The organism is Clostridium manihotivorum, assembly GCF_004015185.1.
GTDB lineage: Bacteria > Bacillota > Clostridia > Clostridiales > Clostridiaceae > Clostridium_AR > Clostridium_AR manihotivorum.
Genome location: NZ_CP025746.1, coordinates 2,594,805 through 2,652,475, shown reverse-complemented (window position 1 = coordinate 2,652,475; position 57,671 = coordinate 2,594,805). Strand labels below are relative to the sequence as shown.

Annotated in this window: 56 protein-coding genes and 1 pseudogene (1 of these 57 only partly in view); 22 read left to right on the top strand and 35 right to left on the bottom strand. The window is 31.9% G+C overall.

Annotated elements, in window-relative coordinates:
* The first annotated feature begins 108 nt into the window (after positions 1-108).
* From C1I91_RS11925 to C1I91_RS11900, 6 genes are all read left to right on the top strand, one after another.
* Positions 109-696, top strand: a complete 588-nt coding sequence (locus tag C1I91_RS11925) for a LysE family transporter (RefSeq protein WP_128213080.1) — start codon at positions 109-111, stop codon at positions 694-696.
* Positions 697-701: 5 nt separating this feature from the next.
* Positions 702-1,094 carry a winged helix-turn-helix transcriptional regulator gene (locus C1I91_RS11920; RefSeq protein WP_128213079.1) on the top strand — a complete coding sequence of 131 codons (393 nt, stop codon included), beginning with the start codon at positions 702-704 and terminating at the stop codon, positions 1,092-1,094.
* Between the two features lie 2 nt (positions 1,095-1,096).
* A complete protein-coding gene (locus tag C1I91_RS11915) occupies positions 1,097-1,510 on the top strand; it encodes a GNAT family N-acetyltransferase (protein ID WP_128213078.1) in 414 nt (137 codons plus the stop codon).
* Between the two features lie 188 nt (positions 1,511-1,698).
* Positions 1,699-2,322, top strand: coding sequence for a HutD family protein (locus C1I91_RS11910; protein ID WP_128213077.1), 624 nt, complete (start codon positions 1,699-1,701; stop codon positions 2,320-2,322).
* A 3-nt stretch (positions 2,323-2,325) separates the two neighbouring features.
* Positions 2,326-2,721 carry a DUF6678 family protein gene (locus C1I91_RS11905; protein ID WP_128213076.1) on the top strand — a complete coding sequence of 132 codons (396 nt, stop codon included), beginning with the start codon at positions 2,326-2,328 and terminating at the stop codon, positions 2,719-2,721.
* Positions 2,722-3,342: 621 nt separating this feature from the next.
* On the top strand, positions 3,343-3,948 hold the full coding sequence (locus C1I91_RS11900; protein WP_128213075.1) for a hypothetical protein: 606 nt from the start codon (positions 3,343-3,345) through the stop codon (positions 3,946-3,948).
* Positions 3,949-4,102: 154 nt separating this feature from the next.
* Here C1I91_RS11900 and C1I91_RS28895 read toward each other — a convergent pair whose 3' ends face one another.
* Both C1I91_RS28895 and murD read right to left on the bottom strand, forming a co-directional pair.
* The gene (locus C1I91_RS28895) at positions 4,103-5,284 is read right to left on the bottom strand and encodes a GNAT family N-acetyltransferase (RefSeq protein WP_238475983.1); all 1,182 of its coding nucleotides are present in this window, start codon (positions 5,282-5,284) and stop codon (positions 4,103-4,105) included.
* Positions 5,285-5,459: 175 nt separating this feature from the next.
* Positions 5,460-6,806 carry a UDP-N-acetylmuramoyl-L-alanine--D-glutamate ligase gene (murD, locus tag C1I91_RS11885; RefSeq protein WP_128213074.1) on the bottom strand — a complete coding sequence of 449 codons (1,347 nt, stop codon included), beginning with the start codon at positions 6,804-6,806 and terminating at the stop codon, positions 5,460-5,462.
* 474 nt (positions 6,807-7,280) lie between these two features.
* Here murD and C1I91_RS11880 point away from each other — a divergent pair, with 474 nt between their 5' ends.
* Together C1I91_RS11880 and C1I91_RS11875 are read left to right on the top strand one after the other, a co-directional pair.
* Positions 7,281-7,451, top strand: coding sequence for a DUF6440 family protein (locus tag C1I91_RS11880; RefSeq protein ID WP_128213073.1), 171 nt, complete (start codon positions 7,281-7,283; stop codon positions 7,449-7,451).
* A gap of 296 nt (positions 7,452-7,747) precedes the next feature.
* Positions 7,748-8,530, top strand: a complete 783-nt coding sequence (locus C1I91_RS11875) for a DeoR/GlpR family DNA-binding transcription regulator (RefSeq protein WP_128213072.1) — start codon at positions 7,748-7,750, stop codon at positions 8,528-8,530.
* A gap of 607 nt (positions 8,531-9,137) precedes the next feature.
* On the opposite strand, the pseudogene C1I91_RS11865 reads toward C1I91_RS11875, so the two are convergent.
* A pseudogene (locus C1I91_RS11865) lies at positions 9,138-10,283 on the bottom strand (IS3 family transposase).
* A gap of 138 nt (positions 10,284-10,421) precedes the next feature.
* Here C1I91_RS11865 and C1I91_RS11860 point away from each other — a divergent pair.
* The gene (locus C1I91_RS11860) at positions 10,422-10,781 is read left to right on the top strand and encodes a VOC family protein (protein WP_128213071.1); all 360 of its coding nucleotides are present in this window, start codon (positions 10,422-10,424) and stop codon (positions 10,779-10,781) included.
* Positions 10,782-10,929: 148 nt separating this feature from the next.
* Here C1I91_RS11860 and C1I91_RS11855 read toward each other — a convergent pair whose 3' ends face one another.
* Positions 10,930-12,318 (bottom strand): response regulator, encoded by a 1,389-nt coding sequence (locus C1I91_RS11855; protein ID WP_128213070.1) that lies wholly within the window; start codon positions 12,316-12,318, stop codon positions 10,930-10,932.
* Positions 12,319-12,579: 261 nt separating this feature from the next.
* Here C1I91_RS11855 and C1I91_RS11850 point away from each other — a divergent pair, with 261 nt between their 5' ends.
* Positions 12,580-13,344: a helix-turn-helix domain-containing protein gene (locus C1I91_RS11850; protein WP_128213069.1), complete on the top strand. Its 765-nt coding sequence runs from the start codon at positions 12,580-12,582 to the stop codon at positions 13,342-13,344.
* A gap of 2 nt (positions 13,345-13,346) precedes the next feature.
* Complete coding sequence (locus tag C1I91_RS11845; RefSeq protein WP_128213068.1) at positions 13,347-15,080, top strand: ABC transporter ATP-binding protein; 1,734 nt, start codon at positions 13,347-13,349, stop codon at positions 15,078-15,080.
* 218 nt (positions 15,081-15,298) lie between these two features.
* Here C1I91_RS11845 and C1I91_RS11840 read toward each other — a convergent pair whose 3' ends face one another.
* The 14 genes from C1I91_RS11840 to C1I91_RS11775 all read right to left on the bottom strand — a co-directional run bounded on the left by C1I91_RS11840 (position 15,299) and on the right by C1I91_RS11775 (position 29,046).
* The gene (locus tag C1I91_RS11840; protein ID WP_128213067.1) at positions 15,299-16,624 is read right to left on the bottom strand and encodes a 6-phospho-alpha-glucosidase; all 1,326 of its coding nucleotides are present in this window, start codon (positions 16,622-16,624) and stop codon (positions 15,299-15,301) included.
* An 87-nt stretch (positions 16,625-16,711) separates the two neighbouring features.
* A complete protein-coding gene (locus C1I91_RS11835) occupies positions 16,712-18,307 on the bottom strand; it encodes an alpha-glucoside-specific PTS transporter subunit IIBC (RefSeq protein WP_128213066.1) in 1,596 nt (531 codons plus the stop codon).
* Between the two features lie 887 nt (positions 18,308-19,194).
* Positions 19,195-19,968 (bottom strand): MurR/RpiR family transcriptional regulator, encoded by a 774-nt coding sequence (locus tag C1I91_RS11830; protein WP_128213065.1) that lies wholly within the window; start codon positions 19,966-19,968, stop codon positions 19,195-19,197.
* 73 nt (positions 19,969-20,041) lie between these two features.
* Positions 20,042-20,413, bottom strand: coding sequence for a nuclear transport factor 2 family protein (locus tag C1I91_RS11825; protein ID WP_128213064.1), 372 nt, complete (start codon positions 20,411-20,413; stop codon positions 20,042-20,044).
* 21 nt (positions 20,414-20,434) lie between these two features.
* The gene (locus tag C1I91_RS11820; protein WP_128213063.1) at positions 20,435-20,920 is read right to left on the bottom strand and encodes a flavodoxin; all 486 of its coding nucleotides are present in this window, start codon (positions 20,918-20,920) and stop codon (positions 20,435-20,437) included.
* 137 nt (positions 20,921-21,057) lie between these two features.
* Entirely contained in the window at positions 21,058-23,709 is a 2,652-nt protein-coding gene (locus C1I91_RS11815) for a translation factor GTPase family protein (protein WP_128213062.1), read from the bottom strand.
* Positions 23,710-24,659: 950 nt separating this feature from the next.
* Positions 24,660-25,064: a hypothetical protein gene (locus C1I91_RS11810; protein WP_128213061.1), complete on the bottom strand. Its 405-nt coding sequence runs from the start codon at positions 25,062-25,064 to the stop codon at positions 24,660-24,662.
* Between the two features lie 23 nt (positions 25,065-25,087).
* The gene (locus tag C1I91_RS11805) at positions 25,088-25,348 is read right to left on the bottom strand and encodes a TfoX/Sxy family protein (protein ID WP_128213060.1); all 261 of its coding nucleotides are present in this window, start codon (positions 25,346-25,348) and stop codon (positions 25,088-25,090) included.
* A 240-nt stretch (positions 25,349-25,588) separates the two neighbouring features.
* Positions 25,589-25,969, bottom strand: a complete 381-nt coding sequence (locus C1I91_RS11800) for a hypothetical protein (RefSeq protein WP_128213059.1) — start codon at positions 25,967-25,969, stop codon at positions 25,589-25,591.
* A 120-nt stretch (positions 25,970-26,089) separates the two neighbouring features.
* Positions 26,090-26,542 (bottom strand): VOC family protein, encoded by a 453-nt coding sequence (locus tag C1I91_RS11795; protein WP_128213058.1) that lies wholly within the window; start codon positions 26,540-26,542, stop codon positions 26,090-26,092.
* A gap of 1 nt (position 26,543) precedes the next feature.
* Entirely contained in the window at positions 26,544-27,035 is a 492-nt protein-coding gene (locus C1I91_RS11790; RefSeq protein ID WP_128213057.1) for a hypothetical protein, read from the bottom strand.
* Between the two features lie 240 nt (positions 27,036-27,275).
* Entirely contained in the window at positions 27,276-27,611 is a 336-nt protein-coding gene (locus C1I91_RS11785) for a hypothetical protein (protein ID WP_128213056.1), read from the bottom strand.
* Between the two features lie 158 nt (positions 27,612-27,769).
* Entirely contained in the window at positions 27,770-28,282 is a 513-nt protein-coding gene (locus C1I91_RS11780) for a GNAT family N-acetyltransferase (RefSeq protein ID WP_128213055.1), read from the bottom strand.
* A 338-nt stretch (positions 28,283-28,620) separates the two neighbouring features.
* On the bottom strand, positions 28,621-29,046 hold the full coding sequence (locus tag C1I91_RS11775; RefSeq protein ID WP_128213054.1) for a hypothetical protein: 426 nt from the start codon (positions 29,044-29,046) through the stop codon (positions 28,621-28,623).
* Between the two features lie 524 nt (positions 29,047-29,570).
* On the opposite strand from C1I91_RS11775, the gene C1I91_RS11770 reads away from it, so the two are divergent.
* Positions 29,571-30,158, top strand: a complete 588-nt coding sequence (locus C1I91_RS11770; RefSeq protein WP_128213053.1) for a DUF6434 domain-containing protein — start codon at positions 29,571-29,573, stop codon at positions 30,156-30,158.
* Positions 30,159-30,574: 416 nt separating this feature from the next.
* Here C1I91_RS11770 and C1I91_RS11765 read toward each other — a convergent pair whose 3' ends face one another.
* From C1I91_RS11765 to C1I91_RS11730, 9 genes are all read right to left on the bottom strand, one after another.
* Positions 30,575-31,111, bottom strand: coding sequence for a GNAT family N-acetyltransferase (locus C1I91_RS11765; protein WP_128213052.1), 537 nt, complete (start codon positions 31,109-31,111; stop codon positions 30,575-30,577).
* Positions 31,112-31,289: 178 nt separating this feature from the next.
* Positions 31,290-31,568, bottom strand: a complete 279-nt coding sequence (locus C1I91_RS11760; RefSeq protein WP_128213051.1) for a CD3324 family protein — start codon at positions 31,566-31,568, stop codon at positions 31,290-31,292.
* A 447-nt stretch (positions 31,569-32,015) separates the two neighbouring features.
* Complete coding sequence (locus tag C1I91_RS28140) at positions 32,016-32,165, bottom strand: hypothetical protein (RefSeq protein ID WP_164880510.1); 150 nt, start codon at positions 32,163-32,165, stop codon at positions 32,016-32,018.
* The gene (locus tag C1I91_RS11755; protein WP_128213050.1) at positions 32,165-33,439 is read right to left on the bottom strand and encodes a sensor histidine kinase; all 1,275 of its coding nucleotides are present in this window, start codon (positions 33,437-33,439) and stop codon (positions 32,165-32,167) included. Before C1I91_RS11755 ends, C1I91_RS28140 begins: the two co-directional genes overlap by 1 nt.
* On the bottom strand, positions 33,426-34,106 hold the full coding sequence (locus tag C1I91_RS11750; RefSeq protein ID WP_205694307.1) for a response regulator transcription factor: 681 nt from the start codon (positions 34,104-34,106) through the stop codon (positions 33,426-33,428). The genes C1I91_RS11755 and C1I91_RS11750 overlap by 14 nt, the downstream gene beginning before the upstream one ends.
* Position 34,107: 1 nt before the next feature.
* On the bottom strand, positions 34,108-34,869 hold the full coding sequence (locus C1I91_RS11745; protein ID WP_128213049.1) for an ABC transporter ATP-binding protein: 762 nt from the start codon (positions 34,867-34,869) through the stop codon (positions 34,108-34,110).
* A gap of 13 nt (positions 34,870-34,882) precedes the next feature.
* Positions 34,883-37,282 carry an ABC transporter permease gene (locus C1I91_RS11740; RefSeq protein ID WP_128213048.1) on the bottom strand — a complete coding sequence of 800 codons (2,400 nt, stop codon included), beginning with the start codon at positions 37,280-37,282 and terminating at the stop codon, positions 34,883-34,885.
* A 934-nt stretch (positions 37,283-38,216) separates the two neighbouring features.
* Entirely contained in the window at positions 38,217-38,864 is a 648-nt protein-coding gene (locus C1I91_RS11735; RefSeq protein WP_128213047.1) for an MBL fold metallo-hydrolase, read from the bottom strand.
* 458 nt (positions 38,865-39,322) lie between these two features.
* Positions 39,323-40,513, bottom strand: a complete 1,191-nt coding sequence (locus C1I91_RS11730; RefSeq protein WP_128213046.1) for a multidrug efflux MFS transporter — start codon at positions 40,511-40,513, stop codon at positions 39,323-39,325.
* Between the two features lie 776 nt (positions 40,514-41,289).
* On the opposite strand from C1I91_RS11730, the gene C1I91_RS11725 reads away from it, so the two are divergent.
* Positions 41,290-41,850 carry a TetR/AcrR family transcriptional regulator gene (locus C1I91_RS11725; protein ID WP_128213045.1) on the top strand — a complete coding sequence of 187 codons (561 nt, stop codon included), beginning with the start codon at positions 41,290-41,292 and terminating at the stop codon, positions 41,848-41,850.
* Between the two features lie 212 nt (positions 41,851-42,062).
* Here C1I91_RS11725 and C1I91_RS11720 read toward each other — a convergent pair whose 3' ends face one another.
* Complete coding sequence (locus tag C1I91_RS11720; RefSeq protein ID WP_128213044.1) at positions 42,063-42,629, bottom strand: CPBP family intramembrane glutamic endopeptidase; 567 nt, start codon at positions 42,627-42,629, stop codon at positions 42,063-42,065.
* Positions 42,630-42,680: 51 nt separating this feature from the next.
* On the bottom strand, positions 42,681-43,433 hold the full coding sequence (locus tag C1I91_RS11715; protein WP_128213043.1) for a methyltransferase domain-containing protein: 753 nt from the start codon (positions 43,431-43,433) through the stop codon (positions 42,681-42,683).
* Between the two features lie 915 nt (positions 43,434-44,348).
* Here C1I91_RS11715 and C1I91_RS11710 point away from each other — a divergent pair.
* Both C1I91_RS11710 and C1I91_RS11705 read left to right on the top strand, forming a co-directional pair.
* Entirely contained in the window at positions 44,349-44,864 is a 516-nt protein-coding gene (locus tag C1I91_RS11710) for a GNAT family N-acetyltransferase (protein WP_128213042.1), read from the top strand.
* 166 nt (positions 44,865-45,030) lie between these two features.
* Positions 45,031-45,366: a YnfA family protein gene (locus tag C1I91_RS11705; protein ID WP_128213041.1), complete on the top strand. Its 336-nt coding sequence runs from the start codon at positions 45,031-45,033 to the stop codon at positions 45,364-45,366.
* Between the two features lie 348 nt (positions 45,367-45,714).
* On the opposite strand, the gene C1I91_RS11700 is transcribed toward C1I91_RS11705, so the two are convergent.
* Entirely contained in the window at positions 45,715-46,497 is a 783-nt protein-coding gene (locus tag C1I91_RS11700) for a class I SAM-dependent methyltransferase (protein ID WP_128213040.1), read from the bottom strand.
* Between the two features lie 226 nt (positions 46,498-46,723).
* Positions 46,724-47,302 carry a DJ-1/PfpI family protein gene (locus tag C1I91_RS11695; RefSeq protein ID WP_128213039.1) on the bottom strand — a complete coding sequence of 193 codons (579 nt, stop codon included), beginning with the start codon at positions 47,300-47,302 and terminating at the stop codon, positions 46,724-46,726.
* Between the two features lie 961 nt (positions 47,303-48,263).
* On the opposite strand from C1I91_RS11695, the gene pyrE reads away from it, so the two are divergent.
* On the top strand, positions 48,264-48,788 hold the full coding sequence (pyrE, locus tag C1I91_RS11690; protein ID WP_128213038.1) for an orotate phosphoribosyltransferase: 525 nt from the start codon (positions 48,264-48,266) through the stop codon (positions 48,786-48,788).
* Positions 48,789-49,096: 308 nt separating this feature from the next.
* On the opposite strand, the gene C1I91_RS11685 is transcribed toward pyrE, so the two are convergent.
* Both C1I91_RS11685 and C1I91_RS11680 read right to left on the bottom strand, forming a co-directional pair.
* Positions 49,097-49,879 carry a class I SAM-dependent methyltransferase gene (locus tag C1I91_RS11685; protein ID WP_128213037.1) on the bottom strand — a complete coding sequence of 261 codons (783 nt, stop codon included), beginning with the start codon at positions 49,877-49,879 and terminating at the stop codon, positions 49,097-49,099.
* A 133-nt stretch (positions 49,880-50,012) separates the two neighbouring features.
* Positions 50,013-50,207 carry a hypothetical protein gene (locus C1I91_RS11680; RefSeq protein WP_128213036.1) on the bottom strand — a complete coding sequence of 65 codons (195 nt, stop codon included), beginning with the start codon at positions 50,205-50,207 and terminating at the stop codon, positions 50,013-50,015.
* Between the two features lie 671 nt (positions 50,208-50,878).
* On the opposite strand from C1I91_RS11680, the gene C1I91_RS11675 reads away from it, so the two are divergent.
* From C1I91_RS11675 to C1I91_RS11655, 5 genes are all read left to right on the top strand, one after another.
* Entirely contained in the window at positions 50,879-51,106 is a 228-nt protein-coding gene (locus C1I91_RS11675; RefSeq protein WP_128213035.1) for a hypothetical protein, read from the top strand.
* Positions 51,099-51,701, top strand: coding sequence for an NUDIX hydrolase (locus C1I91_RS11670; protein ID WP_128213034.1), 603 nt, complete (start codon positions 51,099-51,101; stop codon positions 51,699-51,701). Before C1I91_RS11675 ends, C1I91_RS11670 begins: the two co-directional genes overlap by 8 nt.
* Positions 51,702-52,062: 361 nt before the next feature.
* Entirely contained in the window at positions 52,063-52,836 is a 774-nt protein-coding gene (locus C1I91_RS11665; RefSeq protein WP_205694306.1) for a class I SAM-dependent methyltransferase, read from the top strand.
* 516 nt (positions 52,837-53,352) lie between these two features.
* Positions 53,353-53,961 carry a TetR/AcrR family transcriptional regulator gene (locus tag C1I91_RS11660; protein WP_164880509.1) on the top strand — a complete coding sequence of 203 codons (609 nt, stop codon included), beginning with the start codon at positions 53,353-53,355 and terminating at the stop codon, positions 53,959-53,961.
* A gap of 3 nt (positions 53,962-53,964) precedes the next feature.
* Entirely contained in the window at positions 53,965-54,795 is an 831-nt protein-coding gene (locus C1I91_RS11655; RefSeq protein WP_128213032.1) for an amidohydrolase family protein, read from the top strand.
* 145 nt (positions 54,796-54,940) lie between these two features.
* Here C1I91_RS11655 and C1I91_RS11650 read toward each other — a convergent pair whose 3' ends face one another.
* Positions 54,941-55,774 carry a GNAT family N-acetyltransferase gene (locus C1I91_RS11650; RefSeq protein WP_128213031.1) on the bottom strand — a complete coding sequence of 278 codons (834 nt, stop codon included), beginning with the start codon at positions 55,772-55,774 and terminating at the stop codon, positions 54,941-54,943.
* A gap of 363 nt (positions 55,775-56,137) precedes the next feature.
* A complete protein-coding gene (locus tag C1I91_RS11645) occupies positions 56,138-56,686 on the bottom strand; it encodes a DUF4865 family protein (RefSeq protein ID WP_128213030.1) in 549 nt (182 codons plus the stop codon).
* A 331-nt stretch (positions 56,687-57,017) separates the two neighbouring features.
* Between C1I91_RS11645 and C1I91_RS11640 the strand changes: the two genes are divergently transcribed.
* Positions 57,018-57,671, top strand: partial view of a LysR family transcriptional regulator gene (locus C1I91_RS11640; protein ID WP_128213029.1) — the 5' portion only. 201 nt of this gene lie beyond the right edge of the window; only the first 654 of its 855 coding nucleotides appear in the window; it begins with the start codon at positions 57,018-57,020; its stop codon lies beyond the right edge, outside the window.

Genomic DNA, 57,671 nt, shown 5'->3' with positions numbered 1-57,671 from the left:
AAATATATCCGCAAATTAATGAGTTACTAATAAATTTCATAGTTACTTGCTATTAGGCAATTAGCCAACTATAATGATGCTACATTGATTTGAACACGGGAGGTTAATATGTCTATATCAGTCTTTGGAACAATGTTAGGATATATGCTAGTTTGTTCTTTTACGCCTGGCCCTGGAAACATACTGGCTCTAAATACCACAACTCAATTTGGCTGGCGAAAAGGAAAACCACTGCTTCTTGGCATTTGTGCAGGTTATGCCCCTGTGCAGTTTATTTGTACTTTGGCGGTATATGGCTTAAATACTTTTCTCTTACCAGTGCTTGCTGTACTAAAATACATTGGAACCATATATATGTTATGGCTTGCGCTAAATATTTTTAGAAGCAAACCTTTAGAGAATAGTAATGGTGGGCAAGCATCCTTTAGAGAAGGATTCTCTCTCCAATTTGTAAATATAAAGATTTACTTCTATATTATGACTTTATTAATGGTGTATCTGGTGCCTCATATTAGTACTTTGCTTGGTTTACTTTTAGCTGGTTTGGGAGTGGTGAGCATTGGAAGTATCGCTTCTCTTACTTGGGCATTTGCAGGTATCAAGTTACAAAAGACTTATGCAAAACACTTTAAGCTCATCAATTTTGTATTGAGCCTATTCTTGCTGTATTGCGCTTTTGATATTTTAAAGGGGTGAATATAATGTATCAACATAAACTGGAAGAGGATATCCGATGTCCACTTGAATATGGTCTTGAAATTTTCGGTGGAAAATGGAAATCCAGAATAATATGTGTTTTGGCTGAGAAAGGCACTTTGCGTTACAGTGAACTTCGAAAAGAAATGAGCAATATCACCGATGCTGTATTGGCATCCACCTTAAAAGAACTTATTTCAAATGATATTGTACATAGAAAATCCTTCGATGAGATTCCGCCTAGGGTGGAGTATTGCCTAACTTCAAAAGGCAATTCAGTAGTTCCTATCCTTCAAAGTATTTGCAGTTGGTCGGGAGCTTACCACAAAGAAGATAATGAAAATACACTAACACAATGTAAAAAATGTGACTACAAATATAAAAAAGGAGGAGTTTAAAAATGAACATTACTTATACTGAGGAAAAAAACTTCACAGAAATAGAAGTACAGCAATTGTTTTTATCCGTTGGCTGGGTGTCTGGCCAGTATCCAAGTAGATTGCATAAAGCCTTAATGAATTCCTCTACGGTGATAACAGCTTGGGATGATGATAAACTAGTTGGACTAGTACGTGTACTAGATGACAGTGAAATGGTAGCATTCATTCATTATGTTTTGGTAAATCCTAATTATCAAGGAATGAAAATTGCTGGAACAGTGATTGAGATGATTAAGGAAAAATATAAGAATTATTTATATCTTGAAATCATGCCTGAAGAAAGAAAGAATGCAGCCTTTTATGAAAAGTTTGGATTTAAGATTATGGGAGATGGCGTTTCAATGCAGCTTTCTAATTTTCAAAACAAGTGTTAAAGAGTATATACATAGTGGCTCAGATAAAATAATGCTTTATCTAATAAGCTTTAAAATAATTCTTGCAAACTTTAGCTTAGTGTTAACAGCACTAAGCTTTCTTACTATTTAAGAATACCTATTTGATTATATCTACAGCTTTCAATATAATGTACATAAAAGATACGTAAAGAAGGTGTACTTAATATATGAAATATAATGTGGAGCTACTAACACAAGAGAACTATAAACCAACCTATTGGTCTGGAGGCATGGCTACGGAACTTACTACATACCCTGTAACTTCTGATTATGCCAGCAGAAACTTTTTATGGAGACTAGGAATTGCTAAGATCGATATTCCAGAATCCACTTTTAGCAGTCTTCCAGAAGTTTATCGTAAATTCATGGTTGTAGACGGAGAAATAACTTTAGATCATGAAAATAAATATAAAAAACTGCTCAAGTCCTTTGAGCAAGATTCTTTCATGGGCGATTGGACCACTAGAACTTATGGGACAGCTACTGTCTTCAATCTAATGACAAGAGAAAACTATGATGGACTATTACTTCATCTTAATATTAATTCTAACAAACAGCTTAAGTTCCAACATACAACTCCAGCAGATAAAGAACTTGTAGCAATTTGTTTTTACACCATAAATGGTGGCTTTAACACTTCTATTAATGATAGTATTTTTGAAGCTGTTAGCAATGATCTACTTATAATTGACTGTCCAAATAAAGATAGAAATCATGAATTTATGCTATCCAACAATACTTCTGAGGCTACTGATATAATAGTAAGTATTATTTACAAAGAAGGCTTATAGAAAATGAAAAGCCTTAAAGAAAAAGTAATTCGAATCATTAATGAAAAGCAAATGTATTCTTTAATGAATAATACCAAGTGGAGAGAACTACAAAGTGCCGTGAAGACATTACAATTTCCTCCACCATATCAAATTAAATATGTGCATATGGATACACTCTATCCAGAAACCTTTGATAATATTCCATGGTATTATGGTGATTGGAGTAATGAAGCTATAACACCTTTTTACTCCATTGAATGGATTAGGGTTCAACCAGTATGTAGGTATCATCAAGGACAGTTAATAGATGATGGAATAATTGATGAAACCAATGAATTTCTTTCCATATTGAATAAATACTCAATTCCCTATGAAGAACTCAATGGAACATATTTTATCTACGGCTATAAAAGATAGTATTAGATAAGCTACTGATCATTGATTCTCTATCAAGGTATGATTATTAGTCTATAGGAAATTGTGAATAATTATAGATAAAGACATGTATAAAAGGTGATTATTTTTTACTTTTATGCATGTATTTTATTGTTAGAAATATTTTTTATAAGCATAAGTATCTCTTCCAGCTTACTATAACAGAATATTATTTTATAAGAGAGTCTAAAATTATTATATGTATTTACTTGTGTCTTCATAGGTAGATTACCATGTTAAAACACTTGTTGTTGTAAAAAATTAACTTTATAAAACCAATATTGTGCTATAATAGTAAAATAAATGAAGTAATCATTCGATTGTTTTTGTATTTAATATCAAATCATAGCCTATACTTTGATAGATATCTAAGTTTAGCTAAAAGTATATATGCATAATATTTGCTTAAAGACTTAATTATTAATTTATATTTGTTTCAAAATCGCTTAAAGTCACGATTTTAAAACAAGTATAAAATAAGCTTCTACAAAGAAAAAATTTAAGCAATGTCTTAGTTAAATTTTAGATTTTACATCTATAAAAATATCTAAATAAAATTAGCTATACAGAAATTCGTTAGCTTAAATTTGAAAGGAGCACAAAATGAAAAAATTTGATTTACGAATTATATTTATGGGAGCCTTAATTATTGTATTATGTGGTGTTATTGCTTTCTTAACACTTGATAGAAAGCCTGTAAATAATAAAGACACTGATACCAATAAAAGTACAGAAGCTTCTAAAGAAACATCAACTAATGCAACCGCTATTTCATCTGATGGAAAAATAAAATCTGCAAACTTTAATAACTATAAGGTATATTTTAATGGGAAAGAAATTGCTTTAAACAAGCCTTTGGTGTCTATAAGAAGCGAAAAAGATTCTGAACCTCAGCTATATATGCCTTTTGATGAGATACTAAAATATATGCACTTTAATATTAAAGTTGTTGAAAAAAACAATGCAGTATATCTAACAATGGGCCAAAAAGATCAACTAGATGCTTCTGAAGATTTATCCAAGCTTTCTGGAAATGAGGCTGATTTAACAGCTGCAGACATAATACAAAAGACTGGAAACTGGTCATACATTGAAAAGTATTTGAAATACATGACTAATGATGGTATAAAAAAAGTTGTTGATATATATAATTCTAAGCATGATAATGCAGCTGAACATAAGAATGCTGCTGACTATATGAAAAAATAAATATAAAACTAATAGAATCCACAATTTTATCGCAAATGCCATATAATTGTGGATTCTATTACTGTGCAATATAACTTTATAACTTCTTAAGAATTTACTTATAGAATGCGGGTTTGTGAGTATTTAAGTGATAAATCTTTAGATAAGTTCTTATTTAATCCCATTGACCTGGAAACCTTAACTTTTTTAGCTTAGGAAAATTCTTATTATATTCTTCTACTTCTTCCTTTGGAAGATTTTCAAAAACCTCTGACTCGTAGAATTTTCCTTTTATGTCCTTCATGCTATCTTGTGCTAATTCTATAGCCATAAAGGCATCAAAGTTTTTACCATCACTGGTTGTAATATTGAAATTATCACAGGTCTTAAAGCCTATTCTAGGATAATAATCTGGTTCTCCAAAGATTACAATACCTTTATATCCTTTACCTGCCGCTAATTTCATTGTCTCCCTTAATAATAACTCCCCTACTCCACAGCCTTGCCATTTAGGTGCTACAGAAAGAGGCCCAAAAGTTACAATTTCATGGATATCTAATCCATCAACTACTTGTGCTTTTGAGTACATTATGCAGCCTATTACTTCTCCATTCTTTAAAGCTATTCTACTTAGCTCTGGAATATAATCCTTATCTTCACGTAATTTATGGACAAGATAATGCTCGTCACATCCAAGATGATGCTTATTCCAAAAGGCCTCTTTGGTCATTAACTCCACATTATAATAATCGTCCTTTTTTTCTCTTCGAATTTCTATCTCTTCAGCATTTAATCTCTTCTTTTCTTCTGGAAACCACCCAAATTCTAATCTTACTTCTTTTCTCTTTAAATCGTTGTTTTTATAGCAGCAAGTGTCCATGCCAATTAAAGTAAAACCTTCATGCTGATAGAAATCTACTGCATTGACATTGCAAGATTGTGTTTCTAATATAATAGCTCTACGACGTTCTCTTCTTGCTTGTTCCTTCGCTATTTCTATCAATTCATGGCCTATACCTTGCTTTTGATATGTTTCTGATACCCAAAGCTCTGTTATTCTTAGGCGATTGGACCACAATTCTTGGTCAGTTTCAATTGCAGCAACTAATTCATCATTAACCACTACTCCCCATGCATAGGCATTTTCCCAGTGTTCTTCGTATAACTTATCTGGAAAATCATATTCTTCCGGTGTATGAGTTACTGATTGTCTAAATTCTTTCTTTTCTATATCAATTACATATCCTCTATCTGTTTTATTTACCATAACATCATAGTATTTATCTGTGGTATATTTTATTGGAATTATGGTTCCTTGCCACTTCTCTTTTGGTAAATGTATGATTTCATATTCCATCGAGTTATCCTCCCAGCTTTATACAAGTAATTGCCTTTGCAGGCTCTAGTTATCCTGACTTTATCACTTCATATATCAACAGCTAATTACAGATTTACCTCTTCATAATTAAATTTGTATTTTAAAATTGGCCTATCAGGGCCAAAGGCTTTTTGATAATAGCATTGGTTCATACTTATTTAGATTCCAGGTTATTTACATATTCCTTGAATAAATTTCCACGAACTTCAAAGTCCTTGAATTGGTCCCATGCAGCGCAGGCTGGACTTAAAAGCACAACGTAACCATCACTAGCTAAAGTATATGCTATTTCTGTAGCCTCATGTAGACTATTAGCAACCTTGCAAGGGATTTGGCATTGCTTCGCAAATTCATCTACCCTCACTTTCACCTCACCAAAGGCTACAATTAACTTTACATTTGTCAGATATTCTTTTAAGCCATCAAAACTCTGGCCTCTATCTAATCCCCCCAATAATACTATGGTTGGTCTTGTGAATGAAGAAAGTGCAGTTTGAGTAGATTTTATGTTAGTGGCTTTTGAATCATTATAAAAATCTATATTATTTATGGTTTTAACATATTCTATTCGATGCTCTACTCCTTCAAAAGTTTTTAATACATTAACAATAGCATCATTTTCTACCCCTAACTCTTTAGAAACTGCAATAGCTGCCATAGCATTCTCATAATTATGTCTGCCCTTAATTTTTATTTCTTCTATGGATATAATCCTCTGATCATTGTAATAAATATATCCATCATTAACTTCACAACCTAATTTATTTGGAGAACTAAATGAAAAATACTTTTTAGTAGAATCAATATCCTCTGTTAGACTAAGCACTTCTTTATCATCTGAATTGATAATAGAAATGTTACTTTTTGTATGATGATTAAATATTCTCTTTTTCATACTTTTGTAAATATCGTAAGAGCCATGGAAGTCAAGATGTGCTTCTGATATATTAGTTAAAACAGAAATGTCTGTCTTAAAGTCTACTACATTACACAACTGATGATCAGATACTTCCATAACTGCAATACTATTATTTTTTAATTGAGATACAAAAGAGCATACTGGATACCCTATATTCCCCATTAATAACACATCCAAGGAAGCCTTTTTCAGAATTTCGTAAATCAATGTAGTTGTTGTGGTTTTTCCATTAGTTCCAGTAACTCCAACTATTTTTACACCTGTTGGAAAATATCTAAAAGCCAATTCCAATTCATTTATGACAGGTATATTAAGCTCAAGTGCTTTTTCTACATATTTATGCTTATTTGAAATACCAGGATTTTTAATTATCATATCAAAACTGTTATCAAACAAATCATCCGGATGACTTCCTAATATGATTTTGACACCAAATGATTGCAGTTCTTTTACCTGTTCTAAGTTCTGTTCAGTATTGGCATCATTGATAATTACCTCATATCCCTTACTTACTAGGAGCTTTGCAGCCTCATATCCACTTCTAGCCATACCAAGAACAAAAACTTTTTTACTTGTACTCATTATACCTACTCCTCTTTATATGTAGTATTATAGCTATATATTAATTTTCTCGCTAAAATACATTTCAGACTCATAAATCCTTATTACTACAATATTAACAATTTCTGTGCATTTAATCAATTTTTATCTACTTTCCTTATTAACCAATGGCAGTGCTATCAATATTCTTAGTAGTCCTTTATAACAGTAATTATTTAATTTTATAAAATATTCTTGTTCATAATATTTGGGTAAGATTTAATTCTTTGCCTGTACTTATTTCAATAAGTCAAATTTCTTCAATTCGCTTTCTAAAAACTTTTCTTTCATATGTGCGCTTACACCAACTCAATTTTTATTGTGTCCTCAGGTCACTTTTCCACCATGTGTAATGATTAGATAATGATAAAATCACTTGTCATTACGTTCTTAATTTTTATGAATAATCATAAATTATAGATTGATAACACTATTCTAAATAAAAGAGGTGAGCTTATGAAGGAAGATAAAAGATTTGAAGCTATATCTACTCAAGGGCTTCTACAAAGTTATAACATAATCATTGATAGAGAAACTGGAGTAAATTATCTATATGTCAGCAATGGAACTTCTGGTGGATTGACAGTTTTACTAGATTCTGAAGGGAAACCAATAATAACAAAGTAGTAATTATCTACATACTACTTCAAAATGAAATCTTTCAAAATAAAGCTTCGTAAATTTATCGAATGCTTTATTTTAAGTTTTAGGATTGAAGTAGCATGTGGATTCAGAGTAATGGATATTCCAATTCTATAATCATTAACATTCATTAATGTATTTTTCAGTTATATTAACGTTAATTAATTGTTTTTACATTTTATGGTTGCAAACCATTAACATTCATTATATACTATTAACATACAGGAATATGATTATACATTTATTTATGCTTACAATTATATTAATAGGAGTGATGTTGAATGTTTATTGAAGAGCGCCATGAAGAAATCTTAAAAATTATTAATGAAAAAGGAAGAATTTCCATTGGAGAAATACAGCAGTTGTTTAATATCTCAGTGGATTCTGCTAGACGAGATCTAAGAATCCTTGAGGAAAAATCGTTACTAAAAAGAACACATGGAGGAGCAATCCCCCTGATGCAGGTTGGTGTAATGCCGCCTAGAGTAAGAGATATGAAAAACATGGAGGTATATGATAATTATGCTGCTATTGCAAAGAAGGGAGCCGAATTTGTTAAAGAAAATGATATAGTTTACCTCACAAGTGCCTCCATAGGCTTCATACTGTTGAAGTATCTGCCAAGAGATATACATTACACCTTGGTAGTTAATTCGGTAACCTTGGCTGAAGAGTTAAAGTATTGGGATAATGTCACTGTGTATATTGTTGGTGGCAAAATGCGTCAACATGGTACTACTTCTCTTGTAGATAGCTTTGCTACTGCCTTTGTGAAAAACATGCATTTTGATATAAGTCTCATATCTGCTGGTGGAGTGGATGCTGCCTTTGGTCTATCAAATGGTACTGATGAAACAGCTACCTTCCAAAGAGCTGTAATAGAAAATACCAGAAAAAACATTTTGCTAATGCCTAGCCAAAAGATTGGGTTTAAAGCCTTTATCAAGGTTTGCGATGTAAACAAATTTGATACATTAATAACAGATTGGGATGCCTTAGAGGACGAATTGATAAAGATAGAAGAAACTGGTGTGAAGACAATTGTTGTAGAGAAAGAAAAATAAGAAGTCTGTACTTAGCCATAAGTAATATTAAATATAATTCGCTGCTACAGACTAAATATCCATATACAATAGCTCTTAAAGTCCTGTCCTCCGTTGAAATTAAGTGATTAGTTTACTGATATATCATCTTTGTGTTTGTATAACCACTTAATTTCAACATTATTCCTAAACGTAGACATTAGATAAATTAAATTCACTTGCATAAATGTAAAGCACTTGTAATAATTCATATCTATTATATGTAATTAAACTTATATGCTATTATTGTTAATTATATATTGGAGGGGGTACTTTGGAGAAAAGATTAAGTCTATTGTTCGGAATAATCGGGGGCTTTTCTCTTTCACAGATAAATGTACTATTTCAACTACAAATGGCTATATATGAATTAGTCGGGTTCGTGACTTATATAATATTTAGAATACTTTCATTCCTAGGACTTATCTGCGTCATCTGTTTTAGTATTTTATTGATTATTGATACCATTAAGACATTGTCTAAAAAACTAGTTAAAGATACTTTCTTTAGTGATTTTTTTTATTTTATATGTTTAAACATGACATGCTTGGATCTATGTCAATATATTAGACACAAAAAGTTGAACTTTTTACGCAATTTTTCTAGCTAAATCTTCACATTTTTGCGGGGTTAAATAGCCAATACTACTATGTATCCTTTTTCTGTTATACCAAGCTTCTATATACTCAAATATAGCAAGTCTTGCAGCATCATAATCAAAATACTTAACAAGGTGAACTTCTTCTTTTTTTAAAGAAGCATGAAAGGACTCAATACAAGCATTATCATAGGGACAGCCTTTACCACTAAAAGAATGAGTAATTAATTTAGTGCTACTGATATATTCTTTAAAAGCAGAGCTTGTATATTGACAGCCTAAATCGCTATGAAGGATCAATGGCTTGGTTGGCTTTTGCAACTTAATTGCATTTTTCAACGCTTGCAAAGCAAGGTCGGTATCAATAAATTTAGACATGGCATAGCCAATTATTTTTCTACTATATAAGTCCATAACTGACGCTAAATAGCACCAACCATCCTTAATTGTGTGGATATAGGTAATGTCTGTTACCCATTTTTCGTTAATTGTGGTTGCATTGAAATCTCTTTTAAAACGTTTTATTGTGTTTCTATTTTGTTTTTAGATGAAGTTGGTCTGAACTTTTTTACTATTATAGATTTTATCCCCAGTTTCTTCATTAATCGTTGGGTTTTCTTTAGACTTATAGTTATCCCTGAGGATTTTAAAGCTTCGTTTATCTTAACTGCCCCGTAACGATTTTTTGCTCTCTTTGTGGATATTTATAATCTTTTCTTCTATTTTTGAATTTTCTATTGCTCTATTGCTAGGCTTTTTATGTAAATGTTTATAATATGAGCTCCTAGACACCTTTAAAACCTTGCACATAAGCTTAATATCATGATATTTTTGGTTGTTAGTTATGAACTCAAATACAGTAGTTACTTCCTTGCGAATATGCCCATGGCTTTTTTTTAATATTTCATTCTCTTCTTCAAGTTGCTTATTCTTTTTTATTAAAGCCTGATAATCTGCTGCAGTTATAGTTGTACCTTTATCAACAGCTATAGGTTTATTCTTCTTTATCCATCCAGTTATTGTGGATTTTGATAGGGCATATTCACTGCTTAACTCTGCTAAGCTCTTTCCAGCATTATAAAGCTCTACTATTGTATTTTTGAATTCTTCCGTATATTGTTTTTGGCCTCTTGACACTTTAACACTTCCTTCTCTTTCTTTATTTTAAAGTGTTCGGCTTTCTGTGTCTACAATATTATACTAACACCAGCTGTTGTCGCATATGGATTGATATAATACACTATAGATTAAATTTTTTAGAAAGAGGGAGAACTGATGAACTTAGCCTTTAACATAGACTCATTGTACATATGTGTAAATGATATGCAAAGAGCAATTGAATTCTATGAAAAACTATTTGGACAAAAAGTTACTGAAAGAGATGAAGTATATAGTGTTTTTGTTATTCATGGTTTTAGATATGGATTATTTGCAAATCAGAAAATGAATGAAACAAAAATATGGGGAAATAATTGTTTACCTAGTTTTGCTGTAAATAATATTGATTTAATTCTAAAAAGATTTCATGAGCTAAATTGTCCAATTGTCTTTCCGTTAACAACTATAGGTGCAAATAAAGTCTTAGAATTTACTGATAGCGAGGGAAATCATATAGAAATCACTTGTCCTATATAACAAACAATACTAGTGAATAAAATTCTTCTCAATTAAAGGTCAAAAAGATGCTTACCCTGATAAGAGCAGCATCCTCCACTTTGATGTAGCCTCTTTATAAATCATTTCAAGACTTTTGTCCAGTTCATTCCTATATCTGATGCCTTTTTTATAAATACTCCAGCAAATCATGGGGCAGGGTTAACATAACAAAACCTTTATCTTTATCATTACGCTTAATACTAAAAGAAATCAATATTATTGAGTCTCTTTCATTAAGTATACTTTTACTTTCTGAATATATTATCATATCTATGCTATTAAAATCCGGATTTATCCTTTTTAAGCCTTTCGCAGTCAAATCAAGTAATCCTTCCATAATCTCCTTATTATTTCCCCAACACTCTGACAAGATAACCTTAATAGGTGAACTAGTAATATTATTTTTAATCACGCCTATATCACTGCCTGCTATTAAGAATGTTCTTAGTTCACTTATAGTAATGTTCTCAACTGTTAGCTGCTTAATTGAGCATTCACTATTAAATTTACTTGTCAAATAAATTGAAAATTTTTGTGCTAATTCAGCGAATTTATCTTTTAAGTTTTCTAATATTTTTAGCTCTATAGGAAGCGGGCCAGTTACGGAATGCTCTTGTATCTTTATATCAAGCTTCTCATCTTTATCAAAAACTTTATTAATCACTTCTTGCTCATTGTCACTATTATATATAAGAAAGTCAATTTCTTCTTGTTTCAGTGCAATTGTAGACATTTTCTCTTTAAACTTATTGTCATCAGCGGTTAACATATTATTAATTCGCTCTATGTTGACGCTATTCTTATGATCTAACCTTCTTTCCAAAGCTTTTATGAGTCTTGAGCTTGATATTGGTTTTGAAATAAAATCCATAGCGCCGGCTTTTATACTTTCTAATATAACTTGACCTTGACTCATTGCAGAACAGATAATCACTCTAGCATTTTCATCTTTCTGCATAATATGTACTGTTGCATCAATACCATCCATCTTAGGCATCACGATATCCATTATAACAAGTTCGGGGTTTAATAAATCATATGCAGCAACTGCTTCCTCTCCTGTAGAAGCTTCTCCAACTACCGTATACCCATATTCTTCAATAATGTTTCTTATCATCTTTCTTGCTAATTCAAAATCATCAGCAATAAGGACCCTGCACCCTTTAGCCTTTGTCCCAACATCCTGATCTATTTTATTAATTCTCTTTTCTAACAATCCATACTGATCCTCAAGTTTCATTATCTCACTTCGCAACTCGATACGTTTTTTTTCCAACATGGCTTTTAGACTCTCATTACTATTGTCTTTTAATAATAATCTTATTTCATCTAAAGAAAAGCCATATTGTTTAAGTTCCAATATAAAGGTAAGCTCTTTAATTTGTGAATTTGAATAATATCTATACTGGTTACTTGCTTGAACTAAACACGGCTTAAAAAGCCCAATCTCATCATAATACCTTAAGGTATTAGCAGAAATATTTACTATTCTTGATATATCCCCTATTGTAAACAAAATAAACAACTCCTGTGATTTGGTATTTTTTCTATATCTAGATATATGATAATTATAGACCTTAGTCTTACACCAAGGTCAATACTTTTATTTTTAGCTATATTAAGGTATGCTTGCACTCCAAAATTCCTGATCATATATAAGCACCTACCTATCAGAACACAATTGTATATTAATCCTAAAATACTAGAATTATGAAATAAGCCTTGACATTGACCTTACGTAAATTGCTATAATGTGAATAGACTCAGGAGGAATATTATGGAACATTTGTATACGATAAGTGAAATTTGCAGTCAGTATCACATTACAACTAGAACACTTAGATTTTATGAGGAAAAGGGACTTATTCAGAGTATTCAAGACAAGGCTCGTATGCCGAGAAAATATTGTAAGGGAGAAGCTGAAAAAATCGGAAATATACTATTTCTAAAAAATCTAGGCTTTAGTATCAGCGAGATTTGCGAGCTATCCTATGATAAACAAGATATAAAAGAGATGGTAGAATCAAGAAAACTTCTCATTCAAACTCAAATTGAGTTAAAAAAACTTCAACTGAAAAGATTACAAGACATGATGTTGCTGTTAAATGAGGGAAATGATCTTTTCTCATCTAAGCTTGTAATTGATGAAGAAAAAAATACTCGCATTGAGAAAGCTGTAGATTTTTCAAAATGCTTCATGGAAAGAAAGTTTGAAAAGCTTCACCATAGTCTTCCACCAGCTATAGGTAAAATTTTTACAGTGAATTTTTTGGAAAGTTTTAGAGAATTAGTTGAAGAAGAGACTGGACAGTTTAAATCTCTCATCCACATAGATGAATTTGAGCATGATGTCTCATTATATCTAGAATTTGAAAAATGTGGTGCAGTTATGAAAGTAATTTTTTCTGCATCCCATATCACTGGTTTCACTGTGTATACAATTGATATTGATATGATAAAAAATTTCCTTACTGACAAAAAGAAGATTGATCAATTAGAATACAGAAATACTTTTACCATGAATTTTGAGAAGGAGTTTTAGTTATGGCAAATACAGAGGTAAGCTATAAAAAAGAGTTTTATAAAAACAATCATCTTAATTATTTCATGTCAATATTGGTGGTTATTGCAAATGCAGCACTTCAAATTGCAATTGCCTTTATCCTTGAGATATTAATTGATGTAGCTCGTAAAGGAGATATCACAGAGTTTTGGAGGGACTTGACCCTTGCTGGAATTGTTATGGGATCAACAATTCTTGCATCCATATTGCGGAAAATATTTATAAACCGCTATATAAAAAGAGCGCTTAATCAATATAAAAATAAAGTTTTTCAGAAAATATTAGACAAGAATATCAATTCCTTTAATAAGGAGGCTTCAAGCACTTATATTTCAGCCTTTAGTAATGATTTAACTTCCATTGAACAGAACTATCTTGTGGGTAATATAAATCTAGTATTACAATGTTCCTTATTTATAGGCGGTCTTGCTGCTATGGCTTACTATAATTGGAAGATGCTTTTAGTTACTTTAGCTACCAGCACACTTCCTATCTTAGTAAATGCTATTCTCGGCAATAGACTTACAACTGCTGAAGTTAAAGTATCAGATAAGAATGCAGCTTTTGTAGCTCTTGTTAAGGATCTATTGACAGGTTTCCCTGTAATTAAGAGCTTTAAGGCCGATAAAGATATTTTCCATATTTTTGTAAGTAAAAATGATGAGCTAGAGCAAACCAAGAAGACACGTAGGGATGTAACAAATAACATTGAAATTCTCAATTCACTGGCAGGACTTGTGGTTGAACTAACTATATTCGGCTTAGGCGTGTACTTAGCAATAACTGGAGCAATTACAGTCGGAGTTGTTGTAGCCTTCATTCAGTTGCTAAATTATGTTTTAGGACCAATAAACGCTATTGGTCCTGCCCTTGCAAACAGAAGAGCCGCAGAAGGCTTAATTAAAAAGATTGAAACTATTGCAGAAGCATCTAATACTACTAGCGGAACCATTACATTACCTTCTTTTAGTAATTCAATTGCTTATAAAAATGTTTCCTTTGGATATACTGAAAACACTCAAACATTGAAAAACATCAATGTGAAGTTTGAAAAGAATAAAAGCTATGCCATAGTAGGTAGCAGCGGAAGTGGTAAGTCAACCTTACTAAATCTACTGCTTGGTTACCACAACAGCTATGAAGGCGCTATCGAAATTGATGGTCATGAATTGCGAGATATTTCAGTGGACAGCTTATATGATATGGTTTCTATGATCCAACAGAATGTATTTGTATTCAATAACAGCATTGCTGAAAATATCACTCTCTTTAGAGACTTTGATAGAGAAAGTATAGACTACGCTGTATCCTGTGCCGGTCTATCTAAATTAATTGATGAAAAAGGAATAGATTATAAGTGTGGTGAAAACGGAGTTAATCTATCTGGTGGTGAAAAGCAGCGTATTTCCATAGCTCGTTGCCTAGTACGTGGTACTCCAATTCTTATAATGGATGAAGCTACTGCTGCCTTGGACAATGAAACTTCTCGTCAAGTTGAAGATGCTATCTTAAAAATAAAAGATTTAACTAGAATAATCATCACTCATAAGTTGTATGCTGATATATTGACCAATTACGATCAAATCATAGTAATGAATAAGGGAGAAGTTATAGAACAAGGCAGCTTTGATGAACTTCTTGATAAGAAAGGCTTCTTCTATTCATTATATTCAGTAACCAATTCTAATGATTATGTTAGTGAAGAAGTATCATAAATTCGCTTAAAATATCTTCTTAAGTGAAATTTTTCCCCATCAGCCCTTTCGATTATGTATGCTGAAAATATGGTAGTCCAATAAATTTCTTTTTTGGTGTTTATACTATATATCTATTATAAATCCTTAAAATTATTAAGTTTAGCTAGCAAAAAATTTTATTTCTTCCTAGACAGTAAAAATAAAAGCAATTTGGTAATCCCAAATTGCTTTTATTTTTAATATAATTCTGGCCAGTAATCTTTATTCACTTCTATCAATTCATCTAATATTTGCTTAGCAACCTTTGCACTAGGAACAGTCTTAGAAAGGGTTATAGCTTGCCATAGTTTCTGATAGGATTGTTCTGCCCAAGCTTCAACTACTAATTTTTCCACAGACACTTGTTGTTCCATAAGTCCCTTTTGAAATTGAGGTATCTTTCCTATTGCTAATGGTTCTGGACCATTGCAACCAACTATGCAAGGTATTTCAACCATTCCAGTATGATCAAAATTTTCTATTGATCCATTGTTAGGTACTATCAATAACATTCTTTCATGGGTGTTATAAGCAATAGCTCTTGCTAAATCCACTATATAGGAAGCATGTTCGTCTATTTCCATCTTGCAGCCTTCTGTAGATTGATTTTCTATAACCTTTCTACATTCTCCAAATACAAACTTTTCACGACCATCCATTACTTCATTTGCTCTTGTATATTCTTTATTAGAGTGTTCAACCACGTAATCTGGGAATAAATAATATTTCAAATAAGTATTGGGTAGTGTACTTGGGTCTACTGCATATACGTCCCTAGCTTTAACAAAGGTATCATTCCAACTAGCATCCGTATGTTGAGTGTCTCCTTTTTCAGCTACATAACCGTATTTTGCAACATGCTGCTTTAACCTTGGCATTAAGTCATTGCCAGCCTTATCGCGGATATCTGTCCACCATCCGAAATGGTTAAGTCCATAATATTTAACAGTCATTTCTTTTCTTGAACTTAAGCCTAGTATCTCTGCCATTCTTGTTTCTATACCTATTGGCATGTCGCAGATGTTTAGTATTTTTGAGTTAGGTCTTAACTTTCTTGTTGCCTCTGCCACTATTGCAGCTGGATTAGAATAATTAAGCATCCAAGCATTGGGCGAATATTTTTCCATATAATCAAGAATTTCAACAACTCCGCCTATAGACCTCATTCCGTAAGCTATTCCTCCTGGGCCACAGGTTTCTTGTCCAACAACTCCATATTTTAATGGAATTTTTTCATCCAATTCACGCATTGCATATTTACCAACTCTTATATGTGCCATAACAAAATCAACATCGGTAAAGGCTTCTTCTGGATCTGTAGTTGCTAAAAACTCTATTTCAGGCGCCTTTTCTTTTAAAATTATCTCGCAGGCTCCGGCTACTGTTGCTTGCCTCTCTTTATCATTATCATAAAATTTAAGCTTTCTTATTGGAAACTTATTTAGATTGTCTAGTAACATTAATACTATGCCAGGAGTGAAAGTACTTCCCCCTCCTGCTATTACCACTGAAAATTTTTTCATATCTCTTCCTCCTCAAATCATTTAATTTTTTATTAATAATTCAAATACTCTATTCACTAAAAGTTAATTTTAAGCTCAATTGTTGGCTTATGATTTTAAAAGTAAGCTTTCAAATTCTTCTCTAACCTGAGGGACTGACAGTCCAACTATTACTTGAATAGCCTTTCCATTTCTCACAACCCCATGAGCTCCAGCACTTTTAAACACACTGTCTGGTGATAATTTATTTTCATCATTTACAGTTATACGCAATCTAGTGGCACAATTGGTGACATCAGCTATATTTTCACTTCCGCCTAAGGCTTGTAGAAATTGCACAGCTTGACTTTCTTTTTTTGCTTCCTTCTTAGTTTCTCCATCAGCACCCTTTTTGGCTTTATAATCAGCTTTTGTATAAAGTTTTGCCTCTTCGTCCTCTGGTTCACGTCCTGGGGTTGCAAAGTTGAATTTTAATATTAAGAACCGAAATACTAAGAAATATATTCCTGTAAAACATAAACCTATTATTACCTGAGTTATATAAGTACCTGGGTGATATTTAAATAATGGAAGCCAATTTTGCGCAAACCAATCTATTAGTCCTCCTCCAAAGTTACCTACCACTCCAAAGGAATATTCAGTAGCAGCTAAGGTTGCAGCTAAAACAGCATGTACAGCAAATAATGCAGGAGCTATAAATAGGAAGGTAAATTCAAGTGGTTCAGTAATCCCAGCCACAATAGCGGTTATTGTTGCAGGTATAAGTAATCCCGCTACAACTTTTTTCTTTTCAGGCTTAGAAGTTGAATAAATAGCTAAAGCTATACCTGCACAGCCAAATATCTTAGAGGAGCCATGAAGCGCAAAACCACCTGCTGGGAACATCTGCTTTAAAGAATGTGCACTTGTTGCAAAATCTGATAAATGCTTTGGCCAGTAAGAAGCAATTCCATCTGGTACTACTGCTGGTCCAAAAATAAATGGTCCATAAATGAAGTGGTGCAAACCTGTTGGAATCAAAATACGTTCTAAGAAGGTGTATATCCAAACCCCTATAACTCCAGAGGAAGCTAAAAAGCCTTGCAGTGCTCCTATGCCACCTTGAACCTTTGGCCAAACTAAGCACATTAATAAAGCAGTAGGAAGCATTACTAAGAATCCTATCATTGCTACAAAAACTGAGCCTTGAAAAATTCCTAAGTAAGCAGGTAACCTCTTTTCGAAAAACTTTCCATGTAAATATACAGCTATTCCTGCAATTAATATTGCACCTATCATTCCAGTATCAAGAGTCTTTATCCCTGCAATCATTGCAAGTCCACTTGATACACCATTCGTTACTCCAGGGGCTAAGTCAAAATTGACACCAAAGCTTGAACCTGAAAGAGTAAGAATAGCATTAATAAAATAGTTAAAGGTCAAATATATTAATAAAGCTTCTAGACAAGCTCGAGCTTGAGCTTTTTTAGCTAATGCAATTGGCAATCCAACTACAAACAGTAATGGCAATTGATTAAACACTGTCCACCCACCTTGTTGAACTACATACCAAAAGCTATACCACGCTGTGCCTTTGGCTGCTATTGGGCCCATAATATCTGCATTGGTAAACAAAATAGAAAAGCCAACTACCATACCATAGAAAGCGAAGAATAAAACTGGAACAAACATAGCAGCACCAAAGCGCTGAATTTTTTGCATCATTTTTTTATAACCTCCTCAAAATTAATTATCAATTACCATTGCCACACATGAAGATTTTACTTCCCTACTTGGTTCTTATTACTGCTTTTTTATGCTTGGCTCTCTTGCTCCATTTCTTTGTTGAATTTTTATGCTATACACTTTTACTTAGTTGCTTCATTACTTTGTTGTGTTGTTTTGTTGAGTTAATCTGTTGGAATTTTTGTTGCATACTTTTGTTATAATCTTTTTCTACATTATTTTATTGCGTTGTCTTACTGTACTTTTATTGAGATTTTTTCCTTCACTATCTTGCTGCATTCTTTTGTTAGTTTGTTTTTCTACGTTCTTCTGCTAAGATCTATTTTTGAGTTATCATTGGTTAGAATATTTAATGTAGAAGGTTTGAAGACTTGTTATGTTTTTAATACTTTACATATAGATGTACCACTTCATTCTAGAATCTATATTTTCAAATGCTCTTCTCAGAACCAAGATCAGCTCTGAACAGACATATTGCTTAAATCTTTAAAATCAAAATATAGATTTCTGACTGAAGGTATCCATATTTATATCAAGATATCCTGTATGAGTTTATAGTATCAATTGATAAAAACCTTTTCAATGACTTTAGGGCATTTAATTCCTATGTACATTTTTAAGTTGTTCTCACATAATTTGTGCAGCCTCACAGGTCTCTTAAGCTCTTATTTATTGTTAAGAATTGCATTACTGTCAAGGATTTTATCTACAAAATATACTATAGGGAATCAACTTCAACTATTGATTTATGGAACCCTAGACATAGAAAAAGCCCTAGACTTAAGAAACGAGTTGTTTCCTATACCCAAGGCTTCTAAAAAATTTATAACTACCTGCTTTGAATCATATTTTTTCTCTATATTTATCTATAATGCTGTGTTTTCTTTTCTTAATTTAGTTAAGTATGTAACATACTTTAGAAATAACATTTCAGTCAGAATAAAGTACTGTCCTACATTTTCAAAATTAACCACATCTCTTATTTTTATCTGGTTTGTAATGATATATAAGTTTTGATCACATAACCTAGCTATTGAGTTGTCTGATAGCTTTGTAATAGAAATAGAAGGGATATTCTTAAGCTTTATCTTTTTTGCATGTTCTACTGCCGACTTTTTTTCACCGGATAATGATATAATAACAATCAAATCTTCATCTGTAGCGGTCTCTAGAACCGTATCCATTTCGGCCTCTCCATGTAAGGTAACAAAAAATTTATTTACATTTATAAAATGCCTTTTAAGCTCATTTGCTGCAGCAACTTGCACAGTTCCAGTTCCATAAACAAAAAGATGTTTTGCATTATAAATCATCCGACATACTTCAAAAAGATCTTTTTCTCTCATGTCTTTTATTGTTTTGTAGTAATCCTGATAAACATCTTCTACACTACTGTCTTCAGTATTGTCATCCTCATCAAGCTCTAATTTTAACCTTACCTTAAACTCTCCGAACCCTGCCAAAGATAGCTTCTGAGTAAATCTTGAAATTGTGGTTCTTGAAATGTTACATTTCTTCGCTAACTCGTCAATAGACATAGTACAACACTTTCGCCTATTATTGCTTATATATTTCCATATATGAACGTCATTTTCATTTAGCTTATCAAAACTATTATTAACTAATTCTTCTAACTTCATGTTTACTTCCTATCTTTGAAACAAGTTTTTTTCCTATATTATAACATTACAAACTTTTTATGTAAATTTTCTATTAAAACATCCCATTTTCATTAGGAGAATCCTGAGGTATCTCTTGAGATATATCCCACATCTCAGCTATCTTTTCTCCCTCAAATCTGTACATATGTACCACCGCTGCCTCTTTAGCTTCTGAAATCTGAACATGGGAAAGTAAAGTAACATATGGCGGCTCAGAAACTGCAAGCTTTATAGTCAGCTTTTTGTTTGGGAACATTTCATTACTTTGTATCATGGCTTGTAGAAGTGACTCTCTATCACCATTAAAAAATCCGTTATGATGCTTAAAACTAGGCAATGTATACAAATCATAGACCTCACGTACTTTTCCAGTTATAACTCCTTGAAGAAAAGCTTTTGATATTTCTTTATGTTTGTCTTCCATAGTTTCTACCTCTTTTCAAGTTTATTTTTCAAAATTGGAGTTTACCCCAATTTCTTTAAGCAAATTTGCAATTTCTTCTGTTTGTGCAATTCCATTTACTGCAATGCCAGAAAGTATTGTGGCTTCTGTACACTCCTTAGCAATATCATTTTCAATATGCCCAAAGCCACCGCCTCCATGAGTACAAAATGGAATTATAGTTTTGCCTGAAAAGTTATGCTTTCTAAGAAAACTCATCACTGGTGGTGCTACTGTTTTAAACCAGTTAGGAGAACCTATAAATATAGTGTCATATTCTTCTATTGATTCATTACCAGATATTAATTTAGGACAAAAGCCTCTAGATATTTCATTTCTTACTTCTTTTGCAGCAGTATTATAGTCAAAGGAATATGGCTTTTCAGGAATTAATTCTCTTATACTGCCTCCAGTCTGCTTCGATATTTCTTCAGCTAATTTCTTAGTATTTTGAAAAAGTGAATAATATACAACCAATGTATTACCCATATATTATATTTCCTTTCTTCTATATATAAATGTACCACTTCATACTAAAAACTATATTTTAAAACCTGCTCTTTGAAGCAATTGTCGTTTTGAAAATAGATTTCGTATTGAAGTGGTATGTCCTTTAATTTCCTATTTTACTGTTCTTCTTTAAATAAATCCTTCATTTTTTGCTTTGATTCGTTTGATAAGGTATCAACTAAAAAGTTACGATCAGTTTTCTCCATGACCTGCTGTTCCTGCTTCATAGCCGCGTTAGTTGCTTCGATTTCAAGCTTAAGTTCCCTAGCTGATAAAAGCAGACTTCCTCTTCCACGGACAATCATTTGCTGCAAACCATCGGAGGTTGCAACCACTATACTGTATTTTGCATTATTATCATGGGCAAATTTTTCGATATACTGATCTGCAGTTTGCGCTTCTTTAGTATAAACTACGTGGATATTATGGTAATCAATCATTTCTTCCACATGTCCTTGAACCTTATAAGCATCGAAGACTAAAATGATGTTACATTTTTTAATACCCTGATAATTGCTCAGGATATCAATCAATTTCATTCTGGCCCCATCCATGTTGTCATTTATCATAGCTTCTAGTTCTGGCCAGGCATGTATAATGTTGTAGCCATCCACAAGCAGGTAATTCTCCCTAATTGTCTCCTGCCAACTATCACTAGTGACGTTTGATGGTTTATAGTAGCTTTCAGCTGCTGTTCTGCCTCTTTTCCAGATTGATTTTTTTCCTTGGTTAGAGTAAAAGGTTTTATTTATAATCTGATCAATCTCATCTGTGCTTATAAATCTTTCTTCTGTATAGGTTACTTGGTTTTGTGGCACTTCATTTGATACCTCTATCTTTTCCTTAAGATAGCTTTCCAAGTGCATATAGTCCTTTACTTCATACCACTCAACAACAAAACCTGAACCATGTGCACAGAATACTGAGCTAGTAGGATTGGCTATATCTCTTGTTGGATCATAACCAATACGATTTACCACTTCATCGGTATTTTTGCAAGGCTCATAGCCTTTTTGACTTAGAAATAACCTGCCATGTCCCTTGGTGTAGGCAACGACCTCCCTTTGGTAGTTTCTCATGCTACTTACAGGTGCACTGCCTACAATAACTGCATTTTCACCATCGGAATGAGATACTTCACAAGTACCATTCATTTTATCTATATCTATCATAGCTCTTCCCACTAACTTTTCAGGAAGTTCCAGCTGGAAGGAATAATAAGGCTCTAACAAAACAGATTCTGCTTCCATAAGACCTTGACGTAAGGCACGCCAGGTAGCTTCTCTAAAGTCTCCACCTTCTGTGTGCTTATTGTGTGATCTACCTGCAACCAAGGTAATGGTCATATCTGTAATCTCTGAACCTGTGAGTACTCCTTTATGAATTTTCTCTTCAAGATGATGTAAGACAAGTCTTTGCCAGCTTCCTCCAAGAATGTCTTCACTACATTTTGTTTGAAACTTTAGACCACTTCCTATTTCACCTGGTTCTAATAGGAGATGTACCTCTGCATAATGCCTTAGTGGCTCAAAGTGTCCTACTCCCTCAACAACATTCTTTATCGTTTCTTTATATATTATGCCTCCAGTATCGAAGGCCACCTCAACTCCAAAACGATTCTTTATCAAGCTTTGAAGTATTTCTATCTGAACTTCACCCATGATTCTAACCTGGATTTCCTGAAGTTCCTCATCCCATACAATATGAAGCTCAGGGTCTTCTTCTTCAATCTGTCGAAGCTTCGGTAGCATAACCCTTGGGTCGCAGTCCTCTGGAAGTATCATCTGATAGGAAAGTACTGGTTCTAAGATTGGAGCACCAGAGGCTTCTTCTATTCCAAGACCTTCTCCTGGCATGGATTTACTAAGTCCTGTCACCGCACATACTGCTCCCGCCTCTATCTCATTCACCGCTTCAAACTTCTGACCAGAATAGATACGAATCTGATTGACTTTTTCTTCCCATTCACTGCCTTTAAGTATATCCCTTACCTTTAATTTCCCACCGGTAATTTTCATATGAGTGAGACGATTTCCTTGATCATCTCTTGTAACCTTGAATATTTTAGCTGCAAATTCCTTTGGATAAGAAGGTAAAGTCACATATTCAGCTATGCACTTCAGCAACTCCTCCACGCCAGTAAGCTTTAAGGCCGATCCAAAAATGCAAGGAAATACTCTTCTCTCACTAACAGCTTTCTTTATTTGTGGAGTTTCAATTTCCCCATTTTCCAAAAAGGCTTCCATCATGCTTTCGCCACACATAGCCAGTTCATCGTAAAACTTTTCTGTTTTTACCTTATCAAACTCAATACATCCATCACTTAATTGACTTTTAAGTTCTTTGATTAAGCTGGCCTTATCTGTTCCGTACTGATCCATCTTATTAACAAAGATAAAAACAGGAATATTGTACAGCTCCAAAAGTCTCCATAAGGTTTTTGTATGTCCCTGAATTCCATCAGCACCACTTACAACTAAAATTGCATAATCAAGTACTTTTAATGTTCTCTCCATTTCCGCTGAAAAATCTACATGTCCAGGGGTATCAAGGAGCATTATCTCAGTGCCAGCATTTTCAAATACCGCCTGCTTGGAGAAAATAGTTATTCCTCTTTCCTTCTCCAGCTCGTAAGTATCTAAATAAGCATCCTTATTATCAACTCTTCCTAATTTTCCTATTTTACCGCTCATATAAAGCAACGCCTCTGATAAGGTCGTCTTCCCAGCATCTACATGGGCCAATATCCCAATCACTAATTTTCTCATTTTCATCAAATCCTTTATTTTTCTTCGGTTCCTTAGATTTATAATCCTTGGAATTTAGTATGTAAATTTAATTATTTCAAAATTATATTTATTTAGTATTATATCATACAGAGATATTAGGGACTAGGGGACGGAGCTATTGTCCCAGCAACTTAAATTTAGGGACAGGGGGACGGAGCTTGTGTCCCAGTGATTATAGTGTAAAAACGACTTATTCGTTTTGGACCATATGGTTTTAACTTCGATTATTAGGTTATAAATAACTCAAGAATCCTCATCAACTACGTTCTTCAATATGAAGTAGTGCATATATTAATTGAATCTATACATATACCAGTTGAAAATAAAATATATAAATCAAGGAGAGTAGCATTAATAGTTAAAATTATTTCCGGCTTTTTTTAGCTTATGAGATTAGAATATCTATTTCGCTGAACAGACATACTACATCAATCAGAAATCTATTTCCAAGGCTCTTCCGGGTTCTTAGTTAAGAATTTGAAAGTATAAATTTTATTGTAAAGCGGTACAACTATCTTAATCTAAAAAAACCTGCTGAATTTTAGCAGGATTTTAAATATAAAGGTTAAATATAAAGGTTAAATATAAAGGTTAATTATAGAGTTGTCCTTTTTCTTGTCCGTTATGCAAGTATATTTGTTTAAGTTTTGTAATGATCGTTTATATAACGCAATTTTTAGTCATTTCGTAGTAATATCATTATCTAAAACCAACGTTTCTTTATTTAAGATATGCAGATTTAATTTGCACTAAGCTATAGAGGTATTATTTACATCATTAAAATCATGTAAAGCCTGTATAGATATTGAGTAGATTTTACTTAGAAATGCATGTCCATAGATATACCAAATAGATATTAAATATCTCGGCTCTTTGAAATTTTATTATTAGCGGTATATAAGCCAAATATTTACGATCCGATATCAAAATTATTGATAATATATCTCTATTTTTTCCCACACACCATTTTTCATTGAAAATAAAGCTCTTAACTCTATATTTACAAAGTCACCCCAATACCCCATCACTACTTTATCTTTCTCAAAGGTAATCCATGAAAGAGACACCATATAGTTTCTAATATCAAATTTCCCCTGCTCAAAGGTGTTCTTACAAAATTCTTGTACAATATTATCCGCTTCTTCAATATACATTAAAAAGCTTACTACCATGTCATTACTTATATTTTCATGTCCATCTATTTCAACAGAAAAATCTAATTCTGAAGAATTAATTTCTACTGTTTCTTGCGTTTTATCTGCTTTCTGCCATGCTTCCACAATAATATCTTCTGGATATCGATTCATTTTTATTTCATATTTTGAATTGTCCATTAGACTATATTCCTTTCAAGCCACTATTTAATCTTGTGAAAATTATAAAATTCTTTCAAAGCTGTTTTACGTTCTTGTGACAGAGCAACTTTCTTAATACCGTGAATTGCACCTTCTAGAGCTAATAATCTATGTATACACGCAGAAGCATCAATTTCTTGAATCATTAACCACGCCTGTTCTGCGCCAATATCCTTTAATTCATCATAAGTAAAAATACCTACTTCATTTAACTGTCTTTCAACTTCTGATCCTATATTAGGTAGTTTTGATAAATCTCCCATAGTGAAACTTCCTTTCGATACCCGATTGTTTATCTTATATTTTTTACCATTGTAACATATTCTGTAAGTTAAATTTGTTTATGAGCCCTCTTTTACTTTCATTAAATAATATTATTAGTGTACACCTCCACTGAAGCCGCTTTTTTCAGTGCATTTTTTGTGCATCTGCCTTTCTGAAGCTACATTGGAAAAATACGACAAAATCCTCGACCATAGATTGAAGATTAGAATAGTAAATATTTAACTTTTAGGGACATTAGCTCCGTCCCCTAGTCCCTCTGTTATTAATGCTTTTGATATATACATTGCTTCTATTATGTTTTTTAAACGAGTATGATTAGAGGTTCCCTCAGCAAATTTCAGCTGTGCTTTTTCACATTTACTGATGATTGAACTTACTGGACTCAATGCTTCTATTAGTTCTTTCTCTGTGTATTGCTCCATAGCATTTTCACCTGTTATTAGTGCCTTTGAAATGTACAATGCTTTTATCCTATTTCTAAGAAGTGTATGCTGCGAGGTTCCCTCTTCAAATTTGGGTTGCATTTTTTCACAATTACTTATAGTTGAAGCTACAACCTTTAGGGCTTTTTCTAGTTGTTCTTTTGTAAACTTATCCATGTCGATTCACCTCAAGTTCATATTTTAGTATTTCATATTTATACTTCTCCTCTCCTACGTTTGCAGATGAAATGTAATACTTTTTCCGCTTCATTTTGCTATATCTCTACTCAACAATACCTAATGATATTGATGCATCTTAGGTACATATTTGCCTGTAATCTCTATGGCATTACCATCTGGGTCTTCCACTTGAAAATAATAATATGGCATTATATTATTTACATATTTAATCTCTGTTACTAAATCACTTATATCTAAGTTTATAATTCTCTCTCGTTCTTTTTGTAAATCTTCAACCCAAAAGTTTAATACAAATTTATTTGTGTTTCCTGACTCTGCTATTGCAACAAGATTATCAAACTTTTCTATATATTGTCCACTACGTGTTGTTAGCTCAGGATTTTGGGAGTCAAAATAACCATTCATTATAGATATGTTATGTCCTTCGAACTCAAACTGAGCAAAACGTTCCATATTTTTTGCTGTTACCTTCATCTCTAGTAATTTTTCATAAAAACTTATTGCTTTGTCGAAATCTTTAACAATTAAATAGATTGATCCTAAATGCATTTTATTCCTCCACCAATAAAGCAGCTTTAAGTTTTTCCTCTAAAGCAGTCAAATCCGGGTACTTTTTCTTCAATCTGGTCATGTTTCTCAATAGTAGCTTACAATATTCATTTTTTTCTTCTATTAGCTTGTCACATATATTTTTTAATAATTTCATATTCTTTTCTCTATTGTATTGTGCTACTGATATCAGTGCAATAGAGTAAAAATAACCTATGACATCAAACCCAGATAGAATTGGATTCTCATTTGGAACGTCCCATTTTTCAATTATTGCTGATAAAGCTAAAACGAGAGCTTCGTCAGCTGAGAATGCCTCCATTCTCAAATATTCTTTCACAGTCACTGGTGCATGAGCAAAAGTTGCTGCCTTTTTACAAAACTTCCAAGCGCCTTCCCATTCCTCTTCATTACTTATCTGTTCCCTAAGCAATTTATATAATTGTCTCTTTTTTGCAATTTGCTCAATACTCTGACCTGTTATAACTACCATAGCTCTCCCACCTCATCACTATAGGAAACCCATAGGAAAACTTAATTTATACTTGTTATAAAATCCCGGCTTCTGGGGATTTTGTGGCATGTATAAATTATTTGTTCAAGTTGGTTCCCTATAAAGAGTTCCATTACTAAAATTCAAGTTATGCTTGTTTGAAAATAATGCCCCTATTCACTTTAAGAATGAATAACTTCGCGCTTTAAGTTAGTCTATAAAGGGTTTCTATGTTAAAGTTTAATCAGTTTCTATTGCTAATTTTTGAAAAAGACTCCACACATATGAGTTTCCACCTTCTTGTTTAGGATCAAAAACTAGATTTTCCCAAAAATCTAAATTGATTATAAAATCGTATTCTCCCACTGATAAAGGCTGTAAATATTCATCCCTCATAGCCATATTCATATCAATGGGACCTTCTACAACTTTATCATTATACAAAGCCCTTAGAATTTTTATTATTTTATTTATATCTTGATGATTTGCTTCATACTTTACAAGGGCAATCGTACTAAATCCAGGCACTTCATGTATTTCCCAGCCATTATTAGCTTGTTTAATAATTTTGTACATTCTTTACCTCAACTATAAATCACTATTTATTCTACAAATTAATTATTAATTCCTTTAATTGTAGCACAATTTGTAAATACAGATTAATTATATTTTCAGGACATGCTCTATCCCATTGTCTCCTATATATAAAATAAAAGGGACAGCAGCTCCGTCCCCTAGTCCCTATTAGCGCAGAATAAATAATGAGGTACGTTAACTCCCCGGTAATGCTTGATAAACTTACCTACACAAGTCATTCCGTTTCTTATTGCTACATTTTGTGAAGGTATATTTGTATCCCGGATAATCGAATATACTTCTTTAGCCTTTAGCTTGTCAAAGGCGTATTCTTTACAGGCAATTGCAGCCTCACTTGCATATCCATGATGCCAGTACTCTTTTTGAAAAAGATACCCTACTTCCAGTACCTTATCGCCGTTATAAGGTTGCATTGACAATCCGCATTGTCCTATCATTAGTCCAGTTTCTTTTAGAACAACCGCCCAAAGACCAAATCCAAATTCTTTATAACGCTCAATTTGTCTGTCAAGCCATACTTGAACTTCATCTATGCTAAATGCGCCCTCATAAGCATACATCACATCATCATCCTGTAAAATCTTGCAAAGAGCAGGAAAATCCGGTTGTGTCATTTCTCTTAATACTAATCTTTCAGTTTCTAATACCATATCATTGCCTCCTATAAATTGCATTAAAATCTGCCATACAGATTTCATAGTTGTACATATTATTGATCATATGTCTTTCTCATAATTTATAATTAATTTTATAAATTACCGCCTGTCTTTGTTATAATTTCACTTTCAAATCCTAGATTGCCTTGTTTCGAAAAATTATCTATCTTAATTCATAACCTACTTTACAAGTAAAAATTTAGTGCTTCGACACCGAATCTACTTTCAAAACTCCTTATGATTTTGAGAGAAGATTTTGAAAGTATAAATTTAATTACCAGGTGCTACTCCGATGATATTTATTTAGGCCACAAGCTCCGTCCCTATGTACATTAACTTTCCTTCCTATACAATTTATATTCTTCTATACACTGAAACCAGCCAATCCTTCTAAATATAAGATACATAATTCCAATATATACTGCTAATATAATTAAGAATAAAGTGCCACCCCAGAAGCTTAGTATACCAAATGGCTGTAGAATATAAATTGTGGCTCCAAATATCAACAGCGCAGGTATTATAAATAAAAAAGGAGCAATTGAAGAAACGATTATACCTGCTAGTTTATTTCCTTTGTAATAAAAGGCTATTATAACTAACACTAAAAGATCATATATAATATCATTTCTGCCGATAGTATCCTTTCTTAATATTGTTACTGCCAAACTTATCAAGTTCAAAAAGATTACCATAGAAATTGCTACATTTATAAACCTTTTTCCGTTATTAATTTTATCTTTGTCCAAGTATTTCATATATTTAATTTCCTCTTATACAAAAGTTTTCTTACTTACCTTCACAGTACTCTACAAATGTAAACCAATACAATTATATACTGTATGGGTAATTTTGCATATAAGAAAGTCACTGAAGCGACTTTCTTCTGTGAGCTTTTTTCGTATCTGCCATTCCAAACGAATATGATAAAAACCTGGCAGAAGGATAGGATTTCTTTTTACTACTTACCCAAAATATATTCTAAGCCTTTGAATTACCAGGCCTATCCAACTCTTTGTCATCTGATTTTCCCAAGGTATGTTAGCAATTTTTCACATACCAATAAGTCTTATTTTATATACAAAATGATTTTCTAATCCATTCAACTCACTAAGTTTATCTAACAGAAATTTTTTATATTTATATAATAAAAAAATAGCTTTTCTATTAACATATTTATTAGATTTTCACATTGAAAATTGTGTTCTAATTACAATAGTCTTACATATATAATCTTGCTTGTGTTGAAACAATTAGAACTTAAGGAATAGAGGGGACATATATGAGTGAACGTCCAGTACTTTCAAAGGAACTAAAGCCTGACACCTTTCTTCAATATTATTACCTAAAAGAAGAACTTGTTTCATTTTGCAAAGAAAATGGACTTTCTGCAACTGGTGGAAAGCAGGATATAACTAAGAGAATAGAGCACTTCTTAAGGACAGGTGAAAAGTTGGTAAGCAGAATAGTTAAAAGGAAAAATGCTGACTTGAATTATCATAAACTAGCTTTAGACAATACTATTGAAGAAAATTTCGTATGTTCAGAAAAGCATAGAGTATTTTTTAAGTCAGTAATAGGCAACAACTTTTCATTTAATGTTACCTTTCAAAAATATCTAAAAAGCAGTGCAGGTAAAACATATTCTGATGCAGTAAAGGAATGGTATAAAATACAGGAAGATAAAAAGAAAAATAAGGGTAACTCACCTATAGATAATCAATTCGAATACAACACCTATATTCGTGACTTTTTTAAAAACAATGGCGATAAAACCTTAAAGGATGCAATTAAATGTTGGAAATTCAAAAAAGGCTTAGCAGGACATAATAAGTATGAGAAGCAAGACCTATCTGTGCTTGAGAAATAGTCAATTATATCTAAATAGGTAGCCTTTCTAGTGGCTACCTATTTTTAGTATACATATTAATATTTCAATTTAACAGCACCATGATTTTAAGTTAGTATATATCTAAGGACATTGTTGAATTTAAATGATTATTAAGAAGATGCTATATGAGCAAGCATTAGAATTAAATGATTTTCTCAGATAGAATGACTATAAAAATCACTAATACGTTCTTCATTAGTGATTTTTTGCCCAAGCTACTTAAAGCCTCGGATCACTGACCACTTAATTTCAACAGGGTACTTATATAAGGTTACATTACGAAAACTTAAGGTATGCATATTCGAAAATCGCTGGTTCTTAGGACTTTTCCGGAATGTATAACTTAATAATTGAAGTTGTAACCCTATACTAACAGCTATTTAATTCTGTTAGAATTATTGCTCCTTATTATTAAAAGTAAATACCCTCCTAAATCCATCAAAGGTTTCACACTGTTTTTCTTGAAAATTATTTCTTGTATAAGCTCCAACAGTTTTTCTCCAAAAGCTTTCTGCACGAGGGTTTGTACCGTTTGGCGCTACATGCAAACCCCACTTTCCTAAAAATCTGTCAAATACCTGCTTTGCAGCAATGGATCCAATATCTTTTCCTCTATAGGGTCTTAATAAAAATGACTCATAAAGGTAATAATCCATCTCTTTAGGTGCATATTTGCCAGTGGACACTAGGTCAAACCCTGCTGGTTTCCCATCTACCATTATTATGAAGGGAAAGAGTTCATCAGGCTTCTGAAACCAAATATTTTGCACATCATATTGCTCAGCTAAGGTCTTTATAGGCTCAGTCTCATAAATCCCATATTCATTAGGTAGATTTCCATAGAACTCAGATAAATCATGCAAATACAATGGATACATATTCTTTATGATATTTGCATTTTCCTCATTTGATAAAATAGTCTTTACTTCCATAATATCGTCCCCTATCTATATATCGAGGTAATATTTTATAATAAAATTTAGATTTTCGAGTTCTTTCTGCAATCCAGAAAGACTTTGAAAACTTGCTAAATCCTTTTATTAACTCCTCTAAATAGATAGTATCATTATCTCAAATAACTCTTCAATTTCATAAACAGTTATGTATCAATTACGAACATGCTCTCTTTCGCTCACTTATTATCCGCCTTACACTCTGCTCCGATAAAAAATACATTGCTGCTAACTCTTTCATAGTTATACCTTCTTTATGTTTTTGGAAAATCTCATGGTTTCGATTCTTTAAAATATCCTTTATACCGTTTTTTTCTCCCCAAGCTTTTTGATTCTCATTTTTTCTTGGTATATAAAGAAATTCACCATCTACATACTCTTGTATAGCTTTTATCATATCTTCTGGTAACACATTATTTGCCTTAATATATTTCAAAGTCTTGCCCTCCTCTATATTATTTATAGATTTGTCGCAAAAAACTACCTTAAAACTTAGTTAATGTGTTACAAGAACCTAAAATATTTACCACGTGCAAGCAAAATTAATAATTAGGCTCCTGACAAAGCATTGCTACTTAGTTTCATTGTAGTCTTTGCAGGAGCAACTTATAAAACTTCTGAACATCAAATTGATCTTCATATTGTCACCACTTCTCTTCTAAAATTGATGCTGTTAAAATACCTTTTACAACATAACATTAAAATTATATTTCTTTTTCAACTTATTTACAATATTAATCATTATTGTATTAAACTATTGTTAAGGTCAAAAAGTCTTTGTAACTAAAAAGCTACATATCATTTCTAATTTTTTTTGAGATAATGCTCATAAATAGAAAAAGATAAAACAGATTATTTTCTGTCTTATCTTTAATAAAACTTTCTATTTTATTACACAAGTCATTGTATTTATCCTATCATTTAATTGATGTGAAGGTGTAATCTGCAATTCATATGGCACTAGCTCAATAAGCCTATCTTCAAAAATATTCTTAAATGGGACAAAAGCTCCGTCCCTCTGTCCCTCGTCCACTAGTCCCTAAATACTAAGGTAAAGCTCATTCCTTCACTTTCGCAAGTTGCAAAAATTTCGCCGTCCATCTTTTTCATTATGTGTTTACAGATGTAAAGCCCTAGTCCATTGCCAGGTTTGTCCTTGGAATTACTGGCTCTATAGAAGCTATCGAAAATATGATTGAACTCATTTTGACTTACCTGCTCTCCACTATTGTATATTTTAATGAGCTGGCAGTAGTCTTCCTCATAAAAGCACATTTTAATTTCTCTTCCATCACCATACTTTAAGGCATTCTCAAGGATATTTCCTATAACCTCAAGGGTTCTGTCCATATCGCCTTTAATTAACTTGTTATTATAAGCTTCAACTATAAAACCTATCATTTTCAAGTTGCATTTTTCTTCATAGGTTGCTATCACCTTATCTACTAAATCCTTTAAGTAAAATTCACTATTCTTTACTTCAATTTCAAGAATATCTTCCTTTGAAGTTTTTATTATATCTTTTACGAAGTTTTCTATTTCTAAGGACTTTTCCTGTATTAGCTTTGCTGCTGATACTTTCTTTTCATTGGTGTCATAGAGATTTTCTTCAATGGCCTTTGCATAAAGCTTTATTGCACTTAAGGGAGTCTGAATATCATGTGATATGGAAAGCAGTAAAAGTTTCTTTTCCTTTTCTAGCTTAAGTTCTTTTATTTTATGATGATCCAAATTCTCTCGAAGTAAGTTGATGGCCCAAATAAACTTTCCGAAGTATCTGCTTTTACTTTCTTTAAGTTCTTCCTTAAAGTTTCCTTTTGATAGTTCATATGGCATTTTACTAAGAATATTAAAGGGCTTTAAGATTGAATTTCTCACATATAAAAGAATTGAAATTAATACTGCTGCAAAGATAAACACTGCAAGCTCCACTTTCAGTAGGATATTTTTATCTGAATACCTGCCTTCATAGTTAAACCTTAAATAGCCTATTAATTTATCTCCGGAAAACCAAGGCTTTACCTCGTATTCTAAGTCATTTGTGCTCTTGTAAAATTTAGCTATTTCCTCTTTTTTTGTTTCTTCTGAAGCAGGTAAAAATTCTACTGACTTTATGAATTTATATGAAGATAAATCAGGCTCAGTAAAGGATGCCTCCTCTATTAAGCCTGAATAGACTCTGTTTATTTCTACTTTGTATTCACCATCAGGTTTATTATTGACTCCTTTAAGTAACACTGGTAGCATAATGGAAATAACTATATAGAAACCAATCAAAGCTCCAATTACTTTATCAAATTTCTTCATACCTGTAGCCTACCCCCCAGAGAGTGACAATCCGTACCGGCTTTTTAGGATTATCTTCAAGCTTATCCCTTAACATTTTAATATGGACAGTTAAGGTTTGATCCTCACTGAAGCTATCTGCTCCCCAGATTTTATTGAATATATAATCCTTTCGTAAGGTCTTTCCTGGATTCTCTACCAGTAGAAGTAGCAGCTCAAACTCCTTTGAGGTCATGTTTAACAGCTTTCCCTTAAGATATACCTGATTTGCACTTTTATTAATGGAAATATCACCGGAATTTATAATTATATGCTCTGCTTTAAGTTCATAATTTCTCTTTATCAAGGCTGATATCTTCGCACTTAAAATGTCCACGTCTACTGGCTTTTCAATGTAATCATCTGCTCCAAGGGTAAATCCATTAATCTTATCTACTTTGTCAACCTTTGCGCTGATAATTATAATTGGTGTATTGTGTTTTTTTCTGATGCCAGAGCAAACTGTGAAGCCATCTATACCAGGAAGCATTATATCTAAAAGTACAACCTTTGCGGTATTATTTTCAAGAAACTCCAATGCTTTTTCTCCACTATCAACATTTACAATACTGAAGCCATCTTTTTTCAAAAAAGTGCAAACCAAATCTGCAAGTTCAGAATTGTCTTCTACTAGTAGTAAATCTATCATATTACCATCCCATCTCCATTAGCCAAGAATTGACCTTTCTTTCTCTTTCCTTAAAACTGCTTTCTTCTAAGAACTTTTCTAAGGTAATTTCACCTTTTATTGTTCCGTCTTCAATATACATTATCCTATCACACTTTGCTGCAACCTTCATATCATGTGTAACCAGCATAATAGTTGTCCCATCTTGATTAATACTGTTAAGCTCCTTCATTACTACCTTTGAATTTTGCTGATTTAATGCACCTGTTGGCTCATCAGCGAAAATCATCTTTGGGCAGTTTATCAAGCTTCTGCAGATACAAGCCCTCTGAAGCTGTCCTCCTGAAACCTGATTTGTATCATTATCAGCTATCTCACTTATTCCAAGCTTATGCATCAACTGTCTTGCCCTATCATTAACTACTTTTCTATTTTTTACTTTTTTTGACTGATAGGCAGGTAATATAATATTATCATAAATGGAAAGATTTTTTAACATATACATTTGCTGAAAAATAAATCCCATCTCATCTAGTCTTAGATCACTGATTTCATTTGCTGTAAGAGCACTGATTTCTTTTCCAAAGTAGTGTACCTTTCCAGCAGTTAAAGTGTCCATGCCGCTTACGGTATAAAGTAAAGTGGATTTTCCTGAGCCGCTTGGCCCCATCACTGCCACCATTTCACCTTCCATAATTTCAAAGCTTACATTCCTTAAAACATTGTTTTGAACTTTATTTATAATATAAGTCTTACATAAATCTTTAACCCTTAACGAATTCATTTCAAACCTCCGGTTATTCCACATTATTAATTTCTTTCAGATCTACTTTTATGACAGCTCTGGTGCTTAAGTATGCAATAACTGTATTTATAATAAGAAGTATAGTAGGATATGCTAAATAAACTTCTATTGCTTTTACTTTAAAAACAATGTTATGAACACCCATTTTTGAAAATGCCTGTCCAGCTGTTATAGGGCCAAGGAACTTGGATGCTATGATTCCTAAAATAATTGAAACTATAAGGACTATACTTATTCTAGCTGACTGCCAAAACCTAATTGCACTATTTCTAAAGCCAATATTTTTCAGCATTGCTATTTCACCTTTTTCTTTAGTAATGTAGGTTTTCATCATTAAAACTGTTATTAAAGCATTAATAGCTAACACTATTAGAACTATTAAATTCTTAATTCTATCAAGTTGCTCCAAGGTACTTCCCATATATCTTGAAAGAAATTCTTGTGGATTTTTAAAAGAATATGCTGGATACTTTTCTCTTAATTTATTTATTAGCACCTCAGTCTCATTATTTTTCTGTAAGTCCTGCGACTTATTGATTGCTTTAAAATTACCTTGAAACGGTTGTACCATTGTTAAGTATTTGAAGTCTACATTTATTTTAGGATTCAGCCTTACGGACTGACCCATGTTGGTCATGCTCTCATATAGACCAGTTACTATTAATTCCTTTGCTTCATTACCTATCACTGCATGAATGGTATCTCCAATATTAACGTTTAATCTTTTAGCCACAGTTTCAGTGATTGCTACTTCATTTATCAACTGAGGCATCTTACCTTTTAAAACATTATAGTTATTAGTATCGCTTCCTTGAGCTTGCAAAGCCAATAAGCTAAAGGTATTATCCTTATCACTGACATAAAAGTTGAGACCGTAAATTACCTCACCATGAATTTTTATATCTACTCCTCTATCTTTAAAAGATTTTTCAAGATTACTCATATCCTTTAAATATTGTTCCTTATTAGCTTCAACCGTATATTGGTCAATCTTATTAGTTTCAATAAATACATCACTATACTGCAAGCCAAAGGTCTTCACTATATTTCCATCTTTTATAGTATTTATTGTGTTTAATGGAATAACTATTAGAATTGTTCCAATACAGTAGATTAATATTTGAACAGAAAATCGCTTAATATTACTTATAATATCATTTAATGCAATGAACATCGGTACACCAAGTTTTTTACATCGCTTAAGCTTTACTTTGGATTTCCCTTTAAAGCTTTCACCACTGCTTCCATTCCTGATGGCATCTATTGCCGAGAACTTATTTAACTTTCTTGTACAGGTGTAGCAGAATATAATGACTATTAAAACTACCATAACGGCACAAGCTGCATTAACCTGCATATTGCCAGTTGATGGCTTCATTAAAATATTTCCTTCAGCCTGCTTTAACATTGCATTACCAAAAGGAAAACTCAATATGAATCCTATTAATACCCCTACAATAGTTATTACAAGATACTTTATAAGATAGATTTTTCTAATATCAAACTCCTTGAGACCAATAGCCTTCATAACGCCTATTTCCTTAAAATCATCTTGCAAGGTAAAAATTATTGTGAACCTTAAGATTAGAAATGAGATCAAGATAAGACAAAAGCTTACTACAATTAAAACAGCAAAAGTAATGGTATCCAGAATAAAACTTTTACGGATTAGTGATTTATCGTTACTGTACATTGTGTTAAAGTTCATACCTCTAAGTTCTTTATCTAACGTATTTGTATCATCTGACATTATATTATAGTTATTCAAAATACCTGCTTCTTTGGAACCCTTGAACTTCTCATAATCTTCTTTACTTATAAGAATCCTCTGAAAATTATTCATAGATGAACTAAAAATAGCATCCTTAGTAAAGGTCTTTATTATGAATTCCTTTCTAATATCCCCCACCGTAATGACAATTTTATCTCCAACCTTTAGCTTATTTTTACTTTTTTCAGGCAAGGAAATAGCAATTTCTCCTATATTCAACTTAATTTCTTCTCCATTATCATCAAGTAGTTTCCCATATTTTTTAGGTTGTGCTTGAAGTAAATCTTCTGCAACAGATTCGAATTTCTTAAGTTTTTCATCCTTCTTTATTTTTATTTTATCCTTGGAAAGTATTATGCCACCTTGAACTTCATAGGATTTTATTAGTTTAGAAGAATCTAGCCACTTAACTAAATCTCCATTATCCCCCCTATCAATAGCTGAAATCACATAGTCTGGTGCTTTAGCCTTATCCATAAAATAGTCAACAGACTGCAATACTGCAATCAAGTTGTTTACACTGCTTGCCAAAAAGGTCGTTACCAATATGATAAATATTAACAAAATAATATTCATGGTTTTCTTTCGTTTTAAATCTTTTTTTAAAATCCTAAAAAACATAACTCACACCCTCATAGATTATTTATTGCTCCTGAATCTATGATAAATGAATAATTATTAAATAATCCTTAAATATAGATATCCTTTATTAAAACTTAATTTATACAGGTTCAATGCTCCTAGGTTATTGGGATAGTATTCTTCCTGCTCTTGGTATAGGATTATCCTGGATTTTGGGCTTTTGGGCTTTTGAGAATCAACTGGCTTGCATAAATTAATAGTTGATGTTGGATATCTTATAAATACTATTTATTACATAATCTAATTGTTAAACATAAGCTAAGTCAGGACCACCCGTCAAACGGGTGGCTTGCTCTGCGGCTATAAGCCTAAAAAATATATAAAAGCATTTTTTTAATTAAAACTGTTCATATATTTTTTAGTTAGTCACTTTGCTTTTCATCAAAATTATGGCCTTAACCTTCAAAACTTACGTTATTCTTATTTTTGTATTATCAGTATTAGTTTACTGGTATCACAAATTCTGAAAAACAACATTTTTTTGATATTGCTCTTAGTTTTTTAACGGTATAACCAACCGCCCACCACCCGCTTAGCAGGTGGTTTTCTTAAACGCTAAAGCACATAAATAAAAAAGTCCGCTAAAATGGTATTTTAGCGAACTCTTTTTGCGCATCTGTTTTTGCGAATGCATATGAGGAAAATCTCGTAGGCGAATAAGTTTTATTTTTTACTTTTTATTCTGCGAAGGTATTCTAAGCCCTTGATATTGCTATGTTTATCTAATAAAAGCCTTAGTTCTTTTCTCCGAAAAAAACTTTGTTCATTATATTTTTTGTGAGCTTTAGCCTTCCTTAAAGATTCCTCCGCATAATACAAGCCATTTTCATTATACTTTGTGTGGCCTTTAGGTATCATGGATTGTCTTAGGTATTAAAATGCTCCGTCCCGCTGTCCCTTGTCCACTAGTCCCTTAATCGTACTTCAGCAACGTAATTCCTGAATAGTCTATAATATTTGTGCTGTTTAGTTCTAGTTCTTTATATTCTTTTGCTTGCAGACCAGATGCTGCTATGAATTTATCAACTTTTGCAAACGCAAGTCCCATTGGGCCTAGTGCTTTTGTTCTGTAGTGCATTGGAATAACCACTGTTGGGTTTAATTGATTCATTACCTCTACTGCATCAACAGCATCTATGGTAAAGCCTCCACCAACAGGAACAAGCAGTATGTCTACCAGTCCTATTTCCTTTACTAAGTCAGCATTAAGTGTATGACCTAAATCTCCGCAATGGCAAAGCTTTATCCCATCGATTGCAAAATTATATACTATATTTTTACCTTTTTTTGCTCCTGACACTTTATCATGAAAGGCTTCTACACCTTTTATCTCTATGCCATGTTCTAAAAAACTTCCAGTTTTATTTATGTGTACAAAATTGCCCTCTACTGCTTCTATATAATTATGATCTCCATGGTCATGACTGGTTACTACTATTTCTACTTCAATATCCTTAGGAAGTTTATATCCCAACATATTTTTGTAAGGATCTATGATTATTCTAGTACCATTGTCAGATGTTATCATAAAACATGAGTGTCCAAACCATTTAATTTTCATTTATAATCCCTCCATATTATAGAGTTCCTAGCTTAACTACTAATTTATACTTGCCAGAAAACCTACAGAAACTGATATTATAGGACATGTATATATTAAGTTTCGATATAGGAACTCTTTATTAATAATTACTGAATAATAATCTTTTTATTTCAAATTGTCCTTTCAAAAGCCAGAGGAGTTTTGAAATTAGCTTTAGGCATTAAAGTGATACATATTTATATTCAGTTCTATATTGGTATGTATTAAATAAATGTTGTTACTACTTTTGATCTGTAAAATATTTAATACTTCAGCTTAAAATCATTATGTTTCTTTAATCCTAATGTTTGTTTAATCCTAAGGTTATTGGCTCCATATAGGTATTCAACTTCAACTCTTAATTTATGCATATTCCAAAGTACCTAGAAGCATGTATTTTCTAACAAGCGTAAGTTAAGTTTCTATATAGTAACTCTTTAACTAAAATTTACTTTTTTATAGACTTTGAAATAAACCCAAACTGCATTTAATAATAGCAATGCACTGGTAATAAAGAAAACATAACTTATGCCAAACCTAGCTGCTACCTGTCCTCCTAAAACTGAACCGGCAAATACACCTAAATAACCTGCTGCTACAGTAAAGCCAAAGATTCTTCCTGTAATAGAAGTAGGTGTAATCTTCTTAACTAAGGTACTTATAGATGGATTTAAGCCTCCAAAAGTCAAACCTACTAAGAAGCGAAGTGCCATAAGCTGCCAGGGATTCTTTACAAAAGCCTGAGGTATATAGGCTATCCCTGCAGCCACAAGTGCAATTAGTACAATCTTATGAGCTCCTATCTTATCTGAAAGCTTGCCTAACTTTGGTGCAGCAATTATATTTGCAAAGCCTGATGCAGAGAATACCAAACCAGATATTAGAGCAATATGACTTGCATTATTACTTATATGTGTTACATATATAGTTATGATTGGTTCAATAGTATATAATGCCATTGTTATTATAAAAAGAGTCACAGACAAAACTATAGTTAAACTTTTTTCAGGAACGCTAGCCCAAACTTCTTTTGTACTTACAGTCTTTTTCTCCTCACGAACAAAGGATTCTTCAACAAATAATAAAGTCGTTATAAAAGCTACAAACAATAATGCGCCAGTTATGAAAAACACTGGTTTTAGTCCTATGCTATCTTCAATAAGTCCTCCAATAGTTGGTCCAATAAGTGACCCTGCAACACCAGCAGTTGAAAGTGTACCTAAAGCATATCCTGCATTTTTTTTGTCAGTTTGGGTTGCAATAAGAGTGGTGCAAGACGTGCTGTAGCCTGTGATAGTCCCCTGTAGTAGTCTTAATGCAATAAGTACATATACATTTGGTGCAAATCCCATTAGCATTATTACAATGGCCATGCCAAGGCTTGCCCTTAACAGCATTGGTTTTCGTCCAAATTTATCAGCAGCACTTCCCCAAATAGGTGAAAATATAGCTGAAATGATAAAGGTTATCCCGAAGGCAACTCCTGATATTTGTGAAATTAAAGCTCTATCAGAAACACCAAGATGTCTTATATAGAGAGGCATAACCGGTGCGATCTGACTCATTCCTACTCCTGTTACGAACATTCCAAACCAACATACTAACAAGTTCTTCTTCCATATCTGCATAAATATATTCTCCTTTATATGTATTTTTTGTGCATCTTCATATGTAGTCTTTACGCATCTGCTTTTTGGAGATATATGCAAAAAATTCTAATAAACACCGTAATTCCTTTAGATTCTTTCCCCCATATCTACATTTAAGTCGTCTATGCCTATGTCTACTTCCCCAGCAAATTTACTTAAAATATAATTTTCTGCGCAAACGACATACTTTTTTATTTAACCATTAAAACTATTTATAATTACACAACTTACTTTACAAAATAACTATAAACTATAAATAATAGTTTGTAAACTATTATTTATAGTTTGATAAAACCAATATATAATGATAAACTATTGTTATCGACTTAACACTTACTGAAGTTTATATTTTCAAGTGCTCCTCTCTGAAGCTCGAGGGGCTAAAAAATAGATTACTGATATAAGTAATCTATTTTTACAGGATTCCAATTTGAACCATTAATTCGTGCGTGCCATATAATGTCCTGAAGCCGGTATTATCAAACATTTTTAAAGTAAGTTTTCGTAAAGTATACCTATAGGGAACCAACCTCAACTATTAATTTATACATGCCACAAAATCGCCAGAAGATGCTATTTTATAACAAGTATTAATTAAGTTCTCATAAAGGTTACCTATATCCAAAATTCCAACTTCAACTATTAAGTTGTGCATGCCGCAAAAATTACCTGGACCCGCAATTTTCCAATATGTATAAATGAATTTTCTACATAAAAACTCTAAAAAAAAACTACTTAAAAGGAGCGATATACTCATGCAAAAGAGAAACTTAACAAAGGAAAAGATTATTCAGGTTGCTTTTTCACTATCTGATGAAATAGGTCTTAATAATCTCACTTTCCCTAAAATTGCAGAACAACTGGGTATAAAATACCCTTCTTTATATAATCATTTTAACAATATGGAAGATCTAAAAATAGCAATGACCATAGCTCTTCTAAATGATCTTAATTCCATGCTAGCCAAAAGATTGATTGGTAAAAGTGGTGAAACCGCTGTTAGAGAGTTTTCCAATGCCTATAGAGAGTTTGCTCTTGAAAATAGAACTGCTTACTGGCTATTCATGAATATTCCCCATACTGGGGACGAGAAGGTATACCTTTTAGCAAAGGAAACCACAAACATCATATATCAAATTTTAGATTTTTATATCAAGGATAAAACCCAATTGGCTCATAAAGGCAGGGCTTTGAGAAGTCTTTTACATGGTTTTGTATCCTTATATTCCTTTGGATACTTCCATGGTGAAGTAGACTTAGAAGAAAGCTTTCAATCCATGGTGGATGATTTTATTTTTTCACTTTCCGCAAAGTAGATGGTACTCCTTTCCCTACTTAACTAGTATTTGTGATTAATAAAAAATATCTAATATAGTAGAAAGAGTCTTGCGGCTTTGCAAGACTCTTTCTTTGAACAAATATAATTTAACAACTTCACATTTCTATAAAGTAAAAATAGTTATTTCAGCACCTGTAAACAAGTTCTACATCACTTATTCTGTTTTCCAATAACTAGCACAACTTATATTTATATATTATTTTCTAAATTAAATACTACTTTCTTATAATCCTTTTTAAACATCTTAGCCACAAAGTACCCCATGATAATAGATATTATTAGGCAAATTGTATATTTGTGAGTAATAACAAAATCAGCAAAATTATTTACAACTCCGCTTGTGGTGTTTAAAGCTCCGTGAAATAAAATTGTCAAAAGCAAGCTTCCGTCTGTTTTGTTATATACCCAAGTTATCAAAGTAGCAAAGCATGTAAATTCTAATAGGAACAGAAAGAAGGGGATTTGATTTTGTGCAGTACCTGGTATAAAGAATAACGGCAGGTGCCAGAAGGTCCATACAAAACCAATTATTATGCTGGCATAAAATTTCTTCTGAAGTCTTGGTAATAAAAATCCTCTCCAGCCCAATTCTTCACCTAATGGTCCACCTAAGAATAGTACAAATGTAAATAGCTCTATTATATAAAAAGGATTACTATTAACAGATAATTTGTTTTTGAAGCCTAATAAGTTGTCTATTACTGAGGTGCCATAAAAGATCATTATCCAAAAGAAAATAACGTACAGGTAAAACAATGGATTAACCTTCCTCCTAACAGCACAAGTATTTTATCAATCACTGTGCAGTTATGGCTTCCTTGCTAGATATAAAACTATGGTATCCTGAAGAGTTATCTTATTGCCAAAACTCAAAATAACATCTCTAATGCCATTATAGAAGTTTGATCTATCAGGCTCCTTTAGAGTTATGTGAGTAGCATGGGTACTTATCCAACACACATATTCATCAGCATTAAGCTCTCTAGTTTTGTGATATCGACGGCATTCAACATCAGTAAACCCGTATTTCTCAGTATTATTGTACTCTATGTAGCAGGTATAATCTGTTTCTGGATGAAAATACTTATCGTAGACCTCCTGCATCTTCATATATAAAAGCTCATTAGCACTTTTCTCATCGGTTTTAGTAAACATCATGGCAAAGGTTCCATTGCTTTTTAGCATATGATAGACTTTTGGAAAAGCAATCTCCTCCGGTATCCACTGAATAGTTGCAGCTGAATAAACCAAATCAAACTGATCATGTCCAAAATCATAGGTTTCAAAATCAGCATTTACAATATGAAAATTATCATAAGAGCTAAACTTATTTTTCGTATACTCCGCAAGCTTTTCCCCAAGTTCAATGGCTAAATAATTGCAGCCTGTCTTCAATATAGGCTCTGTAGCTTGCCCTGTACCTGGTCCAATCTCAAGAGTTGCCTTTCCTTGACCAAGCTTTGAATGCTGTATAATGTCAGCGAAAACTTCATCGCAATATCTGGTCCTCCACTTGTCAAATTCTTCAGGAATATTGTTAAAAACCTTTCTAAAATCCATGAAAATCACTTCCTTCTTAATTATATAATCGTAGAATTTGGTTTTTAGGGCTCATTTTTATACAAGTATTAGTTGTTTTAAATTGATCCATTATGATATCACACTGTTCAATTATATAACTCTTAAGAAAAAGTTACCATATTTGTTTTTATGTAACAATGATATTTTTTTAGATATACTGCTTATTGCAATAGTTTCATCATAGGGTTGATGTGAGGTTAAACATTCCTTGTGTTTTGCGTACATTTAAAGCTTTAGCTCTGTTAAAGTGCTGTGTTGAAATTAAACATAGCCTAAACCTTTTATTGGTATGGATTAAGTAATCTGAACAGACATACTAATTCAATCCTTGAACTTAAAATAAAGCTTGCGATAAGTCAACGAAGTTTTATTCTGAAATAATCTATCACTTTTTAATTGAATTTATATTTTCCACTCTCCATTTTATAATCTAAAGGGGCTTTGAAAATACATTGCTATCTTAGTGGCGCATTCATATATTCAGCCCTATATTGCTATGTATTTAAAAAATGTTGTTACTGCTTTTTCTCTGTAAAATGTTTAATACTTCAACTTAAAATCATTAAGTATGTTTAATACAATAGTTATTCAGTTAATAACTCAACTATTAATTTATACATACTTGAAAATCCCTAGAGCCAACGTTTTTCAAACAAGCATAGACTAAGTTCAATACTTCGTTTGTCCAATTGTATCTGAAGTTTTATATACAGTATATATGTCTTTTAAATTGTGTTGAGTTTTAATATTTATTAGAAGAATATTTAACCACCACTTGCACCCTCTCTGTTATACTTTGTAAAATATGGTATAATAAGCATCAAGCAGAACTTAGTATGATTTGCAATAATATTTTATTATTCATTATGCTAATAACAAAGGGGACTAATTACTATGAAAGAAAATTTAGAAACAAATAGATTAATTATTAAGAGAACTAAGACCGAAGATGCTGATTTTTGTTTGGATATCTGGTTGGATGATGAAATGGGGAAATATTTATCAGACCCACCCCGTGAAAAAGCAACTGATGCATACTTGAAATGGAAAGAAACTGTAGAAATTTATGCTGGTTGCTATTACTTTATTGCTGTTTCAAAACAAACTGGTCACTATATTGGAACATGCAGTGCCGTTCCAAGCGAAGATCAAAAGCATTGGGATTTAGGCTATGCCATTCATAAAAACTATTGGCATCAAGGCTATGCTACAGAAATGATAAAGGCACTAATTGATTTTTGTCATTTCAGTGGTGCTAAGAAAATAACCGCTGCTGTGGCAAAAGAAAATTTAGGTTCAAATGCTGTATTAAAGAAACTTAACTTTTATGTTGAAAAAGAAGGGACTTTTAAAAAAATGGGTACTCACATCATATACGATGAGTATATGTACAGACTTGATTTAGAATAATTTTTAATTGATTATTTTAAAGAAATTATGTTTAACTTCACCAACCTAGGCTATCTAATATATAATTTAGAGTATATTGGAGCCATCCCTACTCATGAGGTATAATGGTATGGAATTATTTTAAGATATTGAAACTAAGAAAGTTACATAGCAAGGAGATACAGCAGTGGAAATTATAAAATCAATATTTTATTTTATATTAGCAGGTATATTTGAGATAGGTGGAGGCTACCTTATTTGGTTGTGGTTACGTGATGGTAAAAGCTTTTGGTATGGAATTATAGGAGCTGTGGTGTTAATATTATATGGCATTATTCCTACCTTACAGCCTCAAAATTCAAACTTCGGAAGAGTGTATGCAACTTATGGCGGCGTATTTATTGTACTTTCAATTCTTTGGGGATGGAAAGTTGATAATATACTTCCAGATAAATTTGACTTAATTGGCGGTATAATTGTATTGCTTGGGGTTATTGTTATAATGTATGCTCCAAGAGGATGATACTTTAACACTTAGAAAATATTTTTTTCTGTTGTCTTAAACTCATTGCCCCAAACTCTTTTATCTAATATTATTCCAGCCAAATAATTCACTTACTACATTTGCTAATATAAGGCTTTTTTAAAGTACCGTACTGAAACATAGCCTAATCTAAAAGTGTTTCAAAATCTATTAAAATTAAAACTTATAACTTAAAATCTGATCTGTGAACCCTATAAAGATGTACCCTTCAACTGAAAAACTATTTTTAAAGCCCTTTGGATTCTAATCGCAGGGTTTAAAAATATAGATTTTAACATGAATCGGTACATCTATATAAGAAAAATTTTATTTTTTTAATAATATCATTTAAGGTTTTCTTGCAAGCTGCAAGTCTAGGGTATCGTAAACGGTAATTTTTCCTCCGTAACTGTCAATTACATCTTTTAATTTATTGAAGAATTCTTCTCTTTCAGTTTTTTCCATTGCAATATATTCTGAATATGTGCCTATAAAATTGATATACTCTTGTGAACTAAAGGTTCTTGTTCTGTGATATAGCTTGTATTTTATATCAACAAATCCATATTTCCTACTGATTTCTGCTCTTTTTTTGCACTTTTCTTCGCTGTATTCTGGTCCAAGGACGTTTGATGGCATATATTGTGAATATACCTCCTGCATAGCAAGATGCATCTCTTCTCTTCCCTTATCTTTGTAAGAATGATTGGCAAAGCGAGCAAATATTCCACCGCTTTTTAACATCTCGTATACCCTTGTATAGCCCAGTTCTTCAGGTATCCAATGAAAAGCAGTGGCTGAATATATCATGTCATATGAATTAGGTGGGCACTGATAATCTTGAAAAGAAGTATTCTCTACATTAAGGTTCTTGTAGTTGCTAAATTTTTGTTTTGTATACTCTGCTAACTTATCTCCTAATTCTATAGCTGTTATAGAACAGCCTTTCTGAAGAATAGGTAATGTAGCTTGCCCTGTTCCAATACCCACTTCAAGCACCTTACTTGATGAATTGATTTCCTTATATTGAAAAATATCTTCATATAATTCTGCAACATAGGTTGGTCTCCATTTGTCATATTCCGCATACATGTCATTAAAGGTTGTTTCTAATCCTTCAATTGTAGCCATTGATCTTTCCTCCTCTTATAGGTATCCGACAACTATTAATTTATACATACCTGATGATACCTCACAAACCAGGATTATCTAATCCCTAAAAGCCTTGATCATCGGACATTTATAAATTAAATTTTAATAAAGTATACCTATATATAAATTATTAGTTGATTTGAAAAATTGGAGAAGAACGTAATAACAAGTTAATTTTATTAATTATTCAGACACAGAACTACCATTAAAATCCCATTGCTTTTTTAACTTTTTCCATCTGTTCCTTGGATGTCAATAATTGCAATAGTTTAAAGGCAACTCCTGATGCTGTCTGTGGACAATATGAGGTAATAATATTCTTATCTATTACTATAGGCTCATTAACTACATTTACAGCAAACTCTGCTAGCTGCTTTTGACGATACCTATCGTTCAAATGATAAGTTGTTGCTTTACGATTGTTCAACACTCCACTTTTCCCTAATGGTAAGGCTGCAACACAAATAGTTGCAATAATTTTTCCATCAGCTTCAAATTGTCTAATTATGTTTAAGAACTTTTCGTCATATGCTTCTTCATAGAATCCATACTCCTCAAACCCTCCTGGAATGGCCAATGCATCATATTCATCAACTTTTATATCATCTATTAACCGATCTACCAATATAGGAATATTAAAAGTACTCATTACCTCTCTGTTAAATCCACAGGTTTCAACTTGCACATCATATCCATAATCATTCCTTGCCCAACCCAAAACATCCACAAAAGCACTAAACTCCATGGTTTCAAAGCCCTTGGCTAAAAGCAATAATGTTTTCATAATCTTCTCCCCCATTTTACAATCAAATTCTTACAGCCTAAAATCCTGTAAGTACTGCTTAATCAAATTATTTAATACTTACTTAGGCATATATTCATTATACAGTTATAAACCATCATATTCCATATTTGTTTTATATAGTTACAATCTTGTAATTCCATCTACTATTTCATCAAACCTACTATGAACTTATGGTGAAACTTCTTACCTACTATGCATTTCTAAGTTTATGTGTCTATCTATCAAGTAAATTGAAGGCATTGACCATATACTCTTCTTAAAAATATGCCACTTCAGTCTGAAATCTATTTTCAATTTTCCTCTAGGTTGTGAAAGAGAATTTTGAGATTATGAAGCTGTATATATATTCAGCTCTATATTGGTATGTATTTAAAAAATGTTGTTATAACTCTTGCCCTATAAAATGTTTAATACCTTAACTAAAAATCATTAAGTATTGTTAAGACTAAAGTTATAAAGCTGCTATAAGAACTATTTAGTAAAATCTAAGATAAATCTTATAGCTTTACTGATTGTCCAATTTGTATTTAGGCATTTTATAAGGATATACATATCTCTAATTGTGTTGAATTTTAATATTTATTAGAAAAACTGTTAGCTACAGCCCGCATATATATGTTATACTTTGTAAAATATGTTATAATAATCATTAAAAAAACAAATATGATGAGTAGTAGTAGTTTATTAAGAAGTAGTACATCTATAGATAAACTACTTCTTATTAGAATTTATCAAAATAAAGATTCGTACAAGCATCGAAATATTTATTTGGAATCCAAGGATTGAAGTAGTTTATCAGTTCAGAGGAATAGATAAACCACTTCAATCTAATAAAACTAAGTGATATTTTTGTTAACTATTAATGGGAATTGAATTGTAAATACATATTTCATTTGGAACTGGTTTATCTATATAAAGAAAGTATTTGGAGGATTTAAAATTGAAAAAAGAAGATTTATGTAAATCAATTTTTGAAGTAGCACATTTAGAGGGAACTTTTAAATTAAGGTCTGGGCAAATTTCGAATGAGTATTTTGATAAATATTTATTCGAATCTAATCCAGAAATTTTGAAAGCAATTGCTAAGCATCTCGCTAAGCAGATACCAGAAGGTACCGAAGTTTTAGCCGGTTTAGAGATGGGCGGAATTCCAATAGCAACAGCCTTATCTATCGAAACAGGCATTCCAGTAGTATTTGTAAGAAAAAAAGCTAAAGAATATGGTACATGCAAGCTGGCAGAAGGAATGGACTTTAGAAATAAAAAAGTATGCATTATAGAAGATGTTGTCACAACAGGTGGCCAAATATTATTAAGTGCAGAGGATCTAATAGGCTTTGGGGCAAAATTAGAAAATGTTTTATGCGTTATAGAGAGAAACCCTGAGGGAAGAAAAAAACTTAAAGAATCAGGCTTGGAGTTAAAAGCACTCTTCACAATGGATGAATTAAAAGAACACAAATAAATTGTTTTCACCATAAGAACCCTTTATATATCTTTAAGTACAAGCTATTTTCAATACTATATTAAAAGCATAGTCAAAAAAATTACCACAGGAATCCTTATCCAGTGGTAATTTTCAAATAAGCGTCAACTGGTCTAAATCATTTTGCACAAATAACTCTATATTCTTTGAATAAAAATAAAGTAACTCTTCTTTCATACATACTTTATTTATTGAACTGTATTAATATACTCATCTAAACGGATAACTTTAACCAATGAATTACCTGTATTTCTTGTGGCATCTGTTCACAATGCTCATAAGACCTGTTAAGGTTTTCTTGCAAGCTGCAAATCTATGGTATCATAAAGGGTAATCTCTCCTCCATAATTGTCAATTGCATTCTTTATTTTACTAAAAAACTCTTTTCGCTTAGTTTCTTCTATTGCTATGTGGTCTGAATATGTTCCAAGAAGATGTATATACTCTTGTGAAGTAAAGGTTCTTGTTCTGTGATATAATTTGTATTTCACATCAATAAATCCATATTTTTTACTGATATCAGCTCTTTCTTTACACTGTTTTTCGCTATATTCTGGTGAAGGGGGCACAGCTGGCATATATTCTGAATATACCTCTTGCATAGCGATATGCATAGCTTCTTTTCCTTTATCTTTGTAGGGATGATTAGCAAAACGAGCAAATATTCCCCCGCTTTTTAACATTTCATATACCTTTGTATATCCTATTTCTTCAGGTATCCAATGAAAAGCAGAAGCTGAATAGATCATATCGTATGAATTAGGTGGACATTGATAATCTTGAAAAGCAATATTTTTGATATTAAAGTTTCTATATTTACTGAATTTTTGCTTTGTGTACTCTGCTAACTTATCTCCAAGTTCTATAGCCGTTAAGGAACAACCTTTATCAAGGATAGGTAAGGTAGCTTGCCCTGTTCCAATACCTACTTCAAGCACCTTACTTGATGAATTGATTTGCTTATATTGCATAATATCTTCATATAATTCTGCAACATAAATTGGTCTCCATTTGTCGTATTCAGCATACACATCATTAAATGTCGTTTCTAAGCCTTCAATTATAGACATTGATCTCTGCCTCCTCATATATAAATATTAATTACTGGAAAATAATTAAAAAGTTCAAACTTATATTTGGTTTCCTATGCCCAAAAACTTTTTACAATGAGAATAGAGTTTCCTCTGTGAAGTAAAAACTGATTTATTTTCCAACCTTCATTCCAACTGTAACACCAGTCATCATTCCCCCAAATACGAAATACGAAGTAGTTGGTACGTCAATTATGTAAATTCCTAATACTCCTATTATCAACATAACTAGTAATGTAGCGCAAAAACTAAAGAAGGCTAACCATTCTTGTTTTATGTGTAGGCTTAAACTAATTCTACTATTCATATTATATTTTTCATTAATTTTTACATAAATCACCTGACTTATTGTTTAGGCTAATACCATTGGTAATAGCCTATATAGAAAATCATTCATAATCTTTCATCCCCCTAAGTATTTCGCACCTGTAAATCATGTATTTTAGCTCTCTAAAGGAATACTATTTGAAATTTACTCGCTACGATATCCATATATGACCTAATTATATCATATTTTCTAAATTTTATTAATCTTTAACTCTATCTTTTATTACAGCAGCTTAACAAAGTATTTAATTTTACTATCTATTAGTTTAAATTAGCTGTTATTAGATATATATGGATTTTACCATAAATCAATTTTTTAATTTCTCTGGCTTCTGAGGCGAGATTTAGAAAGTATAAACTGTTATTCATAGTGGTGCAACCAATTATATTGCCAAATACATATGCTTGTTTAAATTGAATAGACTCTTCATTACAGAAAAAGAAAGCATAAAGATTAAAAGCCTAATAATAGAATCTCATAATCATATAAAATTAAAGACTTTTCATATAGGAAAGTTTCTTATATATAATTACTTCAATCCCTTTAATAGCATTAAATATTAATCATATAATAACCCATTAATTTAAATATTTAGAATTCAAACTATAAAATGGTATAATATAAGTTATCAAACCAATAGAGGTACTTATATGAAAGCCTCATTAAAATTTTTCATCTTAATTATTGTGATGAGTTGCTTTATTTTAACAGGTTTAACTAGTAGCAGCCCTAAATATAATCACGGTAATTTAACCTTTACTAAAGACGTTTCTTCTGAAATAAGTAAAGGTAATAATAAATTTCCTATAAGCTTGCTTTATTATCAACACTATTATTTATTAAAGCCATTATCTAAAGGAGGGACTTGGAATGTTTGAATTAAGTGTATTGAATGCTTTTAAAACTGTAGGCTCATTTATTTTTTATCAAGATACACTAGTATTTATGATTGGCCCAGACAACACAGGGAAAAGGTTAGGCATTATGCGGCTAGGCGGCCATATAGAAAAGGATGAAAGCTTGCTACAGGCCTTAGAAAGAGAAATTAAAGAAGAAGGGGCAGTTGAAGTAAGCTTGTTTAATGCTCCAAATACATTTTATAAAGCCAATTGGGCAGATACCAATTACTGCGACATATCAAATAAATTACAATGGGATATTAAGCCATTAATTATAACTGGAGATAACTCTCGTTCAACCGCTGTTTTTCTATCACATACTGAGGAAGAACCCAAACCATCGTCAGAAGCTCATGGATTGATATTCCTAAAAGAAGATGACATAAGGTATATTTGCACAAAAAAGCTTCATTTAATAGATTTTCTAAACAGTGGAGGGAAACTTATTCAGCAGAAAGAGCTAGACCTTAATATGGAAATATATGCAGGTGTTCACCTTTCATTTTTAAATAAACTTATGGAAGATGATAATAATTTGATTCATAGCTATTTTACTGGGAGTTTGCCAAAGTAAGCTTTTTTCCCCTACTCTGTAGTTTAAATTATATCGCTCGCGAAATGTGCCTTACTTTACTGCTTGCAATAAAAAAAGCTTCACCCACATTTTTTTAATACATTCGCATATAGTAATTCTAATTAATGAGGTTCACTCTCTAATGCTTACTATATGGTGGTATTCAGTATCATGTAGCCAAATCACCTCAAATGAATTGTAAAAACTATCTAGAAAATATGAAGCAGCTCTCACCGATATATTGTAATAATATGTAGACAAAGTTATAATGGACGTGTTCCAAATCTATATTCTAATGGACAATATTAAAATATAGCGTGGTTAGAATTTCATTGTGTGACTTTAATATGTGGAGGTAATTATGGAAATTAATAAACTTATTCCTGCTCCTGAAATTAGAAACTGGACAGGTCCCTTTGATGATACGGAATATTATCTTAATTTAGGAAAGGAGCAGGCAGAAAAAATCATTCAGTGGCTATCTATTAAGCCTGAGCAAAAGATACTTGATATTGGATGTGGCTGTGGAAGAATAGCCATTCATTTTTTGAATTACTTAAATGAGCAAGGCAAATACATCGGAATAGACAGCAATAAGCTACTGCTTTCTTATTGTGAGGATAACATATCTACAGTAAATAACAATTTTCAATTTGAATTTGTAGACGCTTACAACGGAGCATATTCAAGAGATGGAAAATTGAAATGCCAAGATATTGTTTTTCCTGTAGAGAATGAATCAGTGGATACTGTGATAATGTGGTCTGTATTTACTCATATGTACTTGGCAGATATAGATGCATATTTAAAAGAAATTCATAGAGTATTGAAAAAAGGCGGTCTTTTTATATCTTCTTTTAATTTGTATAATAAATTTATAGAGAATCAGATTAAAACAGATAAGGCTTATTTGAACATAAACTATAAGATAAACGAAGCTTCCTATACTTTAGATAAGGAAACTCCTGAAGGTGGTTTTGCTCATGATGAAGAGAAGATAAAAGACCTTTATTGGGAAAATGGATTTTTTATTAGGGAAATAAAATATGGTATTTGGTCATCAAAAGAGCTTGCAGGTGAATTCCATGATTGCATAATTGCTGAAAAATTGGAAGATTGTTTACTACCAAAATAAATTTATAATTTTCATATGTTTATCATTATAGGCGAGCAATTTCACCTATAATTTTTTTTGCGATATTTACCTTATATTAAACATAGTCTTTATTTTAAAGCATTAAGTATGCTTATATATAAAGCCCATCCTTAAATACTACCTTCCCTGCTGGATTTATAAAGAGAATCCCCACCCAAAATTATTTAATATATTCGTATTTAGTGTTCTAATTAATATAGTTTACTCTCTAAAGCCTACTTCAGTTTGGTATCTACTATTCTTAAAAATTATATAAACTAACTTTATTTGAAACCGTCTTTAACTTCTGCAGTTATAAAAAATCCCACCCACATTTTTTTAATACATTCATATATAGTAGTTCTAATCAATACGCCCACTCTCTAAAGCTTACTCCAGATGGTGATCAATTATTATTCAATATTGACAATATCTTCAAAAGGTTTAAAATGAATGTATGAATAAATAATAAAATTATTCATATATTTCACACAAAATAATAAGGTGGTGTTAAATTTGCCGCGAGGATTTAATGATACTCAGAAAGAGTTAATCAGAGCTCAACTTATAGATAAAGGAAAGGTTTTATTCACTAACTTAGGGCTAAAAAAAACTAGCATTGAAGATTTAACAAAGGCTGTAGGTATAGCTCAAGGTTCATTTTACAATTTCTTTTCTTCGAAAGAAGAACTCTATTTTGAAATACTAGAGCTTGAAGAAGCTTTAATCAAATCATCGTTAATTGAAGGTAGTAATTGCTTAAAGGGAACTCCCCAAGAAATACTAAAAGCTTTTCTCACCTCTCTCTTTGAATTGGTTGAGAACAATGTATTTATGAAAAGAATGCATATGGAAAATGAAATGGAGATACTTATTAGAAAACTGCCAAGTGAAAAATTTATTAACCATAAAAAGAATGACTTCATTGACTTTTTGCCTTTGATAGAGAAATGGATTAAGGATGGCATTATAGTTGACAAGTCTCCAGAAATCATATCCGGGTTAATTCGCTCAGTTCTAACAATATCTTTCCATAAAAATCAACTTGGTGTTGAAACCTACAATCAGTCTATTAAGCTTTTAATTGATATGTTATCAGAATCACTAACTAGAAAGGAGCTTTAATAAATGATAATAGATGGTCATGCTCATGCTGCTGGAGACTTTTGCAAGGCTCTTGATATTATAAAAAGCCTAAATGAAAATAATGTAGATTATGTGGTGCTAGCTAGTACCCCTCAACTCAATAGTAACAAAAACCAAGACTTATCCTTTTTCTCTAAATTTGCTGAGAAGCATCCTGAAAACTTAATATATTTTACTAATACCATTGTGAAAAAAGTGAACGCTTTAAATAGAACTTCTAAGAAAATAGAGTTTGGAAATGAATATGTTCATAATTTGGTTAAGCAATATCCTGATAGAATACTTCAATTTTATTGGATTGATCCTGCGGAAGGAAGCATATTGACAAAGCTAGATGAGAAATATGACCGGTATAACTTTAAAGGCATAAAATTGCATCAATGCATTAACAAATTTAATTTGAAGGAAAACTATATGCATGAAATATCTGATTGGGCTGCCAGTAAAGATCTGCCTATATTTATTCACCTTACTTCCAAAAAAGATGTTATGGATATGCTTCAATTAATTAGCCAACATAGAGACACAAACTTTATTATCGGTCATTTGATTGGTTTAGAAGTTTTTATGGAATCTAATGTAGTGTTTCCAAATGTATTTTTTGATATATCCTGCCCACAACTAGTCCCTAAAACTAAGATTTTAACTTGCGTAAATAAATTTGGTGCAGAAAAAGTAATTATGGGCTCGGATACTCCCTATGGCAAAAATAATCTTAGCAACGTAATTTCTAACGTTAAAAGCCTAGCCATATCAAGCCATGAAAAGAAGTTGATTTTAGGTGATAATATGAGGGATCTATTAAGATTATAGTCATCTAAAAGTTTTTACTGAGGAGTTCAACTATATTAAATAAAATAACTTTCAGGGTTAAATTCATATAAATCAGTAAATACATTATTATAAGAATTTATCCTTATAGCTATATAGTGAACTCTATTAGTAGAATATCAGTGCTTTATCTTATACTTTTAGTAACAAATTCATGCATTCTCTCTGATTTGAAGCCTAATTTTTCGTATAAAAACCTTGCTGGATTTCCTTTAACAACCCATAGTCCAATATTTTTAAAGCCTCTATCTAGCAGCTTATTAACAGAATAGCTAACTATCTTCTTGCCATATCCTTTTCCTTGCATGTCTATTCTTACTGCAACTCCGTCTATTTCATTGTCCTCCAGTATAGTAACAGCTACAATGTTGTTATCCTCTCTTAGTACAAATATGTTCTCTGAATTTTCTCTATAGTAATTTTTTTGTTTCTCACTTTGAACGCTCAAGGTAGATTTTATTCCTACAAATAATCGCATTTTATGAAAAGCTTCACTAAGGATTTTTTGACACTTGTAATAATCCTTATCATCATAATTTGTGATACCACAATCATCTAAGGACACTTTATCACCAGTATAAACCATATAGCTTGAGTAAAACCAGCTCTTGTATCCATTCTTATACAAAAACATTTTCTCTGATTTATTATCCTTAAAATCGCATACTATCTCCTCTACTCCAGCATTTCTCATATTGTTTTCCAAGGCTTTTAAAAGCTTAGTTCCTATACCTTTTCCTCTCCTTGCTGGCTTTACATATAATGTCATACTGCTCTTTTTATCAGCACCAGTAAATGCTCCTACAGCAAGCACTTCACTTTCAGCTTTTATGACCAACCCATATTGTGGAAATAGATCTAATGTAGCAATTATATCCTTTCTTACAAAACTATCTTCTACAATAAGTTTTTCTATCTCCTGCTTATAATCATTTTTATACTGCTCAATATAAACTGCCATTACTCTCTCCTAATCTCAATTGTTTTATTAAAGAAATACCTATCTTTGATTTAGAATCTATTATTAAAACTATGCTGATTTTTAAGATTATCCTTTGAAAAACAATTCATTACAAAGTGGTACATATATAAATATTATCATAGCCCACCTCAAAGCCTATAGCTCAAAGATTTTTCTTAAATAAATATGAGTAGTTTCTTATCCTGCTTCACTATAAATCACAGCTATTTTACTACTGGAAACTCATTAATTATATTTATTAGATATATACCACTTAACTCGGAGATCTTTAATTTACTTAACATATATCATATGTTTTCAGAGAAGTTTTTAAAATAGAGATTTCACAAATAAGAGTCATAGTTATAGTTTTCCTTCAGATATATGAAGTATATCGTAGACTATTCCTTCTACTAATTTTTCAGTATCTAAGGCGTCTAAAAAATAAAACACACTATATTTCCACTTGTCAGGGCTATAGATAACTATATACTCTGCATTTTTAATTTTGGCAATTTCCTCTTCTACCTTATTCTTAAAATTATTAAGACTATGTTGTAATCTTATTTCTCTTGTTATCTCAAGTACATATTTGCTATCTTTAATTTTGCTAGTTGTTGTATCAATCAATGGTATTCCTACATTTACCTTTTGCCAACCAAAAGAAGCTATTATATTGTCATAAAACCCATTGAACAAGAACTTATTTATTCCATTGCTATCCTTCCAAAGGTATAAAGGACAATAACTATTTTGCAAATTACTGTTTTTGCCTTTTTCTGTTGTTAGGTATAACTTAAACTTTAAGTCTTCAAAACCATCTGTTTTATAGCCGTTGTTTTTAACTCTTTGTCTTATTATATTCATATCATAATCACTAGGTAGTACTATTTTATATTGTGATGCTATCATTGCTTTTTTCCTCCCTTTTTGTTTTTACTTGCTTTATGCATATCTAAAATCTATGGGACCTGGATTTTTAAATTAAGTAGTCATGCCCTATGAGCAAGCTATTAGCACAAGCTCATTAATGCATAAGAATCACTGACAACTTAATTTCAACAGGGCAATTTAACAGAGCCTCAAATAAGTATTACTCAAATTCTCTATCTTGCCTCATAATAGTTTTTACACTTACAGTTTAACTCTCCATATTTAAATTGTATAATACTTATAAATAATATTTCATATCACTAATAGTGATGGCAAGAATAATTTAGCTTCAATGAAAGGTTTCTATACTATGGAAATTAATGATTTAAAAATATTTCAAACTGTTGCTTATGAAAGATCTATATCAAAAGCTGCTTTAAAGCTTGGCTATGCACAGTCAAACATAACCATGAGAATTAAGCTGCTTGAACATAGGTTGAACACTACCCTATTCATAAGAAACAATAAAGGTACAATAATTACTCCTAGCGGAGAAAAATTGCTTACATATGCAGATAAAATTCTTCAGTTATTTGATGAACTTGATGCTGAGTTTGTTCCTGATAAGCTTCATCCTACTATTAAAATAGGTGCTACTCAGACTATTTCTGCAGCCATTTTACCTAAAATATTTTCATTATTCTACGCCGAAAAGCCTGAAGTGTCTTTAACATTAAAGACAGAAAAACAAAAAATTCTGCTAGACATGCTTATGGAAGGTGAATTAGATGGGGCTTTTATATCTGGTGAGTTTTCCTCTTCAAAAATTAAAGAAGTTTTTACTTTTAAGGAAGAGCTTGCACTAGTATCTTCTAAAGAAATTACTGATATTAACAAGTTAACTTGTCCAGTAATAGTAGCTTCAGATATAGATTGTCCTTATCGTAAGCTACTGCAAAAATGGTTAGTTTATAGCAATTCTAAGGCTCATATTCTTGAATTTGACTCATTAGAATCTATTATT

Bases quoted from the DNA above. Each gene is read 5' to 3' on its own strand.
- C1I91_RS11815 (WP_128213062.1), bottom strand. From the start codon at position 23,709: ATGAGAAAATTAGTGATTGGGATATTGGCCCATGTAGATGCTGGGAAG.
- C1I91_RS11810 (WP_128213061.1), bottom strand. From the start codon at position 25,064: ATGGACAATTCAAAATATGAAATAAAAATGAATCGATATCCAGAAGAT.
- C1I91_RS11835 (WP_128213066.1), bottom strand. From the start codon at position 18,307: ATGATGCAAAAAATTCAGCGCTTTGGTGCTGCTATGTTTGTTCCAGTT.
- C1I91_RS11875 (WP_128213072.1), top strand. From the start codon at position 7,748: ATGTTTATTGAAGAGCGCCATGAAGAAATCTTAAAAATTATTAATGAA.
- C1I91_RS11655 (WP_128213032.1), top strand. From the start codon at position 53,965: ATGATAATAGATGGTCATGCTCATGCTGCTGGAGACTTTTGCAAGGCT.
- C1I91_RS11675 (WP_128213035.1), top strand. From the start codon at position 50,879: ATGAAAGCCTCATTAAAATTTTTCATCTTAATTATTGTGATGAGTTGC.
- C1I91_RS11735 (WP_128213047.1), bottom strand. From the start codon at position 38,864: ATGAAAATTAAATGGTTTGGACACTCATGTTTTATGATAACATCTGAC.
- C1I91_RS11785 (WP_128213056.1), bottom strand. From the start codon at position 27,611: ATGTACAAAATTATTAAACAAGCTAATAATGGCTGGGAAATACATGAA.
- C1I91_RS11770 (WP_128213053.1), top strand. From the start codon at position 29,571: ATGAGTGAACGTCCAGTACTTTCAAAGGAACTAAAGCCTGACACCTTT.
- C1I91_RS11695 (WP_128213039.1), bottom strand. From the start codon at position 47,302: ATGAAAACATTATTGCTTTTAGCCAAGGGCTTTGAAACCATGGAGTTT.
- C1I91_RS11750 (WP_205694307.1), bottom strand. From the start codon at position 34,106: ATGATAGATTTACTACTAGTAGAAGACAATTCTGAACTTGCAGATTTG.
- C1I91_RS11775 (WP_128213054.1), bottom strand. From the start codon at position 29,046: ATGAAATACTTGGACAAAGATAAAATTAATAACGGAAAAAGGTTTATA.
- C1I91_RS11800 (WP_128213059.1), bottom strand. From the start codon at position 25,969: ATGGATAAGTTTACAAAAGAACAACTAGAAAAAGCCCTAAAGGTTGTA.
- C1I91_RS11825 (WP_128213064.1), bottom strand. From the start codon at position 20,413: ATGGAAGACAAACATAAAGAAATATCAAAAGCTTTTCTTCAAGGAGTT.
- C1I91_RS11880 (WP_128213073.1), top strand. From the start codon at position 7,281: ATGAAGGAAGATAAAAGATTTGAAGCTATATCTACTCAAGGGCTTCTA.
- C1I91_RS11910 (WP_128213077.1), top strand. From the start codon at position 1,699: ATGAAATATAATGTGGAGCTACTAACACAAGAGAACTATAAACCAACC.
- C1I91_RS11665 (WP_205694306.1), top strand. From the start codon at position 52,063: ATGGAAATTAATAAACTTATTCCTGCTCCTGAAATTAGAAACTGGACA.
- C1I91_RS11670 (WP_128213034.1), top strand. From the start codon at position 51,099: ATGTTTGAATTAAGTGTATTGAATGCTTTTAAAACTGTAGGCTCATTT.
- C1I91_RS11850 (WP_128213069.1), top strand. From the start codon at position 12,580: ATGGAACATTTGTATACGATAAGTGAAATTTGCAGTCAGTATCACATT.
- C1I91_RS11860 (WP_128213071.1), top strand. From the start codon at position 10,422: ATGAACTTAGCCTTTAACATAGACTCATTGTACATATGTGTAAATGAT.
- C1I91_RS28895 (WP_238475983.1), bottom strand. From the start codon at position 5,284: ATGGAATATGAAATCATACATTTACCAAAAGAGAAGTGGCAAGGAACC.
- C1I91_RS11700 (WP_128213040.1), bottom strand. From the start codon at position 46,497: ATGGCTACAATTGAAGGATTAGAAACAACCTTTAATGACATGTATGCG.
- C1I91_RS11820 (WP_128213063.1), bottom strand. From the start codon at position 20,920: ATGGGTAATACATTGGTTGTATATTATTCACTTTTTCAAAATACTAAG.
- C1I91_RS11715 (WP_128213043.1), bottom strand. From the start codon at position 43,433: ATGGATTTTAGAAAGGTTTTTAACAATATTCCTGAAGAATTTGACAAG.
- C1I91_RS11685 (WP_128213037.1), bottom strand. From the start codon at position 49,879: ATGTCTATAATTGAAGGCTTAGAAACGACATTTAATGATGTGTATGCT.
- C1I91_RS11845 (WP_128213068.1), top strand. From the start codon at position 13,347: ATGGCAAATACAGAGGTAAGCTATAAAAAAGAGTTTTATAAAAACAAT.
- C1I91_RS11650 (WP_128213031.1), bottom strand. From the start codon at position 55,774: ATGGCAGTTTATATTGAGCAGTATAAAAATGATTATAAGCAGGAGATA.
- murD (WP_128213074.1), bottom strand. From the start codon at position 6,806: ATGAGTACAAGTAAAAAAGTTTTTGTTCTTGGTATGGCTAGAAGTGGA.
- C1I91_RS11915 (WP_128213078.1), top strand. From the start codon at position 1,097: ATGAACATTACTTATACTGAGGAAAAAAACTTCACAGAAATAGAAGTA.
- C1I91_RS11710 (WP_128213042.1), top strand. From the start codon at position 44,349: ATGAAAGAAAATTTAGAAACAAATAGATTAATTATTAAGAGAACTAAG.
- C1I91_RS11830 (WP_128213065.1), bottom strand. From the start codon at position 19,968: ATGAAGTTAGAAGAATTAGTTAATAATAGTTTTGATAAGCTAAATGAA.
- C1I91_RS11780 (WP_128213055.1), bottom strand. From the start codon at position 28,282: ATGGTATTAGAAACTGAAAGATTAGTATTAAGAGAAATGACACAACCG.
- C1I91_RS11755 (WP_128213050.1), bottom strand. From the start codon at position 33,439: ATGAAGAAATTTGATAAAGTAATTGGAGCTTTGATTGGTTTCTATATA.
- C1I91_RS11795 (WP_128213058.1), bottom strand. From the start codon at position 26,542: ATGCATTTAGGATCAATCTATTTAATTGTTAAAGATTTCGACAAAGCA.
- C1I91_RS11740 (WP_128213048.1), bottom strand. From the start codon at position 37,282: ATGTTTTTTAGGATTTTAAAAAAAGATTTAAAACGAAAGAAAACCATG.
- C1I91_RS11905 (WP_128213076.1), top strand. From the start codon at position 2,326: ATGAAAAGCCTTAAAGAAAAAGTAATTCGAATCATTAATGAAAAGCAA.
- C1I91_RS11925 (WP_128213080.1), top strand. From the start codon at position 109: ATGTCTATATCAGTCTTTGGAACAATGTTAGGATATATGCTAGTTTGT.
- C1I91_RS11900 (WP_128213075.1), top strand. From the start codon at position 3,343: ATGAAAAAATTTGATTTACGAATTATATTTATGGGAGCCTTAATTATT.
- C1I91_RS11645 (WP_128213030.1), bottom strand. From the start codon at position 56,686: ATGATAGCATCACAATATAAAATAGTACTACCTAGTGATTATGATATG.
- C1I91_RS11680 (WP_128213036.1), bottom strand. From the start codon at position 50,207: ATGAATAGTAGAATTAGTTTAAGCCTACACATAAAACAAGAATGGTTA.
- C1I91_RS11840 (WP_128213067.1), bottom strand. From the start codon at position 16,624: ATGAAAAAATTTTCAGTGGTAATAGCAGGAGGGGGAAGTACTTTCACT.
- C1I91_RS11790 (WP_128213057.1), bottom strand. From the start codon at position 27,035: ATGGTAGTTATAACAGGTCAGAGTATTGAGCAAATTGCAAAAAAGAGA.
- C1I91_RS11805 (WP_128213060.1), bottom strand. From the start codon at position 25,348: ATGGGAGATTTATCAAAACTACCTAATATAGGATCAGAAGTTGAAAGA.
- C1I91_RS11765 (WP_128213052.1), bottom strand. From the start codon at position 31,111: ATGGAAGTAAAGACTATTTTATCAAATGAGGAAAATGCAAATATCATA.
- C1I91_RS11745 (WP_128213049.1), bottom strand. From the start codon at position 34,869: ATGAATTCGTTAAGGGTTAAAGATTTATGTAAGACTTATATTATAAAT.
- C1I91_RS11725 (WP_128213045.1), top strand. From the start codon at position 41,290: ATGCAAAAGAGAAACTTAACAAAGGAAAAGATTATTCAGGTTGCTTTT.
- C1I91_RS11730 (WP_128213046.1), bottom strand. From the start codon at position 40,513: ATGCAGATATGGAAGAAGAACTTGTTAGTATGTTGGTTTGGAATGTTC.
- C1I91_RS11920 (WP_128213079.1), top strand. From the start codon at position 702: ATGTATCAACATAAACTGGAAGAGGATATCCGATGTCCACTTGAATAT.